Raw genomic sequence first — 57,671 nt, 5'->3', positions numbered from 1 at the left:
TACTTATGAAAAGTATGGTCACTGGAAAGATACTGCTGTAATGCTGCAGGGCGAAGCGGTTCTTAGGTTTACGAGGATGTTTCTGCATATGTGGTCTTTGGATGAAAAGGAAATGGATTTCGATCGATTCTTGAATGTACCAATTACACCGCAAGCTGAAAATGGATTTGTGCTGCCTTACGGCGACTGTCCTCTTGACAGAGATAAGGTGGGGGAACAGGTCTATATCGATATGTTGAACCGGGCACAGAAGTATGTTCATATTATGACGTCTTATTTAATCCTGGACGGAGAGATGGAGAATGCATTAAAATATGCGGCAGAACGAGGTGTCGATGTGAAAATTATGCTTCCTGGAATTCCGGATAAGTATATTCCATTCGCACTTGCATTGACGCACTATCGATCCCTGATGGAATCGGGGGTAGAAATTTACGAATATACGCCAGGTTTTGTCCATGCAAAAGTTTTTGTATGTGATGGCAGGGAGGCTGTTGTAGGCACAATCAATCTGGATTACCGAAGCCTTTATCATCATTTTGAATGTGCTACTTATATGTGGGGAACAGATTGTATTCCTCAGATCGAAGAAGATTTTGAACTTACACAGGAAAAATGCCGGAAGGTTACTGTTGACATGATTCGAACAGAGCCGTTTAAGCGTCGAGTGCTTGGTTTTGTTGCCAAAACCGTTGCACCGCTGTTGTAACCGACATAGGAGACAGGGAGGTTAGACGATGCTGAAAGTGATTCTATTGATTCTGTATATTGCTACTATTTTGACGGTTATTTTTGTAGAACGAAAGAACCCGACAGAAGCAATGCTCTGGGTGCTTGTCATGGTGTGTCTTCCGTATGCAGGAATGCTGCTTTATCTGGTTTTTGGCAGTACGACTGCGATTAAGCTTACTTCTGTCTTGCGCCGCAAGAGGCTTTCCAAACGATTAGCTGTTGCAGAAGCGCCAAAGAATTTATTAGCCGTCCAGACGCTTTCCGAGGAAGATCTTCAGGTTATGCAGTTTAATGCGAATTATAATAACAGTCCGGTGACCTGCTACGATGATTATCAATTGTTCATTACGGGAGAAGCGCATTACCGTGCGCTGTTTCAGGACATTAAGGAAGCCAAAGAAAGTATTTATGTACTGTTTTATACGATTCACCATGATGTGATGGGAGAAGCACTGGTTAAAGCATTGACAAAGAAGGCAAAAGAAGGCGTTACAGTTCTGGTGATGTGTGACTTTATTGCCAATTTGTCTACACCGGGCAAAATGTTCAAGCCACTGATAAGCGCCGGGGGAAAAGTGATCCGGGTTAAGCCTTATCTGACCCATTACAGAAGCCACCGAAAGATCGTTGCTATCGATCACAAAATCGGGTATATCGGAGGCATGAATATGGGGAAACAGTATGCAAATCTTGCAGAAAAGAAAAATCCTTGGCGCGATACGCAAATTCGGTTGACAGGTGCCTGTGTCGCGACGTTGGATGCATATTTTATGACGGATTTCTTATGTGCGGTTCGACAGAGAGATTGGGAGTATATGGTCGAATATATGAAATCACTCAAACTTCCTCCTCAGCAAACGTCACAGAACCTGTGTCAGTTTGTTGTCAGCGGGGTGGATAATGACAAAGAAGCTGCCAAGATGAATTATCTAAGCATGATTCGCAGTGCCAAAAAGAAGATCCGAATCCAGTCGCCTTATTTTATACCAGATGCTTCAGTTCTTGATGCTCTTAAAACAGCGGCTGCATCCGGTGTGGAAATTGAGCTGATGATCCCGGGGATTAAAGCAAGCTTTTTCCTTGATCCTGTGACAACTTATTATGCAGGACAAATCATGGAATTTGGTGCAAAGATTTATAAATATCATGGATACATTCATGCTAAAACAATGACCATTGACGATGAGATATGCTGTATAGGATCGGTTAATATGGATATGCGGTCTCTGATGGTTGATGACGAAATCTGTGGTATCTTTTATGCCAATGATCTGGCGCAGGAATATATCAGAATTTTTGAGAAGGATATTTCAAACTGCGATCCTTATCTTTATGAGCAGTTCCTGAATCGAGGACAGAAAGAAAAGTTTGCAGAGTGTGTTTTCCTTCCGTTTGCCTCTTTGATGTGATGACTAAGGAGGGCAGAGAACAAAAAAGTGTGCTTGGCACACTTTTTTGTTGTTTTGGATTCTGGATAAAAAGGCAGGAACTATGTGCTGAAATAAAGGGGGAAAAGAGTTATAATATAAAGAATGAGAGATTTGGAGGGATTGTATGTATACATATGACGAGTTAAAGGAGTTTGCGGATCATTGTACAAGATGTGAACTATGCAAGACCAGAAATCATCCGGTTATGGGGAAGGGAAATTTAAGTTCTCCTGTCCTTTTTATTGCAGAAGCTCCGGGAAAGAACGAAGATCGAGATGGCATGGATAATGGAACAATAGGAGACAACATGAAAGCAATTAGAGTAGTAGCAGCGATTATTATTGACGGTGGCAAAGTGTTTGCAACTCAGCGTGGATATGGTGAATTCAAAGATGGTTGGGAATTTCCAGGTGGAAAAATTGATGCTGGAGAGACACCGGAAGAGGCACTTGTTAGAGAAATAAAAGAGGAACTGGATACAGAAGTTGAAGTGAAAGAATTGCTGGATACCGTAGAATATGATTATCCGAAGTTTCATTTATCAATGGATTGCTTTATTTGCAAGATTAAAGCAGGTGAGTTAGTGTTAAAAGAGCATGAAGCATCGAAGTGGTTGACGAAAGAGACATTAGATAGTGTAGAATGGTTGCCGGCGGATCAAGGATTGATTGAAAAAATTGAAAATTATTTAAGGGAAGGTTAAAATGTTTAGAATTACAGAAGGTGACTTTAAAAATCAAAAATATGGGGATGAAAGTTATCTATCCAATTGGCCAATGTTGTACATTTTGGAAAATGGAAAGCAAGCTTATATTGGTGAGTCGAATCATGTGAAAAATCGTATGTCTCAACATCATAGTTCGGTGGACAAACGAATTTTTGATAAAGTACATTTCATTTATTCTTCTAAATTTAATCAGTCAGTTACTTTTGATTATGAATCAAAATTGATTCAGTATATTGTGGCTGATGAATTATATGAAGTCCGTAATAAAAATGCGGGTATGGCTGATAAGGAATATTACGGAAAGAAAGAATATGATGAAAAATTTCAGGTTCTATGGCGTAGTTTACAGCGTGAAAAGATAGTGAAGCATTCTTTGGAAGAACTTGAAAATTCCGATTTATTCAAGTATTCGCCATTTAAAGAATTAAATAATGACCAAAGAGTGGCAGTAGAAGAAATTGTTGAGTCTTTAAAACAAGAAGAAAATCAAACGGTTGTTGTGAATGGGATGCCAGGTAGTGGTAAAACAATTGTAGCAATTTTTTTGTTAAAATATTTAAGAGATAGTGAAGAGTTTAAAAATAAAAAAATAGGTTTTGTAGTTCCACAAACGTCCCTGAGAAAAACATTAAAAGGAATTTTTAAAAGTATTTATGGATTAAAAGCATCAGATGTATTAGCTCCTTCTGACGTGACAAAACAGTATTATGATATTTTACTTGTGGATGAAGCGCATAGATTACATCAGTACAAAAATATTTCATATATGGGTGCATTTAAGGCTAGTTGTGAGCGAATTGGTTTGACAACTGATAGCGATGAGTTAGACTGGATACTTCATCAATGTAAGTGTCCTGTGCTTTTTTATGATGAGATGCAGGTTGTTGGTCCGTCCGGAATTGATGTCAAAAGATTTCGGAGTAAAATGAAAATAGAACAAACTAGACGATTGATGACTTATTATAATTTATTAACGCAGATGCGAGTAAAAGGTGGGAACGATTATATTTCCTATGTAAAAGAACTTCTGTCTGGAGAAGTTAAAGAAAAGAAAGAATTCAAGAATTATGATTTAATACTAATGACCGACTTCGCGAAGTTCAATGATTTAATGTATCAGAAAGAACAAGAAATTGGTTTGGTGAGAATGGCAGCAGGATACGCATGGGATTGGATTAGTAAAAAAGATAAAACTCTTTATGACATTGACATTCAGGGGATAAAGAAACAATGGAATCATTGTACAGAAGGATGGGTTCATTCAGAAAATGCAATTAATGAGGTTGGATGCATTCACTCTACACAGGGATATGATTTGAATTACGCTTTCATTATTATGGGGAATGAAATAGGATATGATCTGGATAAGAAGAAAATTGTGGTTTGTGCAGAAAATTACTATGATCAAAATGGGAAAAAGACGACAGGATATGAAGAACTTTTAGAGTATATACAGCATATTTATTATGTTCTTATGACGAGAGGTATTCGAGGAACATATTTATATGTATGTGATCAGAATTTAAGAGAGTATATTTCACAATATGTTGATACTGAATAATGAGAAAAGAGGTATATCTAAATGACACAAGAAACGATAAATGAAGTATTAAAGTTTCGAGACGATAGAAACTGGAAGCAGTTTCATAATCCAAAAGATTTGGCAATTTCTATCAGTTTAGAAGCTTCGGAGTTATTGGAAGTGTTCCAATGGAGTGCTGCAGATGTTGTTTGCGAAAATAAACTGGAGAAGATAAAAGAAGAACTGGCAGATGTTATAAATTATTGTATTTTGATGGCTGATACTTGTGGATTGGATTTGGATGAAATTGTTTCTGAAAAAGTAAAAAGAAACAATGAGAAATATCCGGTTGAGAAAGCCTTTGGAAGTAAAGAAAAGTATACAGAACTAAAGTGATAATATAAAAAACCTTGATTGTAAGACTGTGACGTCAGGAACCAAAGATAGAACAGCTGGCAAGTGATAATGTAAGAATAATGATAAAATCATTTTCATTAAACATGGTGGAATGTGCTCGGAAGTTATTTAAAACAGAATATTTATTAGTTAAGCAGAAATGTCTTGATTAGATGATGGAAACGTTGACTAATCAGGACATTTTTATTTTGTGTATTTTTAACAAGAAAATAAAAAATTAGTGGAAATCATACCGGTGATATATAATAAATTTCATAAGCAAGTATTATGAGGTGTTTTATATCTTATTTCACACGGGACTTCGAATTTCGGGATTTTGCGAACTTACTATTAAGGATATTGATTTAAAGAACTGTATCATTAACATCGACCATCAGCTTCAGCGAATCAGCAGCATGGAGTATCACATTGAATTTACGAAGACAAATGCCGGAACGATAAAGATTCCGATGACAGAGGATGTGTTTCGAATGTTTTAGGCGATTTTTGAAGACTGACCAACCGACCTTCTAGAGGTTATGGGGGATGGTTATGTTGGCTTCCCTTTTAGGGATAAGAGTGGGATGCCGGAAGTTGCAATGCATTGGGAACATCGATTTAAGCATACGGTGAATCGATACAATAGTATCTTTAAAGTGTAGATGCCAAAGGTTATGCCTCACGTCAGTAGACATACATATTGTGGAGATCAAGCGAAGGCAGATATGAATCCAAAGCCCCTGCAATATCTCACGGGTCATTCGGATATATCGCTAACCTTTCATGTGTACACTCACCTCAATTTTGATAATGCTGAAGAAGAACTGAAACGTATGGAAGAGTTCAGAAAGGCGCAGGCAGAGGCGGAAAAGAAAAATGATGCAAAAGCGGTATTACAGAAAATGTTTAAAGTTGTGTAGTATTGCTACGCAGCAGAGACGCTTTGGGTTTCCTGGGGCGTTTTTTATGGAAAAACAACGGATGTGACGATATAATGTATTGGAGTGAATTTAAAATGGAGATGAGATTATGACGGGCTCTGAATTACAGTGTAATAATATTTTGATTGATTATTTCTTTAAAGAATTTGTTTATCGAGATTTATATTTTTATAAGGGAAAGCAAAAACAGGAACTATGTGATGGTTTGGTGGAATTTCAAGATGCATATGTAGTTTTTCAAATCAAAGAAAAGAGGAAAAGTACAGCACAGGATTGGCTACAAAAGAAGGTATATAAAAAGGCGGTACACCAAATAAAAGAAACAATTGCAATGTTACAAGATGGAAATGTAATAGTTGTGAAGGAGGACACTATGAGCAGAGATGAACTATGCTCTATTGGAGTAACGTTTGTAGAAGATGAAAAATATACACTAAGTAGGTATGACGTGTCAGAGCAAGAACTGTTTTTTAAGGCATGGAATGAAACTTTTGAGGATACGCCACTTATAAATGATGAACAATTCAAGAAAAAATCGTGGACGGATATGTTATCAGATGCAAGCAAATTGCAACTTAAGATAATAGACAAATTGACGCAAGAATATGTAGGCGAAGTAGTTCTTATGAAATTTGATACAGAAATGCCAGAGATAGGAATACAATTACTTAAGAAATATCACAGTCAGGGAATTGGCACTCGAGTAGTGAATCTATTTGTTAATCGGTTGAAGTCTATTATGCAAGTGAAATTTTTCACAGTTAGAATTCGCTCAGATAATTATATCAGCCAAAGAATGTTTGAAAAGATGGGAGCAATTAAAGTCGGTGAAGAAGGTAAAGAATATGCAGAATTGATGCTTGAATTGATGCGGAATATGGGTAAAGAAAAGTTTGAAAAAGCAATTGAGAAAGAGTTTGAAAGTACACAAACATATACACTATGTTATAAACTACCAGTGGTATAAAATTCTATTAGCCTTGAAGCGAAAACGTGACGTAACTAATGGTTGCATAAATGCAAGAGTTAGTTGATAGAAATTAAATAGTCAATTTGATATGATTTACTAAAAACGAAAGAGGTGCATATATGATGTTGGCTGAGAATTTACAATTATTAAGAAAAGAGAATGGGTGGTCGCAAGAGGAACTTGCAGAAAAATGTCAAGTATCTCGCCAGGCTATTGCAAAATGGGAAAGTGGAGAAAGTGTACCGGTACTTGAAAAATTGATTTTTTAGCTGGGTTATATGAAGTATCTTTGGATGAATTGGTTGGAAGAATTGTAGTAGATAAGTATGCAAAAGTGAAACAGTACATAAAAGAATTTGCCGCAAAAGATATTCCGGTTGATGAGGATGATGACATATCTGCTATTGTTGTAAGGTATTTACTATTTGCTGAAAGAGAGGGATTGACAGCGGAACAACGAATGGTCGGGTTGGAAGAAATATTTTTATGTGATGCAGAGAAAGACAGAAGGGAAACACCTTAGTAGTAACCGTTCCCTTTTTACTATTATTTCTACTACTAACAGGTAGCCACAACTTGCAATAATATGCTATAATTTGCCTAGTTACCACTGATTAGGCAACAAAACACAAATCCCCGGAAACCTCGCAAAATACGGTATTTCCGGGCAAAAAGGAGCAAAAAATTACTATGATAAAAGTATTATTTATTTGCCACGGCACTCTTTGAAGAACTCCTTAAAAAGTCAGTAAAATCACTACTTGGAAGGTATTTGTGTGGAAGAAATAACCCGAAAATAACCCATAGATTTTTGTGTGAGTGTTACAAGATAAATAATTATAATTTAGGGATGTGACATGATGAGAATGAAAGCTGTAAGAATTCTAATAGTGGAATCTTATAGCTTTTTTTATAAATAAATTTGAAAGTAAAATCTTTATAATTTGGTATAGCGTGTTTTAAATGTAAAAAAGCAGATAGTTCTTTACATATGGATGTAACAAAAGAGGCGTTTTTGTGAAGGTGTTTATGAGGTGAGGTAAGAGTCTTTAGTGGGGGTAAAATCTTTACATGTAATATCCTGTGTTCAAAAGGTAGGATTTAAGCGAAAAAAGCATCGTGACCATGAGGAAATATAAAAGTAAAAAGTATTCTATGATAAAGTATAAAGGCTTAGAGGAGAATGTCTCTTCTAAGTTTTTTTAATAAGAAAGCAGTTTGGGCGTTTGCTTTTGAAGTTATAATAAGTGTAGTAAAACTTACACCAGATGGAACAGGATACCGTACTAAGATGATATTTGTTAAAGAGAAACTATTGATGGATAGAATGTCGGATATTCAGTTACGATTTTTCAATATAGGGTGAGAAAGTTTTTTTGATGAAGTGTAATAATATGTGGTTATATGCTTTGTAGAAAAATCCGTAGGAATTAAAATTTTTTGTTTTGTGGAAAGATTATAATTATGATATACTGAAAGAAAATGATAAATAGGAAGTTGTAGAGGTGGTTAAGAATATGAAAAGATATATCGCCTTATTGCGAGGTATCAATATAAGCGGAAAAAACAAAGTGCCAATGGACGAATTAAAGCAAGGTTTTGAAAAACTTAATTATACAGAGATCAAGACCTATTTAAATAGCGGTAATGTGATTTTTTCAAGTGATGAATCTGACACAATCAAGCTTACAAGCCAGATTGAAGAAATGATTAAAAATCATTTTAGTTTAAATATTCCGGTCTTTGTCATATCAAAAGAAGAACTTGAGGACATTTTACATCATGCGCCCGACTGGTGGGGAGATGAAAGTAAGGAGATTTATGACAATCTAATCTTTATCATGCCACCCGCTACATTCAAAGATGTATATAACGAAATCGGAGAGCCTAAAGAGGGATTAGAAAAGATAGAGGAATATAAAGAAACGGTATTTTGGTCTTTCAGCCGTAAAGATTACCAAAAAACAAACTGGTGGTCTAAAACAGCAAGTGCAAATATTAGCTCAAACCTAACGATAAGAACAGCGAATACGGTTAGAAAAATAATTAGTATGTAATAGCTTTTTAAATTCCAGTTTGTTTGTGCATTGATGATTATCTTGAACTTAGGAGGTGTTTAATGAAAACGGTTCTTTTACATGGGTTGGGACAAACTGCACAGGACTGGAAAGAAGTAGTCCAACAACTATCAATTTCCGATGTCGATTGCCCAGAACTTTTTTCTTCAGCAGAAGATGAAATATCATATTCGCAGATTTTAGGCGATTTAGAACAGCGGTATTCAGAAGTAAAAGAGCCGCTTCGTATCTGCGGTCTTTCGTTAGGTGCGCTTCTTGCGATTGATTTTGCTATTCGGCATGAAGAAAAAGTGGCTTCGCTGGTTTTGATTGGCGCACAATATAAAGTTCCAAGTTTACTGATAGATTTTCAAAATCTTATCTTCCGTTGTATGCCAAACAAGGCTTTTGAAAGTATGGGACTATCAAAAAGCAGCACCATAAAATTGGCTCACTCTATGCGGTCATTGGATTTTACTGTGCAATTAAACAATATTCGTTGTCCAGTGACAATTTTGTGTGGCAAAAAGGATACTGCCAATCTGAAGGCTTCTAAGCAGCTAAAAGAATTACTACCACAAGCTACTTTGCACATCGTTCCAAATGTAGGACATGAACTCAATAAATATGCACCAAACACGATTGTAGAGATATTAAACAACTAAACACTCAAAACCTTACTCCTAAACTGGGGTTGTATCCAGATGTTGACCAGTAATTTATCGTGCAAAAATATAGTGAGAGAAATTGTCTGACGGATAAGCGATTTCTCTCACTTTCATCACAATATCCCACTATACTTAGAGAGATGGATGAAGTATAATGTAAGCAACAAATTTGAATTTTAAAAAGGAGTGTGATGACCATGATTTTTGATTTTGAGCCTTGGCAATTAGATATTGATATTGACTTAACTAAACAATTATATAGAAGTTGTAAAGGAGACTTTGTATGGGTAGAAAAGAAATAACAACAAAAGAAGATTTAATGAAAGTAATAGAATTATTCGAAAATACTGGAATTACATACTGGTTGGATGGCGGATGGGGTGTAGATATTTTAGCTGGTAAACAAACAAGAATTCATAGAGATATAGATATAAATTTTGATGCTCAACATACGGAAAAATTGTTAAATGTGCTTTTGAATCTGGGCTATAAAATTGATACAGACTGGAAACCGGTTAGAATAGAGTTATATAGTGATGAACTTGGTTACTTAGACATTCACCCGTTCGTTTTAAATGAGGACGGAACTTCAAAACAAGCTGATTTAGAGGGTGGATGGTATGAGTTTGAAAAAGATTACTTTGGTAGTGTTTTTTTTGAAGGCAAAACAATTCCTTGTATATCTTTAAAAGGCCAAAAAGTTTTCCATTCAGGTTATGAATTAAGAGATAAAGATAAGCATGATATTTCAATTCTTGAAAGTTTATCAAAATAACATTGCTGTAATTTCTAAGATAAATTTCAGCTTGTCGAACTGAAAAACACTGTAATAACATGTGTAAAACAAAATGTAAAACACCCCATTGAGTAGGTAGGACTAAATACTCCTATGATTTCGATTTTGAAGTCATAGGGGTATTTTTTTGTGCAGAAAAATAAAAAATTTCCTTTTCCACCCTGTATTTTCCCCTCTGAGCCTTTCGTTATATGAGGACAAAAAAATAAAATTCCTTTTTTATTTGTAAAAAGCCCTATCTACGTTCTGATATATGAGGAACAAATTATAGTTGCCTTAAAAGAATCGGGCCTGATTCAAGAACAAAGAAAAAAACGAAAAGAGAAAGGAGAAATTACATGAACAAAACAATCTTAATGGGAAGACTGACAAAAGATCCGGAGGTGAAATATCTCCAGGATGAAAATAGTACTGCTATGGCACGATACACGCTGGCAGTAGACAGACGATATCGAAAGGATGGAAAGGCAGAAACAGATTTTATTTCCTGTGTTACCTTTGGGAAGAATGCTGAGTTTGCAGAACAATATCTGAAAAAAGGTTTGAAGATTTTAGTAAGCGGACGGATCCAGACAGGAAGCTATGTGAATCAGGAGGGGAATAAAGTTTATGCCACCAACGTGATTGTAGAAGAACATTATTTCGCAGAAGGGAAGAAACTGTCAGGATCAGAAAAGAAAGAAGATACCGATCCAGATGGATTTATGCATCTTCCAGACGGAGAAGAACTTCCGTTTGAGTAAGAAAAACTCGGATGCTGAAAGCAGAAGAGCGCACTTATATACCTTAAAAGGTATGTGCGTCCTACGGAAGTAGCATCTTTCTGAAGGGGAATTCCGAAAGTGTTGGCGGATGATCCATCCGAAGAAGGGTTCCCCTTCCGGCAGAAATGCCTATCCCGTAACAGAGAAAATGGAAGAGTTGAAAAAGGAGGAAAAGAACGATATGGCGAAGAAGAAAACATTTCAGGAATATACCCAGGAAGCACTTTATGAGATTGAAAAAACAGAAGCTGCATTGAAACAGGCAAAGCTTGAGAAGGAACAGGCAGAACACAGGATCCAGAGATCCTTGAATTATCTGGATACACAGAAAAAGAAAAAGCGAAAGGCACGAACCCATCTGTTGATCCAGAAGGGAGCAGCCATAGAAGCAATCTGTAAAGATACCAAATATCTGACAGAGGCAGAATTTTATCAGCTGATGGATGAACTTCTTCATAATCCCGCTTGTAAGTTTTGTGATGTCGTTCATGAAATGGTTCGTGGACGGGCGGAAGCGGCAGAAGCAAAGGAACGAGAATTCGCAGAAGAGGAAGCACTATTAAAGGCGATGCAGCGAGGTGAACTGCCACAGGGAGATGCGTAAGATGGGATGTTATCACTTTCATCTAAATCAATTATCCAGAGGAAAAGGGCAGTCTGCCATTGCTAGTGCTGCTTACCGAGCCGGTACAAAACTGGAATGTACGTATTATGGAGAAGTGAGTGATTATACGAGAAAAGGCGGTGTGGTATTAGCGGAGATCCATCTTCCCCAACAGGCTCCGGAGAGATTCAAAGACAGAGAGACCCTTTGGAATGAGGTGGAATGGATCGAAGGGAATAAGAAAGCACAGCTGGCACACAGCTTTGATATTGCCTTGATGAATGAGTTTTCTATGGAAGAAAATATTGAGCTTGCAAGAAGATTTGTAGAAGAACAGTTAGTCGCAAGAGGGATGATCGCAGATCTAGCGATCCATGATCCGAAGAAGGCAAAGGATAAAATACCCAATCCCCATATGCACATCATGGTTCCCATCCGCCCTTTACAGGAAGATGGTACCTGGGGACAAAAACAAAAAAAGATTCCAGTATTAACACCGGATGGACAGCCGGTTCTGAATCAGAAAGGACAACCGGTATTTCGGGCGGTACATACAACGGATTGGAGCAGGAAAGAAACCTTGGAAGAATGGAGAAGTGCCTGGGCGAGGATGTGCAACGAACTGTATGAAGAAAAAGGACTTACAGAAAGAGTCGATGCCAGATCTTATGAGGAACGGGGGATTGATAAGATCCCGATGGTGCATGAAGGACCGAACGTACAGGCGATGGAAGCAAGAGGAATTTCAACCGCACTGGGAAGTTTAAACCGACTTATCCGTGCCTTGAATGATATGAAAGAACGGGCAAAGAATCTTCTTCAATGGTCTTTGCTTCGACAAAGCCAGTTGATGGAACGGATGGCATCCTTACATCAGCCAACTTTAGCGGATTATCTAAGAAACTATTATGACAAGAGAAATGCAGTCGCAGAATCTTACGCTTATGGAACGAAAAAGGCAAAGAATACAAATCTGAAACAATTTGCAGAGACGATCCGCTTTCTGGAAGAGCAGGATGTGAGAAACCCAGAACAGCTGACAGAGAAAATCCAGGAATTAGATATACAGCTGAATGAGATGAGTCAGCGGTTGAATCAACAACTGTCTGCTTTGCGAAGTGTCAACAGCAATCTTTATGCAATGAAAGAGTATTTTGAAACAAGACCTGTTTATCTGGAATTAAAGAACAAATATTTTGGCAGGGAAAAATTCAAAGAGGAACATAAGAAGGAACTTAGCAGATATTATCGTTCGGAAAGAATCTTAAAAGAAAATCTAGACCCAAGTGGGAAGATTCCGGAAGGACAATGGAAACGAGAAGCCGCTCGTTTATCAGAAGAGATAGCTGCTTTACGAAAAGAAGATAAACGGATCCATGCCATGTTACGAAAGTATGAGGGAATCAAAAATCATGTGGAAGCTTTGATGGCAGAGGAAGGAGAAGGTGTCTCTCTTCCAGAAACAAACAAGCGGGAGCAATCCACAGAAACAAAAGAAGCAGTGAGAACCATGAAACGAAAGAAGAAACATCATGGAATGGAATTATAGGAGGGATTTTAGAAGATGGAAGAATATACAAGAGAACAGATCCAAAGAGCAGATGATACCGATTTATATGTTTTTCTTTCTGGGAGAGGAGAATCGTTCAAACGATGTGGGAAGGAATACCGATGGTTGCGACATGACAGTGTGATGATCAACAAGAACGAATGGTATCGTTTTAGTCAGAATAAAGGCGGCCATGCCATCGATTTTATGAAAGAATTCTACGGTCTTTCTTTTGCAGAGGCAGTCAAAGAATTATTAGGAGAAGAGGGAGCTGGAGAAACCAACAGAAGAACGGCGAAGGAAGATGCAGGCAGACAGAAGGTCTGCCCCATCCCCTTGCCTGGATTGGAACTGCCAGAAAGAAATGAAAGCTGTGAGATTGCAAGGAAGTATCTCATTGAACAGAGAAAACTATCGGAACATTTGGTGGATCAGATGATCGAAAAGGGAGATATTTATGAAAGCAAAGCATATCACAATGTGGTGTTCGTTGGAAGAGACAAAGAACAGAATCCCAGATATGCAGCTATGCGTGGAACTGATGAGAACCGATATCGTGGGGAAGCAAGAGGTTCAGAAAAAGCCTATGGATTTGGCCATATAGGAACGGATGAAAAACTGTTTGTGTTTGAATCCCCCATTGATCTTTTGTCTTATATCACTGCAGTTTCAGAAGAATGGGAAAAGCATAGTTATATTTCCCTGGGAGGATTGAGTGAAAAAGCAATGAAACGGATGTATACAGAATATCCTTATATCCATTCCATCTACTTGTGTCTGGATAATGATGAGCCTGGAAATGAGAGATGCAGGCAGTTTGTTTCTCTTATTCCGGAGGAACTGAGTGTGTACCGATTAGAACCGGTGAAGAAAGACTGGAATGAATGTCTGGTAGCAGAAGTTCCGGTAGAAAATATGGCAAAGCAGATGTGTTGGAGAGATGCCAGGGAAAAACCAGTTCCAGTCATGAAGATGTCGGAGGTTGAGGAAACGGTGGTCCAGTGGTTATGGTATCCGTTCATTCCCTTTGGAAAGGTTACTTTGATCCAGGGGAATCCGGGAAAAGGAAAAACGTGGCTTGCAATGGCAATCGCCGCATACTGTACAAATGGAAAAGAACTTCCCAATGCACTTCCCATAGAACCCTTTAATGTGTTGTATCAAACAGCAGAGGATGGGATAGCAGATACCATTAAGCCTAGATTAGCAAAATGTGGTGCAGATATGACAAGAGTACGCTTCATCAATGAAGATGAAAAACAGCTTTCTATGACGGACGATCGGATTGAAAAAGCCATCCGACAGAATAATGTACGCCTCATGATCATGGATCCCATACAGGCTTATCTGGGAGCCAATGTGGATATGAACCGGGCGAATGAGATCCGTCCCTTATTTCGACATCTCAGTACGATTGCAGAGAGAACTGGATGTGCCATTGTTCTCATTGGACATTTGAATAAGTCATCGGGAAGTCAGAGCGATTACCGTTCCTTGGGATCCATTGATATCGCAGCGGCAGTACGAAGCATCTTATTTGTAGAAAAGGTGGAAAAAGAGAAGGAACAGGATATCCGAGTGGTATATCAGCAAAAGGATTCTCTTGCTAAGAAGGAAAATCCGGTAGCGTTTTCTTTAGGAGAAGAAGGCTTAAAATGGTTAGGGGAATATGATATATCCATTGAAGATCTGCTGATGGGGAAAGCAGGAACGAAAAAGGAAACGAAACTGGAAAAGGCACAGAAGTTGATCCTGGAGTTATTAACCAAACGAAAAGTAATGTGTTTAGAAGAATTAGAGGCAGAACTACTAGCCTATGGGATTTCTTCCAGAACAGGAAGAGATGCAAGAAAGCAGCTGGAAAACAGAATGAGCTACGACTGGTGTCAGGGAAGAAAAACAGTTGCGTTGACAACAGAATAAAGGATGACATTGGCAAAAAACTACTTTGGCATTGGCAGTCTTTATAGATACCTTTGCCAGCCGCCAATGTCAAAAACAAAGATAATAGAAGGAGGCATACAAATGACAAGTTATGATATACCTTATTGGAAGAAGTATACATTATCCATTGAAGAGGCAGCATCCTATTTTCGTATTGGAGAAGGAAAGCTTCGTAAGTTAGTCAATGACAATCCAAATGCAGAGTATTTGCTTTGGAATGGGAATCGTGTACAGATAAAACGAACAAGATTTGAAAAATTTATTGATACACTCAGTGCGATATAAAATGAAATTTAAAAGAAGGAGGTGTTCGAATTAGGGGTTACATGATATACTAACAATATCATGTTGCGTCCCCTTGGAGGTAGGATATGATTTCAAAGAGACGTGATGATAAAGGCAGAGTTCTCCAGCAAGGAGAATGGCAGGAACCAAGTGGACGTTACCGCTATAAATATACAGATTCACTTGGTAAGCGTAAAATATTATATAGTTGGAGATTGACAGAAGCAGATAAGATGCCGGAAGGTAAACGGGCAGATCTTTCTCTCAGGGAAAAAGAAAGAAAAGTTCAGTCCTTACAGATGCAAGGGATTACAGGAAGTAACATTACAGTGCTTGAACTTGTGGAACGATATCTTTCCCTGAAAACAGGAGTAAAGCATAATACTTTAGCGAATTACAAATTTGTGGTGAATGTATTGAAAAAGGAAGAATTCGCTTATAAGAAAGTGGATGATGTGAAACTTTCTGACGCAAAGATTTTTCTGATAAAACTACAAAGAGATGGTAGAGGATATAGTTCCATTCATTCCATCAGAGGTGTTTTAAGACCTGCTTTTCAAATGGCTGTGGATGATGACTTGATTCTAAAAAATCCATTTGGATTTGAATTAGGTACAGTACTTGTTAATGACAGTCAGAAAAGACAAGCTGTTTCTCCGGAAGATGAAGCAAAATTTCTCGAGTTTGTAAAGAATGATCCACATTATAATCAGTATTATGATGCATTTTATATCTTATTCAAGACAGGTCTTAGAATATCTGAATTTTGTGGGCTTACTGTAAAAGATTTGGACTTTAAAGAAGATATTATCAATGTGAATCATCAGTTGCAAAGAACTCGAGAAATGAAGTATATCATCGTATCTACAAAGACAACAAGTGGTACGCGGTTACTTCCAATGGAAGCGGATGTAAAAGAGGCATTTCTTCGAATCTTGAAGAATAGAAGGAAACCAAAACGTGAGCCGATGGTGGATGGATATGGAGGATTTCTGTTTCTGGATAAGAATGGAAGACCAATGGTTGCACTTCACTGGGAAAAGTACATGCAGCATGCAAGAGAAAAATATAATCGTGAACATTTGTTGCAGTTGCCGCCAGTTACTCCACATATATGCAGGCATACTTATTGTACAAATATGGCCAATTCAGGGATGAACCCAAAGACACTGCAATATCTGATGGGGCATTCAGATGTATCTGTAACACTTAATATTTATACGCATACCGGCTATGATGATGCAAAGAAAGAACTTGCCAGATTAAAAGAAGCAAGGGATGAACTGGAAAAGAAAAAGTTTATAACCCAAAAACATGCACAAACAACTCATGTAAGCCTTATCTCATAAGGAATTTGGGACTTTAAAAATAACCCATTTGTACCACAAATGCCCGAAAAAACATGAGAAAATACAAGAATTTATAAGAAAAAGAACCTTTCAAGTAAAAAATGCACAAAGGCTGAAAAGCCAGTATTTATAAGGCTTTGAGAGGATATGAGGAGATAAAATGGAGAAAATAAAGGTACTATTTATTTGCCACGGCAATATCTGCCGTTCCACCATGGCTCAATTCGTTTTTCAGCACATGGTGAATACACGCGGCCTTGCCGCACAATTTCACATCGACTCTGCTGCTACCAGCCGTGAGGAAATCGGCAATGATCCGCATTATGGAACTGTCAACAAGATGCGTGAGGTTGGGATTCCGGTCTTGCCGCACCGTGCGCGTCAAATGACAAAAAAGGATTATCAGGAATATGATTATCTCATCGGTATGGATGAGTGGAATATCCGCAATATGAATCGGATCACCGGTGGAGATCCGGATGGAAAGATTCATATGCTTTTGGAGTTTTCCAAGCATCCAAGGGCTATTGCGGATCCCTGGTATACAGGCAACTTTGACGCCACCTATGCGGATGTTACAGAAGGGTGTGAAGCGCTTCTAGAATTACTTACATCGGGAACCGTTCTTTCTAAGTCTTGAAGCTTCTGACAGTGTCTTGTTATCGAGCACTTTTCATTCATAAAAATTCGCCCTTCTCTTCACAAACAGGATGTGCAGGGAGGGCGAATTTTTAAATAGTGTAGGCGATTATTTCTTTGCCTTTTCGGCAAATTTCGTTGTTACCAGTTCCTCATAAGGTGCTCGCTTAGTCAGTTCACCAGAAGTTTCCAAGATATCCTGTAAGAGATCAAAACTGTCTTTTTCAAATACAAGGTTCTCCTTCCAAGTATCCTGATCATAGTAGCGGGTGACAATGGTGGTAATGGTATCGAGATCGGTCTCCTTAAATTGTGGAGCAATTATTTTTGCAATTTCTGCTGGTGTATGGGATTGTACATAGTCTATACCTTTTTGAAGTGCATTAGTAAAACCTTGAATGACTTCAGGATTATCATCGATGTAACTTTGTTTCGCAGAAAATGCAGTGTAAGGAACATAACCGCTGTCTGTACCAAGAGAAGCAACGACATAGCCTTTGCCCTCTTTTTCTAAATTTGTGGCGCCTGGTTCGAATTCAACCGTAAAGTCACCCTGACCTTCTGAGAACGCAGCAGCGGTAGAACCGAAATCAATATTCTGATTGATCGTTACATCGGAGGCAGGATTGATATCGTTTTCTTTTAAGATGTATTCAAACACCATTTCCGGCATGCCACCTTTTCTTCCACCAAGTACAGTCTTTCCTTTTAATGCATTCCAGGTAAAGCCGGGCATTTCTTCGCGGGCAACCAGGAAGTTTCCGGCACGCTGAGTAAGCTGTGCAAAGTTGACGACATAATCATTTGCACCTTCATTATAAGTGTAAATGGATGCTTCTGATCCCATAAAGCCGATATCGGCGCTTCCGGAGAGTACGGCGGTCATAGTTTTATCAGCCCCAAACCCAGTCACCAGAGTAAGGTCAATTCCTTCCTCTTCAAAATACCCTTCCTCAATAGCAACATACATAGGAGCGTAGAAGATAGAGTGTGCCACTTCGTTTAAGGTGACCTTTACTGGTTTGGAAGCTGTTTCTTCTTTTTTTGTATCTGTTGTGGAAGTTGTTTCCTTTGATTCTTCTTTGGAAGTGCAGGCAAGCAGAGAGGCTGCTGCCATGGCGAGAATGAGAGTGATAGAAATGATACGCTTTTTCATAGAATCCTCCTTCAATTTTACTGCTATCAGTATATGTAGAAGGAGGATTCTGGTGCGTGATTAAAAAGTCAGGAGAGATTTATGGACGGCACCGATCGCAGGGATCCATGTCCTGATTTATCAATTCGTCTCTGGAGCCGGTAAATTCTTTTTTGTTTTTGGGCTTCATGTCTTTTACACTGGAACAATCCGGCTTGTGGAATTTATGAGTGTTTTTATTAATGATATAGGTGTCTTTCGTGGTTTCTTTTGGCGTCTCAGATTTATTGGTTTCCTTTGATTCGGCAGCAGTGTCTGTCTTATGGCTTTCTCCTGTTGCATAGTCAATTTCAATTCCGGGCTGTGCATTGTAGCAATACACGTTGAAAGTAACGCCTTTTCCATTATCTTCCAGGGATTTGGCTTCCATTTGCACACCACTGGCAACCAGGTTTTCACTTTCGTAAATAGGTGTGACGCGGTATAAGACATGGTTGTCAGTTTCGGAGACGTAATCGGCAATTTCATTTTCAAATGGAAGCATACCTTCCACATTCAGATACCTTGTACCGGTAATTAGATTCTCCTCGTTTGCATTTTCACCGGTCAGCTGATAACCGATTAGATGGCAGCGGTTGTAGAGATAGTTCCCATCCACCAGTCCGTTGTACTTAACGGTATGCCAGCCGGAGGGCTTAACCTGACCGATGGAACCACGCTCCTCGGTAGGCATTAAATCGGTTCCGACGCAGGCAGTGGCGGTACCGCAGCGTCCAAGTGTATCCAGTTCGCTGTAAGATTCATAGGAGTTAGTGTCTAACTCTTCTTCAGTAAATTCCGGTTCATTGTCGTTGATTTCTATGTAAGGTTCTCCGGAATATTCTGGAACTTCTTCTACAGAGGCTGCGGAAATGTCGGAAGCAGGGGTATCGGAATCTGTGGAAACGCCAGAAGTAGCGGTCGTGTCAGATTTATCTGTGGTATTGCCGCATGCCGTGGTGAAAGTAGCAGCAACAAGAAGAAGCAGGATATAGAAGTGTTGTTTTATTCGTTTCATAAATACCTCCAATGTGTTTTTGTTATTTTGATATCGCTTTATTGTTTCTAGTGTCATAATCATTTATATTATAGCGAATTCCATCAAATTGTCTATTAAAAAAAATGGAGATAAAGGCAGAAAAATGCCGGAGTTCCAGCAAGGAAAACTCCGGCAGTATGTGTGATTAACACATCACAATAATCTTTCGTGGTGTTGTCTGGGGCGGGATACTTCTGGTTGTGGCAGTGTAGTAAACCAGGAGATTGTGCCCGCCTGGATTGCAGGTGAAACGCTGACCGTTGGCAGTAACGATTTCTGTGCCCATTCCGATATTCAGCTGAAGAGAACCGTCGGATGCTTCCAGATCATTCCCAAAGAAGCCGGCATAGATAGTTTCATTTTGATTCCTCCGGCTGATAATCTCCGCTTGATATCTAGGAGGATAGATCAGGGGGATTGGGAGAGAGGCGTCATAGAATGCCGTGATTGGCATACCGTTTTGCAGACGGATTTGACCGGGGATATAGGTGCCGGCACCTATAATAAAGTTGTGAATACCATCGGAGTTACGGATGGTAACCTGTTGTTCGCAGCAATCTTCGCTGAATCCCTGGATATTTTGGATGATACCGCTTATAGGAACCAGATTTTGAGTAGGCATAGGAACACACTCCGTTTTTGATTAGTATATGCGGAATTATTTGGTGTGTTCTTCCGGTTTGATGTTAGCAGCTTTTGCGCAGGGCGGAAGAAAATGATAGAGCTCTTCGTAAGATTCTAATTCTGCTGTAGATATAGGCTCTGATGGAATCAGGCCGGTACAGTCCTGAGAGGAAGCAGCGTTAGAGAGATAGTCATATGCGTCTATGATTTTCTGATTTTCTTTGTCTTTCATGGATGAGTACCTCCGTAATTGTCAAAAATATATTTGAAAGTATGATTTGGTTATTGATTATGAAAATAGAATGTGTAGAAAAAGAAGCGGGTATACTGTATAATATTTCCAGAAAGGAATGTGTTTTGAAAATACCAAATCTACAAAAGGAAAAGAGAAAGAAGGAATTTGTTATGAAGATAGAGATTGACACTCATTCCCATACGCTGGCCAGCGGTCACGCTTACAATACCATTCGGGAGATGGCGCAGGCAGCATCTGAAAAAGGGTTGAAAGCGCTGGCGATTACCGAGCATGCACCGAAGATGCCGGGAAGCAGCCATCTGTATTATTTTCAAAATTTAAAGGTAGTTCCTAGACGGATGTATGGGATTGATCTGCTGCTGGGTTCAGAGCTGAATATCTTAAATGAGAAAGGAGAAGTAGATCTGCCTCAGGACGTACTGTCAACGCTTGATCTTACGATTGCCAGCATGCACATGCCTTGTTATGAAGGTTCAAGAGATAAGGAGAGAGTGACAGAGGCCTATCTGACAGTGATGGAGAATCCATATGTGGATATTATCGGACATCCGGATGACGGGCGGTTTCCAGTGGATTTTGAGGCATTGGCAAAACAGGCGAAGCGGACGGGAACACTCTTGGAAGTAAATAATGCGTCTTTGAATCCAACAGGATTTCGGAAGAATACGAAACAAAACTGTCTGGAAATGTTAAGAATCTGCAAAAAGTGCGGTGTCATGGTAGTGTTGGGCTCAGACTCTCATGTGGATGCAGACATTGCAAGGTATCCTTATGTGGAGGAAGTACTCAGAGAAACAGATTTTCCGGAAGAACTGATTGCCAATACTTCTTTTGATAAATTTCAAAGGATTTTGAAGCGAAACTTGAACGGAGCGTCAAAAGGAGAGAAAAAACTATAGACTTTATGAATTTAGTGTGTTAAAATACTAATAGTGATTTTGTTACGGAGGAGATAATAATATGAGTAAAAAAATAAGAACGGAATCCGTAGACTATCTTTTTAGTGCTATATTAAGTCTGAAAGATAAAGAAGAATGCTATACATTTTTCGAGGATATTTGTACGATCAATGAGTTGTTGTCACTTTCGCAGAGATTTGAGGTTGCCAAGATGCTGAGAGAGCACAGAACCTATTTGGAGATTGCGGAGAAAACGGGGGCGTCTACCGCGACAATCAGCAGGGTGAATCGGTCGCTGAATTATGGAAATGACGGTTATGATATGGTATTTGAGAGAATTAATGATAACATAGAGTAATCATAGAACAAAATGTTGAGAGGACAGGCTGTCTGGAATATATTCCAGACGGTCTTTTTCTTTATCCTATTTTAACAGGATTAGCATTGTTATTATCCCTATATTTATCTGTTTGAGTTTATGCTTGAGATAGGGAGGAAGAGAAGATGATGCATATGATGGGCAGGATTCATAAGATAGAAAGAAAATTTAATGCAAAAGCAGAGAGGCTGGCATATCGCCATCCAGTTTGGTCCTTTTTAATGGTGTTTGTAGGAATGCCGATATTTGTGCTGGCGGCTGTTTGCATCGGAACGGTGTTGATTGTATTTCCAACGGCATTTCTATTCGGATAGAATGATGATTAATATATCCACATTAACAGAATCTTTATGCAGTCTTAATATTGTCATAGACTTACTTATACGTTCTTTATTTTCTTTATAGCATAATTAAGAAGCTATAAAGAGATGTTAAGGAAGGATGTATTATGAATTTTCGGAATGGGAAAAAGCTGACATCATTTCAGGTAATTGTATACGGCTTTGCGCTGGTAATATTAACGGGAAGTCTGTTTCTGATGCTTCCGATGGCGACAAGAGACGGGCAGGGGGCCTCGTTTTTGGATGCAATCTTTACATCAACATCGGCGGTGTGTGTAACCGGGTTGGTAGTACATGATACAGCGACATACTGGAGCGCATTTGGACAGACGGTTATTATTCTGCTGATTCAGATTGGCGGAATGGGTGTGGTGACAGTGGCAGCTGCAGTGACAATGGTATCAGGGCGGAAGATCGGACTGATGCAGAGAAGCACTATGCAGGAGGCGATTGCAGCGCCAAAGATGGGAGGAATTGTCCGGCTGACGGGGTTTGTGCTAAAGGCGACGCTGGTGATTGAGTTAATAGGAGCAGCAGCCATGTCTCAGGTGTTCGTTAAGGAATACGGGCTGGTGAAAGGAATCGGATATTCCTTGTTCCATTCGATTTCGGCATTCTGTAATGCAGGATTTGATTTGATGGGAGAGAAAGAAGCCTTCTCTTCACTGATTTCTTATCAAAACAATCCAGTTATTAATATTACGATTATGCTTCTGATTATTATTGGTGGAATTGGTTTCCTGACATGGGATGATATTCGTACGAATCGATTCCATTTTCATAAATACCGGATGCAGAGTAAGGTAATTCTTACAATGACGAGTATATTGCTCCTGCTTCCGGCACTGTACTTTTTCTTTTTTGAATTTGCAGATATTCCGGCGGGCGAGAGAGTATGGGTGTCATTATTTCAGTCGGTGACACCAAGAACAGCAGGTTTTAATACGGCTGATCTGACACTGTTAAGTGAGGTCGGTCAGATGATTATGATTCTTTTGATGCTGACCGGTGGCGCGCCGGGATCTACGGCCGGCGGTATGAAGGTAACTACGGCAGCGGTACTGTTGAAGTCGGCACAGGCGGTGTTCTGCAGAAGTCAGGATACTCATTTTTTTCGGCGAAGAATTCCATCTGAAGTGGTTCGACATGCGGCAACGGTATTTTTAATGTATCAGATGCTGTTTTTGGCAGGAGGGCTGGTGATCAGTAAACTGGAAGGCCTTCCAGTGATTACATGTCTGTTTGAGACGGCGTCGGCAATCGGTACGGTAGGTTTATCCCTTGGTGTGACGCCGGGACTTGGTATGATCTCAAGATTTATTTTAATAACGCTGATGTTCTTCGGAAGAGTAGGCGGTCTGACATTGGTATTTGCAACCTTATCTGGTACGCATCCACAGATATCAAAACTTCCGGAGGAAAAAATTACGGTGGGATAGAGGAGAAAGAAATTATGAAGTCAATACTGTTAATAGGAGTAGGAAGATTTGGAAAACATATTGCATTAAAATTAGGGGAACTGAATCATCAGGTCATGGTAGTGGACAAACAAGAGGAGCGGATTAACGCTATTCTTCCATTTGTGACAAACGCGCAGATTGGGGATAGTACCAATGAGGAGTTTCTGCAGTCTCTTGGAATACGTAATTATGATGTCTGTATTGTGGCAATAGGAAATGATTTCCAAAGTTCCCTGGAAACCACCTCTTTGTTAAAAGAAATGGGAGCGAAAATGGTGGTTTCCAGGGCAGCAAGGGATGTACAGGCAAAGTTTCTATTAAGGAACGGGGCCGATGACATTGTGTATCCAGAAAAACAAGTGGCGAACTGGACGGCAATCCGTTACAGCGCCGATCATATTCTAGACTACATTGAACTAAGCAGCAATTATGCCATTTTTGAAGTTACCATTCCGAAGAATTGGATCGGGAAGACAGTAGGGGAAATTGATATTCGTAATAAGTACAGTATTACGATTATGGCGGTAAAGAAAGAAGGAAAAATGGATCTTACCGTTTCTTCTTCAACAGAGTTTGAGACGGACGAAACAATGCTGGTACTGGGACGATATCAGGATGTTAAAAAATGTTTCCACATATAGAAAAAGAGGTGTTAGGCATGCAGGAACTCTTATTAATTCTGTCATTAATCGGTTTCGCGGTATATGGCTATCGTTTGATGGGAAAGGTTGACTGTTTTGTGGAGGAGAATCAAGAAAGAACACAGGATGACAATCGGAAGGAAGATGTGTTATAATTTTCCAAAATAAAAGCGGCATCTGTAGGGGGAAGAACCATGGAAAGAACGGGAGCTCTAAAAATATATTTTGGCTATGCAGAGGGCGTTGGAAAGACCCAGGCTATGCTGCAGGAAGCGCGGGATGCAAAGACACGCGGTAAAGATGTAGCGGCAGGCTGTATTGAGATTAGGAGACATGAGGGAACCCAGGAATTACTCCAGGGACTGGAAGTGATTGGTTCTATGAAAATGGCGGGACAAGAACCGGATGGCGGAGATCTCGATTTGGATCAGATTCTGGAGCGAAGACCACAGATTTTTCTGGTGGATGATCTTGCTCATGTCAATGCAGAAGGGAGCAGGCATGCCAGGCGCTATCAGGACGTGAAGGAACTTTTGGCCGCAGGAATAGAAGTTTGGACAACGCTTAATGTTCAAGAATTGGAAAGCCTGAACGATGTGGTAGTATCTATTGCGGGGCGTGAAACGCCGGAGCGGATTCCAGATGAGATCTTTGAACTGGCACAGGAGGTTGTGCTGGTAGATTGTGAGCCAAGCCGGTTGATGAAGCGTGTCAGCGATAATGATATCTGTGGAGTAGGACAAAGGAGATATGGAGGAGCAGATTTTTATACGATTGAGAAATTGACTTCCTTTCGGGAAATTGCCATGCTTCGGTGCGCGGACCGTTTGGATAAGAGGCGTAGACAGGAAGAACTGGATAGAGGGAAAAACACGATAGGGAAAGATCATATTTTGGTGTGTCTATCTTCATCACCTTCCAATGCAAGAATTATCCGTATAGCTTCGAGGATGGCAGAGGCCTATCATGCATCGTTAACTGCGCTGTTTGTGGAGACGACAGATTATCCTGCATGGCCGGAAAAGGATAAGGAACGGCTGAGGTTTAATATCCATCTTGCAGAACAACTGGGAGCAACGGTTGAGACGGTTCATGGAGAGGATGTCCCTTATCAGATTATTGAATTTGCACGGATGTCAGGAGTGTCTAAGGTAGTAGTCGGAAGAAGCAGAAAGGGGAAAAGGACGCTGTTTCGTCAACCTCTTTTGACGGAGGAATTGATTCAGAAGGCGCCAAATCTGGGCGTTTATATTATTCCGGATTATGTTCAGGAATCTTACCATGAGAAACGGAGCCTGCAGCGAACGAACCTGATCGTTTCTTTGAGAGACATAGGAATCAGTGTGCTGGTATTGCTCTTGACAACGCTTTTGGGATTTGGATTTGCTGGATGGGGGTTCAGTGAGGCAAATATTATTACCATTTATATCCTAGGAGTACTGGTGATTTCGGTAATCACGTCAGGAAGAGCGTACAGTATTGTGGCATCGGCAGTAAGCGTACTGGTATTTAATTTCTTTTTTACCGATCCAAAGCTTACCTTCCGGGCATACGATAAGAGTTATCCAGTGACATTTTTAGTAATGTTTTTGGCGTCTTTTATTACAGGATCGCTGGCTACGAAGATGAAGAATCATGCAAAGCAGGCGGCACAGGCAGCATTTCGTACGCAGACGTTATTTGACACGAATCAGCTTCTACAGCAGGCAGAAGGGAAAGAAGAGATCATAGAAGCTGCCGCAGGACAGATTAAGAAACTACTTGGGATGGATGTGATCGTATATCCGGCAGAGAATGGAGAATTGCAAAATCCTCAAATCTTTCCGGTGGCAGAGCGGTTAAAGGATCCGGCTTGTGTTTCAAAAGAAGAAGCAGAGGTGGCTGAATGGGTGTATCGGAATAACAGGCATGCAGGAGCCACAACGGACACCTGGTCTCATGCGAAATGTCTCTATCTCGCGATCCGTGTCAATGCGCATGTATATGGCGTAGTAGGAATTACAGTCGGCGAGGAAGAGCTGGATTCGTTTGAACACAGTGTTCTGCTTTCTAATTTGGGGGAGTGTGCACTTGCTCTTGAAAATGATCAGAATGCCAGGGAGAAGGAAGAAGCTGCAGTCATGGCAAAAAATGAGCAGCTTAGAGCCAACATTCTGCGGGCGATTTCGCACGATCTGCGAACGCCGCTTACATCGATTTCTGGAAATGCAAGTAATTTAGTGTCTAACAGTGAAAGTTTCACCGAAGAAATGAAGCAGGCGATTTATAAGGATATTTATGAAGATTCCATGTGGCTGATTGATTTGGTGGAAAATCTGCTTGCTATCAGTAAAATTGATGAAGGGCGCTTAAATATCCAAAAGTCTTCAGAATTGATGGATGAGGTTATTTCCGAGGCGCTTCGGTATTTGGAACGCAGGAAACGGGGACATATTATAGAAGTACATAGTACAGAAGAATTTTTGCTTGCAAAGATTGATGCAAGATTGATTGTGCAGGTGATTATTAATTTGGTAGATAATGCCATTAAATATACTCCGGAAGGGTCTGTGATCCGAATTTTGACAAAGAAGCAGGGAAAAGAAGTGATTGTCCGGATAGAAGACGACGGACCGGGTATTTCTGATGAGGCCAAGAACCATATTTTTGAAATGTTTTATACAGGCGGCAATCAGGCAGTAGACGGCAGGAGAAGTTTGGGATTGGGGCTTGCGCTGTGCCAGTCTATTATCAATGCCCATGGAGGAGAGATCAGTGTGTCGGATGTCAAACCGCATGGAACCGCATTTACATTTACATTACCGGCAGGGGAGGTAGAATTACATGAATAAAGCATCAATACTGGTTGTAGAGGATGACGCGCCAGTTAGAAATTTGATTACGACAACATTGAAAACCCATGAATATCGTTATCTTACGGCAACTACAGGAGAAACGGCAATTATGGAAGCATCCTGCCATAATCCGGATATCATTCTTTTGGATTTGGGGCTTCCGGATATGGACGGCGTTGAGGTGATTCAAAGGATCAGAACTTGGTCTAACTTGCCGATTATTGTGATCAGCGCCAGAAGTGAGGACTCGGATAAGATTGCAGCGTTGGATGCCGGAGCAGATGATTATCTAACAAAACCATTTTCAGTGGAAGAACTGCTGGCAAGGCTTCGGGCTACACAGAGGAGGCTGTCGGTGGTTCAGAATGAATATTTGACGGTAGATTCTGTTTTTACCAATGGAGAATTGCGGGTGGACTATGCGGCAGGCTGTGCATATCTGGGAGAAGAAGAACTGCATCTGACTCCAATCGAGTATAAATTATTATGTCTGCTTTCCAAAAATGTAGGAAAGGTATTGACTCATACCTTTATTACACAGAAAATTTGGGGCAGCAGTTGGGACAATGATATTGCATCTCTCCGGGTATTTATGGCGACGCTTCGTAAAAAGTTGGAGAATAGGCCAGATTCTCCGCAGTATATTCAAACCCATATTGGCGTAGGATATCGAATGGTTAAGATTGGGTAAGAGATTTTAAATTTTGATAATGAAAACACTATGTATGAAACATCAGGTTTGTCGCGTACAAGAAATATGCGCGGCAGACCGGGTGTTTTTTTATTCTGATAGTATCGTAGGTTAAGTCGCTTTATTAGCTTCGTTTATGCAATTTTAATGTACCCTTTGTTTTTCATAACACTACTTTTATTTCAAAGATGATAAAGTGTGGTATGCAATGAAGAAAGGAGATGGATAACAATGATGGATATCCTTATGATTTTGATACTGGTTCTTTGTTTTGGCAGTATCAAGATACTAACTGACTGGTGCAACAGGCAGATTCGAACGCCGGGCAGACCGGAAAGAGAGAATGAGAACAAGGTGGAGGGAAGATAAATGGCACAGATCATAGTAACACTTGCTCTGTATCTGGTATTAGTAATTCCAATGGGAACCTATTTATATCATATAGCGGCAGGAGAAAAAACCTTTGCAGACCCAGTATTTAACCGTGTGGATAATGCCATCTATAAGGTTTGTCGAATTACGCGGGAGGGAATGAACTGGAAACAATATACATTACATCTTTTGATGACCAATGCGGTAATGGTGGGAGTAGGATATCTGGTACTTCGACTCCAAAGTGTATTGCTGGCGAATCCGAATCAGATTGAGGGAATGGAACCAACCCTTTCTTTTAATACGATCATCAGCTTTATGACCAATACCAATCTGCAGCATTACTCCGGTGAGTCAGGACTTTCTTATCTAAGCCAGATGCTGGTTATCATTTTTATGATGTTTACATCAGCAGCAACCGGATATGCAGCCTGCATGGCATTCTGTAGAGGATTGGCAGGAAAGAGAAAGGATGTCGGGAACTTTTACGAAGATGTGGTACGAATTGTAACCAGAGTACTGGTTCCAATTTCAATTATCGGAGGACTGCTTTTGATCTGGCAGGGAGTTCCAGAGACCTTTCAGGCAAATCAGACAATTGAAACGATAGAAGGGAAATTGCAGGATTTGGCTATGGGACCGGTAGCGGCGCTTGAGATTATCAAACATTTGGGAACTAACGGAGGCGGATTCTTCGGAGCTAACTCGACAACCCCGTTTGAAAATCCAACGATTATTACGAATTTGATTGAACTGTATTCCATGATGATTCTTCCGGGCGCATGCGTAATTGTATTTGGAAAAATGACGAGAAAGCGGAAGAAAGAAGAAGGTCGGCAGAAACGCCGCATCTTTGGAAATCAGGGACGAACTATTTTTGCAGCCATGTCCATTTTATTCCTGGTGGGCTTAACTTTATGTTTCTTCTCAGAAAGTGCAGGCAATCCTGTGATGGAAGCTGCAGGCGTCAGCCAGAGTATGGGAAGCATGGAAGGAAAGGAAGTCCGGTTTGGCGTTGCCCAGTCGGCGCTCTTTACTACGACTACTACATCCTTTACAACAGGAACCGTTAATAATATGCACGATACGTTGACGCCTCTTGGAGGAATGGTTCCTCTTCTGCACATGATGCTTAACTGTGTATTCGGCGGAAAGGGCGTAGGATTAATGAATATGATTATGTATGTGATTCTTGCAGTCTTCCTTTGCGGGCTTATGATCGGCCGGACACCGGAGTATCTAGGGAAGAAAATTGAAGGAAAAGAAATGAAGCTGGTAGCGTTGGTACTGATCATTCATCCGCTTCTAATCCTTGGTTTCTCCGCATTGGCAGTAGCGACAAGCGGTGGCTTGGCTGGGATTACCAACGAGGGATTCCATGGACTGACACAGGTATTGTATGAATTTGCATCATCCGCAGCGAATAATGGTTCTGGCTTTGAGGGACTGGCAGATAATACATATTTCTGGAATATTACGACGGGGCTTGCCATGTTCTTTGGCCGTTATGTGGCGATCGTTGCACAATTGGCAATTGCAGGAAGTCTGCTTGCGAAGAAGCGGGTCAATGAGACGGTAGGTACACTTCGAACGGATAATACAATATTCGTAATTATACTGGTTGCAGTGGTATATATTTTCGCAGCGCTGACGTTCTTCCCAGCGCTTGCATTAGGACCAATTGCAGAACACTTGACGCTATGGATGTCATAGAGAAAGGTCCAATTAAATGGGAAGATTGTTTCGTGAAGAAAGGATATAGATAGAGATGGCAAGACAAGAAAAAAGGACAAAATTTATTACACAGGACATTCTGAAAAGCTCACTGATCGGAGCTTTTCAGAAGCTGGATCCGCGATATATGGTGAAAAATCCAGTAATGTTCGTGGTGGAGGTTGGATTCGCAGTTGCGTTGCTGTTAACTATCGCACCGACTCTGTTTGGAGATGAAAGCTCACTTCGTATTTATAATGGAATTGTGGCGTTTATTCTATTTGTGACAGTGTTGTTTGCGAATTTTGCAGAGTCGGTGGCCGAAGGAAGAGGAAAGGCACAGGCAGAGACGTTAAAGAAGACAAAAAAGGATACTATGGCGACATTGCTTGCAAAGGATGGAACAGAAAAAGTAATTCACGCATCTGAATTAAAAAAGGGAGATGTCGTAATCGTACGAACCGGAGAAATGATTCCAAATGACGGCGAGGTCATCGAGGGAATTGCATCTGTAGACGAATCGGCCATTACCGGGGAGTCAGCGCCGGTGACGAGAGAGGCAGGAGGCGACTTTTCTTCCGTAACAGGTGGAACAACGGTGGTTAGCGACTGGCTGAAAGTTCGAATTACTTCTGAGCCGGGACAATCCTTCCTGGACCGAATGATTTCTCTGGTTGAAGGGGCGTCTAGACAGAAGACGCCAAATGAGATTGCGCTTGGAATTCTTCTAATCAGTCTGACTATAATCTTTATGATTGTGGTGGTAACCCTTTATTTTTTTGCCGGATATTCAGGGGCCAAGATTCCGATTGCAACGATGATTGCGCTTTTGGTCTGCCTGATTCCTACTACGATTGGAGGATTGCTGTCTGCGATTGGAATTGCAGGAATGGATCGAGTGACAAGATTTAATGTTATCGCCATGTCAGGGAAAGCAGTAGAGGCCTGCGGCGATGTAGATACCATGATTTTAGATAAGACGGGAACTATTACTTACGGAAACCGGCTGGCGGCAGATTTCCGTCCAGTAGAAGGAAAATCAAAAGAAGATCTGATAGATTACAGTGTAATGACTTCTCTGTGTGATACAACGCCAGAGGGAAAATCGGTGGTAGAACTTGGCAGAACTTTGGGAACCCGAATCGGAGATGAAGCGAAGGATCAGATGGAATTCGTAGAATTTACAGCGCAGACCAAGATGAGCGGAGTGAATCTTGCAGATGGAACACAGGTGAGAAAAGGAGCCAGTGAGGCAATTCAAGAGTATGTGAGGGCAAAAGGCGGTCAGATCCCGAAAGATTTAAACGGAATCGTATCAGAGATTTCTACGTTAGGGGGAACTCCTTTGGTCGTATGCGTCGAGGGGAAAATTTACGGTGTAATCTACCTGAAGGATACGGTGAAACCAGGACTAAGAGAACGATTTGAAAGGCTGCGGGAAATCGGAATTAAGACGATTATGTGTACAGGAGATAATCCGCTGACGGCAGCAACCATTGCAAAAGAAGCCGGTGTGGATGGGTTCATTGCAGAATGTAAGCCAGAAGATAAGATTACTGAGATTCAGAAAGAGCAGGCAGAAGGTAAGATTGTTGCCATGACGGGCGATGGAACCAACGATGCGCCAGCGCTGGCACAGGCAGATGTAGGTTTGGCAATGAATAGTGGGACGACGGCAGCCAAAGAGGCGGCAAATATGGTCGATCTGGATTCTGATCCGACAAAGATTCTTGAAGTGGTAGAGATAGGAAAGCAGCTGTTGATTACCAGAGGCTCATTGACAACCTTTAGTATTGCCAATGATGTGGCTAAATATTTTGCTATTATTCCGGCTATGTTTACAATGGTGATTCCGCAGATGGAGATTTTGAACATTATGCATCTGTCTACGCCGTTCAGCGCTATTTTATCGGCTTTGATCTTTAACGCAGTGATTATTCCGTGCCTGATACCGATTGCGATGCGCGGTGTGAAGTATAAACCGATGCGTTCGGAGAAGATGCTGATAAAAAATATCGGAATCTATGGACTTGGCGGTATCATCGTTCCGTTTATTGGAATTAAACTGATTGATCTGATTGTGACGCCGTTTTTGGCAATGATTGGATTATAAGATAGGAGAAGAGAATCATGAAGAATATGAAGGTTTATTTAAAACGTGCGCTGGTGATTACCCTGGCATTGCTGTTGATTTGTGGAATTGTATATCCGCTGGCTTTAACGGCTCTTGGAAAGATCTTTTTTCCGGGTCAGGCAGAAGGAAGCCTTGTCAAAGTGGGGGACAAGGTGGTTGGATCTGAACTGATCGGACAGCAGTTTGAAGGGGAACAGTATTTTCAGGGACGCCTTTCTGCGGTTAATTACAATACCTATACAGAGAAAGAAAAGGAAGAGGGCGACTATGGAGGTGTAGCTTCCGGTTCTTACAATCAGGCGCCAACAAGTGAAGAATTAAAGGAGAGAACCAGTCAGGCTGCCGCCGATTTTAAAAAGCGTTACAAGGATGCGACCGGAGAAGAATTCACAGGAGAGATTCCGGCTGATCTTGTGACAGCATCAGGTTCTGGATTGGATCCGGATATCAGTCCAGAATCAGCAAAGATACAGATCCCGATTGTAGCGGCAAATTCCGGACTGTCCGAGGAAGAAGTAGCACAGATTGTAGAAGATCACACTAGTCGGAAAGTGCTTGGAATCTTTGGAGAAGAACGGGTGAATGTACTGAAATGTAATTTGGACATTGCGGAACTTACCGAAGAAGCGCTGCCGTAAGTAATTCTGAAGGAGGACAAGGATGAGTCGGAAGGACAAAGGAAAGCTGTCAATCTTTTTGGGATATGCAGCAGGCGTCGGGAAGACTTATGAAATGCTGGAAACCGCCCATTCTCTGAAAAAAGAGGGGGTGGATGTTGTGGCCGGTTATATTGAGCCCCATGATCGTCCACAGACCAGCGCCAAGATGGAAGGGCTGGAGATTCTTCCTTATCAAAAGGTGGAGTACAAGGGAATTAAACTCAGGGAAATGGACTTGGACGCTGTGTTAATCCGCCATCCACAGGTAGTGCTGGTAGACGAATTGGCGCATACCAATACGCCGGGAATGCGTCATCAGAAGAGATATGAAGATATTGAAGAAATACTGAATGCAGGGATAGATGTATATACTACTGTTAATATTCAGCATTTGGAGAGTTTAAACGATGTAGTAGGGAAAGTTTCTGGAATTCATGTCAGGGAAACAATTCCTGATGAAATCTTTGATCTGGCAGATCAGGTGAAGCTGATTGATATTGAGCCGGATGAACTGATTGGACGGATGAAAGAGGGCAAAATTTATAAAGCTGCACAGGCAGAACGGGCTCTTCAGAATTTTTTCGCCAGAAATAAGCTGATTCTTTTGAGGGAGATTGCTCTTCGGAGAATGGTAGACCGGGTAAACCGATTGGCAGTACGGGAGCAGGAGAAGGATCGAAGTCGGATAAGAAAAGAACAGTATCAGGGAGAACACATTCTGACTTGTATTTCTCCTTCTCCGAGCTGTAGTAGAGTCATTCGAAGTGCGTCTAGGCTGGCATACGCCTTTCAGGCAAACTTGACAGCTATTTATGTTGAAACGCCTCAGCTGCAAAGTGGGGATGAGTCAGTGAGACGTTGGAGAGATGAGAATATTCGGCTTGCAAAGGCATTGGGAGCAAAGATCATTACGGTCTTCGGCGAAGATGTGGCATATCAGATTGCAGAATATGCAAGGGTCAGCGGCGTATCGAAGATTGTGCTTGGCCGAACCAATCACAGAATTTGGCTTGGACAGAAGAAGGGCACGCTGACAGATCAGATCAGCGAGCATATTCCCGATATGGATATCTATATTATTCCTGATGGCGGACGGCAAAAAGAATCCCACGGCAAATGTAAGGATCGGTTTGGAAGAGGAGTCGGAAGTTCTTTAGTACGGACGTCAGGTGCGCCAACAGAAAGTCTAGGGTGGGAACTCATTAAAGAAGTAGGAGTTTTGGCAGGAGCAACACTTATTGGGATGGGGATGAGGCAATATGGATTTTTGGATGCAGACATTATTATGATCTATCTGCTGGGAATTCTTATACTATCGCTGTGGACGTCCAGACGGTTTGTCTCAGTGTCAGCTGCGCTGGCAAGCGTATTGTTGTTTGATCTTCTGTTTGTTGATCCGTTGTATAGTTTTGCAATTCATTTAAAAGGCTATACGGCTACATTTTTAATTATGCTGTTGTTTTCGTTGATCATTTCGACGATTATTTCTACGGGAAGAAAGCAGGCAAGAGAAAGCACTAAACAGATGTACCGCACACAGCTTCTGCTGGATAACAGCCGTCGGATGCGAAGAGTAGACACAGTGAAAGGATTGCTTTTGGAATTAAGTGGGCAAATATTGAAACTTATGGATCTTCCGGTTGTCTTTTTTACCATTCAGGAAGAAAAAATGGCAGGACCGTGGCTGTTCCCGCGAACTGGAATGACTAAGGAAGAACTGCGTAAGATGGTGGATGACCAGGAACGGGCTGTGGCAGAATGGGTGGCGGCAAACGGGAAGAGAGCCGGCTGCTGTACACATACGCTTCCAGGTGCAAAGGCCATGTATTTGCCAATTAAGACCAGTGACAAAACTTACGCTGTTATGGGAATTGTATTAGAAGAAAGAAGAGAGATTCCAGCGTTTGAATATGGGCTTTTAACAGCGATGGTTAATGAAGCGGCGCTGGTATTTGCAAGAATTTTGAAAGAGAAAGAAAAATAGGGTGTCGCAAAACCATCAAATTGGAGGGTTGAGAGGCACCCTCACTCTTTTTTCTTGACATCAAAATACCCCCAAGCAAGTTTTATATTTTAATGTCCTGCTTGGGGGAGGCATATCATTTTGCAACAGTCCCTTTTTTCTTCTTATTCTCATGCTCCGGTTCGGGAAGCTCGTCGATTAATTTTTCGATGATCTGCTTTTTGACGTAGACATCAAAGCTTAAGTTGCAGATAAAGGCAAAGAGCTGAAGGTATTCTCGATCCTCTTCCGGGATATCAGCGAAGGCTTCCATGGCAGACTGATAGGAGCCGGAAATATCTTTCTGAAGTGATTCGATCCGGGAGTTTTCCAACTGGCAGATCTCTTCATAAATCTGGGGTAACTGAAGGTCTTCATCTGTATCAAAATATTTTTCAGTTATGGGCGCCAGCACCGTCTCAATGTCCTTGATAGATAAAAAGTTTTTAAAATAATAGATAAAGATCATGATCAGTACATGTTCTTTGGAATATTTTTTCTTAACCGGCGGTGGGAGAAGATGGTTCTTGGCGTAATTGTTGATCATGGTTTTGGTCAGAATCTTATCTTCTTCGTGGCGTCTGGTGGAACGGAACTGTTCTTCCATAAATGTAGTAACTTGATCCATATAAAGCCCGATATTCGGGATGTTTTTTGGTCTCACATAGTCAATTCGTGATAAACTAGCTAAAATGCTGTTTAGCATGTCATTTGTGTCAATTTTCATAATAGTTCACCTCAATATAACCATTATATAGTTTTTAAAACTATATGACAAGGATTTTTTCCTGGAATTTGTTTGGGGAAGGGTTCTCTTCCTTGGCGGATGGAAATTATGCGGTTGCACATCTGTTCGAAAGCCATTATAATAAAAACAGATTTTTGAAGGGGAGTAGGAGAAAAGATGAAAGCTTCTGTATTATGTTACAATCTGAAAAGTACCAAAAAAGGAAAGCAGATCGCGATGATCTTTGGGTTTCTTGGATATAAGATTCGGCACGTAGAGAAGGAGGAATATGGACTTCCATTGAAGGTTCTTGCCGGAATGGGGGAAGTTCAAGAACAAGCAAGTGGTTCTGTTGACGGATTTTCGGAAGAGATGCTGGTGATGAATCCGGCTGGGGAGACTATGCTTGATAAGGCATTATTTCTGATGCGAAAAGAAAAAGTTCAGATAGGATTAAAAGCTGTGCTTACGGAGACGAATCAGGAGTGGAATTCCCTGGAACTTTACGAAGAGATTAAGAAGGAACATGAGTATATGCAGAAAAATGCAGCAGAAAGGAAAGAATAAATTTGAGTATATATGATACGTTAAATGAACAACAAAGCGAGGCGGTGCTTCATACAGAAGGGCCGCTTTTGATTCTAGCGGGAGCAGGATCAGGAAAGACTAGGGTGTTGACCCATAGGATTGCCTATTTGATCGAGGAAAAGGGCGTAAATCCTTGGAATATTCTGGCTATTACTTTTACCAATAAGGCAGCTGGAGAGATGAGGGAACGAGTAGATCAGTTGGTAGGATTTGGATCAGAAAGTATCTGGGTCAGTACCTTCCATTCTACTTGTGTCCGAATTTTAAGAAGACATATTGATCTTCTAGGGTATGATACGAATTTTACAATCTATGACGCAGATGATCAGAAGACGCTGATGAAGGATGTATGTAAGCTTTTGAATATTGATACGAAGGTATACAAAGAACGTTCTTTGTTAAATGCCATTTCCCATGCGAAGGATGAGCTGGTAACACCGGAAGAGTTCCTTTTGCAGGTGGGAGGAGATTTTAGCCAGAAGAAGATTGCGGAAGTTTATGTAGAATATGAAAAGCAGTTAAGAGCCAACAATGCGCTTGACTTTGACGATCTGCTGGTGAAAACGGTACAGCTGTTCCAGACGCAAAAAGATGTGTTGGAATATTATCAGGAACGGTTTCGCTATATTATGGTGGATGAGTACCAGGATACCAATACGGTTCAATTTGAACTGATCCGTCTGCTTGCGTCCAAATATCGGAATCTCTGTGTAGTAGGTGATGACGATCAGTCCATCTATAAGTTCCGCGGAGCGAATATTAAGAATATCCTGAATTTTGAACAGGTTTTCGAGGATGCCAAAGTGATTAAGCTGGAACAGAATTATCGTTCTACCGGCAATATTTTAAATGCGGCGAATACGGTGATCCGCAACAACATGGGAAGAAAGGACAAGACACTTTGGACGGATAAAGGGGAAGGAGAGAAGATTTCCCTTCGTCAGTTTGATTCTGCCTATGATGAGGCAGAGTACATAGTAGATGAGATTCGGAAAAATGTGGCAAAAGGCGATGTGACCTACCACGATCATGCCATCCTTTATCGGACGAACGCACAGTCCCGTATGTTTGAAGAAAAATTTGTGACGGCGAATATCCCTTATAAGATTGTTGGCGGTGTCAACTTCTATGCAAGGCGAGAAATCAAAGATTTACTGGCTTATTTAAAAACCGTGGATAATGGAAAAGATGATCTGGCCGTACGGAGAATTATCAATGTTCCAAAGCGTGGAATTGGTCTTACCAGCACGAACCGGGTACAGGAATACGCATCCAGGCATGAGATTGGATTCTATGATGCGCTGTGCGGCGTGGACTTGATTCCGGATATCGGAAGGGGAGCTTCAAAGCTAGAATCTTTTGTAGCATTGATTGAACATTTTAAAACAGATGCGAAGGACTTAAGCTTGTCTGATCTGATGCAGGAAATTATCGAGGAGACTGGTTATGTAGAGAGCCTTCGTGCAGATGAGGGGGAAGAGGCTGATGCCAGAATTGAAAATATCGATGAGTTATTAAGTAAGATCGCAGCTTATGAGGAAACCTGTGAGGAACAGAATGAACCGGCGACATTAAGCGGATTTTTGGAAGAGGTAGCATTGGTAGCGGATATTGACAGTTTGGATGAGGACAGTGATTATGTGATACTGATGACGCTTCACAGTGCGAAGGGACTGGAGTTCCCTCATGTCTATTTGGCTGGTATGGAAGATGGTATTTTTCCAAGTTATATGACGGTGACGGCAGACGATCCGGAGGAAATGGAAGAGGAGCGACGCCTCTGCTATGTCGGAATTACCAGAGCAGAAGAAGAGTTAACATTAACCTGTGCAAGGAGAAGAATGATCCGGGGAGAGACCCAGTATAATAAAATGTCCCGGTTTATCAAAGAGATTCCAAGAGAACTGTTATCCACAGGAGCCGTCTTTGAGAAGGAAAAGGAAGAGCCGGTAAAACAGGCAGCATATCTGCAGGCGAGACAGGCTTTCCGGAAGCAGGCGTTTACCGCGCCGAAGCCGGTGCGCCAATTTGGAAATCCAGGCGGCGACGGACCGGGATACGGAGTCGGAGACCGGGTGCGCCATATGAAATTCGGAGAAGGAACGGTTACGGCGCTTACAGAAGGTGGAAGAGATTACGAGGTTACGGTGGACTTTGATACCGCAGGGACGAAGAAGATGTTCGCTGCTTTTGCAAAATTAAAGAAGCTTTAAAAAGTGTTTTGGAAAATATTTTTACATAAAAATATAGTAATATGAAAAAGATAGTGTTATAATAACAGCAGAATTGAACTTGCTATCAAGCATAAGAAAGGACGTGGGAGCATGAGTAAGGTAGAAGATTTTATCGCAGCAACAAAATTAAGTGAGCTGGTGAATAAAAAGGAAGAAGATAAGCACTGTAAGACGGTTCTTTGGATTTTGGCGATCGTAGGAGCAGTTGCAGCAATCGCAGCTATTGCTTATGCAGTGTATTGTTTCTTTACCCCAGATTATCTGGAAGATTTTGAAGAAGATTTCGAGGATGATTTTGACGACGATTTCTTCAATGACGATGATCAGGTATAGAGGTTGAGATTAGCAGCGTAAGTTTGGCTGCATAAATCTGGAACCGTAGGTAAGTGCAGCAAAGGCAGTAAAAGAAATGATAAAAAGCAGGTTGAGAGCCTATCTGAGGTGAGAAAGGCATCTTGCCTGCTTTTTTGGTGTAAAGTAAAATCCTTTTGGAGGAGTAAACAGGATCCTTCTATGCTATAGTAAGTGGAAGAAGAAATGATCCGGTGATGGAGGGAAAGAGATGGATGAGCGGTGTTATGCCCTGTTAATTGATGCGGACAATGTGTCTGCAAAATATATTAAGCCGATTTTGACGGAGTTGTCAAAATATGGGATTATTACTTATAAGAGAATCTACGGAGATTGGACCAGTACGCAGCATGCCAGCTGGAAGGATGAGCTGCTTCGTAATTCGATTACGCCGATCCAGCAGTTCAGCTATACGCAGGGGAAGAATGCCACAGATTCAGCTATGATTATCGATGCTATGGATATTTTGTATACCAATGATGTGGATGGATTCTGTATCGTCTCAAGTGATAGTGATTTTACAAGGTTGGTCAGTCGGTTGAGAGAAAGCGGGAAAATGGTAATCGGTATGGGAGAAAATAAGACGCCGGAACCATTTCGAAAAGCCTGTGATAAATTTACGATTCTTGAAAACCTGTTAAGTGACCAGGAACCGGCGGCGGAAAAGGAAGTCCATGATCAGATCAGCAAAGAAAAGATCGAGGATGCCATTATCAAGATGGTGATTGAAAATCAGAACAGCAATAAGGAATCGGGGCTTGGAGAGATTGGAAGCCGTTTAGTTAGCTTGTACCCAGATTTTGACGTACGAAGCTATGGATATAATATGCTGTCTAAATTCCTGGAAGAGTTTTCCGGAATTCAGTTGGTGAAACATGGAAATTATGTGTCGGTGGCATTGAAAGAAGACAGAGGCATGAAAGAGGATATCGACGCCTATGTAGTAAATCTAGTGCAGAAAGCCGGAAAAGACGGGATGGAGCTTAGTACGCTGGGAAACCGGGTTTATGAAAAGTATAAGGACTTTAAAATCCGCGATTATGGGTATGCTCAGTTCAATAAATATGTAAAAAGTGTTGACCATATCGAAGTGAAGCAGGATGGTACTATTTTGAAAGCACGCTATGTAAAATAGTGAGGAAAATCAAGATATAAAAGATGAATAAAAGCAAAGAAAATGACAGATAAATTGGCAGGAGAGAGGAACGGATAGGATGAAAAAAGGGCAGGTATATGAAGGGATTATAGAGAAAGTAGAATTTCCGAACAAGGGAATTGTTCCGGTGCCGGAAGAGGGTAGAAACGTAATTGTGAAAAATGGAATTCCGAGACAGAAAATTCGATTTTGTGTAAATAAATTCCGGAAAGGTCAGGCAGAGGGGCGACTTCTGGAGGTACTGGAAAAGTCTCCGTTGGAAACCAGGGAGCCGGTATGTGGTCTTTTTCCGGCCTGCGGCGGATGCATGTATCAGACGATGGCCTATGAGGAGCAGATCCTTATGAAAACCCGGCAGGTGAAGGAGATCATGGATGCGGCAGTAGAAGGAGACTATGTGTTTGAAGGGGTCAGGAAAAGTCCGAAAGAGTTCGCTTACCGCAACAAAATGGAATTTTCTTTTGGAGATGAGTATAAAGATGGACCGCTTTCCCTGGGACTTCATAAGAAGGGAAGTACGTATGATGTGCTGACAGCATCCGATTGCAAATTGGTACATGAGGATCTGACAAAGATTCTGATGTGCGTTCTTAATCATTTTAAAGATCTGGGAGCCGGCTATTACAAAAAAATGCAGCACGTAGGTTATTTGCGCCATCTGCTTTTGAGACGCGGAGATGTTACGGGAGAAATCCTGGTCAATCTGGTAACAACCACGCAGGAAGAGCATGAAATGCAGCCGCTGGTAGAAAAGCTTTTGTCCCTTTCCTTAGAAGGAATGATCGTGGGAATCCTGCACATTCTGAATGATTCTTGGTCGGATGTGGTACAAAGTGATGAGACAAGAGTTTTGTATGGACAGGACTATTATTATGAAAAGCTTCTGGGAATGGATTTTAAGATTACGCCGTTTTCTTTCTTTCAGCCGAATACGAAAGGTGCAGAAGTGCTGTATCAGATTGTAAGAGATTATATTGGTGATATTCGGGATCTTACGGTATTCGATTTGTTCAGCGGAACCGGAACCATTGGTCAGGTTCTTGCGCCGGTAGCGAAAAAAGTAATTGGTGTGGAGATCGTGGAAGAAGCGGTAGATGCGGCGAAAGAAAATGCCGTACACAATGGTCTTTCCAACTGTGAATTCATAGCAGGCGATGTATTTAAGGTGTTGGATGAGATCGAGGAAAAGCCGGATGTAATCGTGCTGGATCCGCCGCGTGATGGCATTCACCCGAAGGCGCTTCCAAAGATTCTGGATTATGGAGTGGATCGGATCGTCTATATCTCCTGTAAGGTGACGAGTCTGGCAAGGGATTTGGAGATGATGCAGGCGAGAGGGTATAAGGTGGAAAAATGTGTGGCGGTTGACCAGTTCGCGGGCACGGTGCACGTGGAGACGGTTGTACTGCTTTCCCACAAAAACCTGATAGCGTAATCAACGTAAAAGTGGATTTTGGCGAGGGTGAGGACAAAGTACTGCTGATAATATTGCTAAAAGAGCCGAAGTGTACAAGCCGAAAGAGCGTGTGACCTACAAGATGATTAAGAAGTACCTAGAAGCGAAATATGGCTTCAAGGTACATACTGCTTATATAGCAGAGGTAAAGAGGGAATTAGGATTGCCGATGTATGATGCACCTAATGCGGTGGAGAAATTGAAACAGCCGAAGAAACATCCGACGGTGGAAAAGGTAGAAGCAATTAAAGATGCTTTGAAACATTTTGAGGTGATTTAATGACAAAGCCGCTTGCTTATTGAATGAGTAAGCGGCTGCTTTATTATAATTAGTGTAATATAATAAAGCTTGTTCGAGAGTAAAGGAAGGGGATACGTATGAGAAGAACGTTATTCCGGTACAGGGCATTTAATACGGAAAAACTGAATGATTATAGCTATATTCATCAGAGGATAATTAACATTGAAAAATGGAAGTTTGAAGCTTTTGAAGGATTAGTATATCCATCATCACCACTTTATTTCAATGACCCATATGATTGTGAATTTTGCTTTCAAGCCGATGCGTTAGAAGGCATTCTTGATAGAGAAACATATCTACATCTTTTAGAAAACAGATTTTCGTTGAAAAAGGAAGAAAAAAATAGAATTCTTTATTCTGATAATATTGAAAAGGCAATGCAGACAGTCTTACAAGCACATGGTGGGAAACTTTCGAATTCTTGGATGAATATTTTGGAAAGTGGATTAAGTGGTTGTTTGGATAAAATTAAAGATGCAGTAAGGGTTGTTTGCTTGTCAGAGGTGTATGATTCTATGCTAATGTGGAGTCATTATGCCAAAGATCATACAGGATATTGTATAGAATATGAATTTGATGAAAAGGATATGTTTTATAATCATTTGCATCAGGTTGTATATACAAAGGATAGGTATGCTGTTTCTAAAACTGATGTATTAGAAGGAAATAAAGACTTTCTATACAAAACGACTTGTAGAAAATCAGATGTATGGTCATATGAAAAAGAATGGAGAATTATAACGGCCAATTTCAACAAAGTGATGCCACAAAAATTGAAATATCCTAATGGAAAATATGTTCTAGATTTAAAAGATAATATAAAGGCATTTTATTTAGGAGCAAAGATTTCAGATGATTTTAAATATGAGATGATTCAATTTGGAGAGAGGAATGGTATTAGCGTTTATCAGATGATGTTATCTTCCAAAACGTATGAATTACAAGCTAAGAAAATAGTATAGAATTTTTTGAGTTGAAAATATTATCTATATTAAGTTAAATCCATAGAAATAGAAGAAGATTTTATTGAATGGAGAAGTATCTTCGTAATTGGGAGAGGAAAATTAGTGGGTGTTAAAATATTAGATGATTAATAAGGACATAGCCAATTGAGGAATTACAAAACGACATTTTCCGCATTATGTGATAAAATTAAACTGAGATGTAATTTTATAAATAAATATAGGTGAAGGGGGACACTGACAAACAATACAGAAGAAGATTGGACGGACATAGACTTGATTTTTCAGTTGGTAGACTCCGGACAAGAGCCGGTAGAAGTCGCTGGTATGGTGCCTGATCTGCGGGCTGATCTATCAGAACTTTCTGCTGGAGAGACAAAAGAATTTGTTACAGCATGGTTTCCGGCTGTATTGGAATCCGATTTTGATAAAGTGAAGGGATATCATATAGAAAAATTCGAGTATAGTAGCGAGGAAAAATAAAAAAGTTATAAAATGACGATAAAAGAGATATTCAGTTGAGGGGGCGCCTCAACAGGATATCTCTTTTCTGTTACGTGTGTCCAGCGAAGCTGGGCCACACTTGCCGGTGCCAGTCCGGTCGCGGTAATTGCCAGTGAGCCGCGTAGCTAAACCCGGTGCGTTGCAGTAATGCAGGGTGCTAAGCGGGTGGATAAAGTAACCTTGATAAAAGGAGCGAGCAAACATGCAGACCGTAACATAAAGTGAATTCTGCCGTATCGTTAAAAAGGTCTCGAAAGAGGGTAAAGAGAAGTTGAGCCTTGCTTACATAGGCGAAAACCATGGAACGTGTGAAGAAACTGGAAAAGCAGCACGGAAGAATCTCTAGGTATATAGGAAACGGTATGTATGGAAAGTGTGGTTCGGAACTGGAGAGACCCTACCCATCACCGAAAGGTAAAGAGAAAGCGTATAAGCTTGGCGAAATCGCATTTCTGATGGGAGGGAGTCGGAGAGGAACATAGTACCGATAATGATTGTGCAAGAAAACACAGTTTATGGGAAGGTTCCTTACTTCATTCATGTTTGTAGAGAGGGTAAGAGTGAGAGAATGTCATGCAGACTAACAACTCCAAAGAAAAAGTTCGACAACTTCAAAACAAACTATATCTGACAGCCAAGAAATGTAACAGCAGAAGATTCCATCTGCACCTTTACAAGGTGGTACAACAAGAAACACCAAAGGCGAAACAGAATGTCAAAGGTGGGATTCGTTAGAAATAGCATTTACGAAAAAGGGTTAAAGAAAATGGCTGAAGCATGACGTAATGCTGTAGAAAGAAGAATGTCGGAAAGCCGTGTGAGGGAGAACCTCATGCACGGTTTGATGAGGGGAAAGAGGGCAAATGCCCTCTAACCTACTCTACAAACCACTTATAAAATTTTCCTCTTGACAATCCTTTTAAATAGTTTATAATGTGAACTGTTTACAAAGTGAACTAAATGAATTAACAGGGAGAAAATTATGAACAAAAGAATAAAACGGATTTTAAAAATTACGGGAATTACCATTTTGTCGGTGATTTTGATTTTCGCAGGTGTATTCACCGGAATGTTTCACAGGGAGGTTCGTACATTGAATTCCATCGAAAAACTTGATGAACATCCATTGTATACTATGGAATATAAGGGCGACTACGGAATGGATGAATTCTTGGAAGTGGGCGCTTGCAATGATCAGGAACTGGTGAAATTTGTAGTTGACAGATTGCTGAAAGGTCTGCCGTTAGAAATCAATATTCCGAGTCTGGGATGTTCTACATTTCTGGCGAAAAATGAAGAGTCGGATGGTTATCTGTTCGGACGAAACTTTGACTTAAATGCATCACCGGGAATGTTTGTACGAACCCAGCCGGAAGATGGGTATGCATCGATCTCTATGGTGAACCTTGGATTCATTGGCTATGGTGAAGAGAAGCTTCCGGACAATATGAAGGATGCACTTCTGACATTGGCGGCTCCGTATGCACCGTTAGATGGAATGAATGAGAAAGGTCTTTGTGTAGGTGTGCTTTTGATCGACACAGAGCCTACCAATCAGCAGACAGAGAAGGTAGACATTACCACAACAACAGCGATTCGAATGCTCTTAGACCAGGCGGCGACGGTGGAGGAAGCGGTAGAACTTTTGAAGCAGTATGACATGCATTCCAGTGCCAACAGCTGCTATCATTTCCAGATTGCGGATGCATCCGGGAATTCTGTAGTGGTTGAGTATATTGATAACGAGATGAAGGTGGTAAGACCAGAGGAATCCTATCAGGCAGCAACCAACTTTTTGCTGACGCCAGGGGATTATGATTTTGGAAAAGGGCAGGATCGCTACGCCATTTTAATGGATACATTGGAAGAACAGAACGGTATCGTAAATTCCGAGGAGGCAATGGATCTTCTTCAGGCAGCTTCGCAGGATCCGCACAGAACGGACGATGGTGATATCAGTGCAACACAGTGGTCTGTGGTCTATGATATGGAGACATTATCTGCTACAATATGTATGGGACAGGATTATGAGAATACATACATATACTCTGTCGAAGAACCAGAAAAATAAATGTTTTTGAGGGATGATATATGAACGAATTGAATGAGCAGATTTTAGACGCATGGATCCAGTTGACAACCGCAATTAATAATGAACGTATTGTATCAGAGATGCCGTTAAACGAGGCGCTGATCTGCCGGATGCTCTATCATAATAAGGAGAGAAATATTACAGCAACGGATTTGTGTGGATGGACGAAGATGCAGAAATCACAGATGAACCGCACGCTAATCAGTATGGAGCAAAAGGGCTGGATTCACAGACAGCGTTCAGAAAAGGACAAGAGACAGATTTTTATCGCGCTGAATGAGGATAAGATGATTTTATACCGGGAACAGCACGAGCATATTTTGAGTATTGTAAATAAGCTGGTAGATCGAATTGGAGAGGAAAATGCCAATCAGGCGTTAAAGCTTTTCAATTTGATTGCACAGATTGCAGGAGAGGAGATCGTATGATTCGAGTATTGGTAGATTCGGCAGCAGATTTTTCCCAGGAGGAAATTAAGGAGAGAAGATTATATCTGGTGCCATTACAGGTAAACTTTGAGGAAGAGCAGTATTTGGATGGAGTGAATCTAAAACGGGATAAATTTTATCAGAAATTAACGTCCGGGAAAGTATTTCCTAAGACATCCCAGCCATCCCCGCAGGAGTTTTTAAATGTTTTTGAGGAAGTTAAGAAAAATGGGGATGAACTGATCTGTATCCTGTTGTCCTCTGCATTAAGCGGCACATATCAGAGTGCACTTTTGGCACGTAATATGGTGGAATATGAAAAGATTTATTTGGTGGATTCCTTAAGTGCGGTTGTGGCGGTTCAGATGCTGTGTGACACAGCGCTTAAGCGGATCGCACAGGGGAAGACGGCAGAAGAGATTGTAGAGGAGCTGGAAGAAGTAAAGGGAAGAACCAGGATTTTTGCGGCTCTGGATACACTGGAGTATCTGGCTATGGGCGGAAGAATCAGTAAGGCCGCCGCGGCGATCGGAGAGATGGCGAATATTAAGCCTGTCATTACGGTAAACAAAGAAGGAAAGGTTGATGTGATCGGCAAAGGGCTTGGCATAAATCGAACGCTGGGATTTTTGCAGAAAAAGGTGGAAGAAGCACAGATTGATGAGCAGTACCCAATCTATTCTCTGTTTTCTTACGGAGAAGAAAACTGTGGGAAGCTGGAACAGCGGCTGGAGAAGAAAGGATATCAGATTCAGGCACGGCGTCAGATCGGTCCTGCAATCGGAACGCATATTGGTCCGGAAGCATTTGGAATATGCTTCTGTGAAAAATAGAAAGAATGAAAATAGACAAAAGGATCCTTCCGGGAGCATCTCAATTGACTCCCTGGAGGGTTCTTTTCTCTTTTAAATGACTTGAATTGAAAAAACAGCCGCTGTATAATACCCTATATAGTATTTTGAGAAAGAAAGCAGTCTATATAGTGAGGATAAGGTATGTTTTGTAGACAGTGTGGAACGGAAAATAAGGATGATGTAAAATTTTGCAAAAAATGCGGGGCGGAATTTTTGCAGGATCCTGTGAGCAAAGGCGGATTCTGGGAAGCAGAAGGAAACGAAGATAGAAGGAATGAGAAAGCTGTTGGAAAGAAGAATAAGGGCAGCTGGAGCGGCCGTAGATGGGTTGTGATCACGGCGGCTTTTCTTATTATGGGACTTTGTGCGGCGTCTTCTTTTACCTTGATGGCACACAAGGAGAAGAGAGATTATAAGAAATATATTGCGCAGGCTGAGAAGTATCTGGAAGATCTGGATTATGAAAATGCGGAAGCGGCGTATTTAAGGGCTGTGAAAGTGGCGCCGAAAGAACAGGAGCCTTATGAGAAGCTGGCATGGATTTATGAAGAGCAGGAAGAGTATGAGAAGGCGGAGGAAATCCTGGCAGAAGGAGAAAGTCAAAAAGATCCTTCCAAGCAAAGAGAAGAGGTTGGAGAAGAGAGTCAGACCGCAGATCAAAATGCAGAAGAAAACGATAAGAAGCCGGAAAAAGATCCGGATAAAAACGGACAGAAAGATCCGGAGAAGCAAGAAGGCGAGGATGGGAAAACCAATAGTAAAAAAGCTTATACCTGGGCAGTAGAGCCCAAAATAGAGGCGGATGATATTTATTATCTGAAAGATGAAAATATGAAAGATTACTCCTGGAATGCGTTAAACAGGCAGATGAATACGTCCTATGCAGTCCTAAAGAGAAAGGATGCTTATGGAATTATCGGAATGGATGGAAAGCTGGCGGCGGAAGTAAAGTACCAAGGCGTGGGCTGTATTTGGAAATATTATGAATTAGAGACGAAGGAGCCGGTGTATGAGCCAGAGTATGATACTGAGATGTCGGATTATTATTTTGTGGAAGAGGACAAGAAGGTAAAGCCGGCAGTTGCAGTCTTTGGAGATGCCCAGCTTTATCGGGGGGGATTTTATTACTGTGACGGACTTCATAATGTAGCCGAAGCAGCAGAAGCCATCTCAATGGGGATGGAGTATCAGAAGAAGCCGGAAGCGGTGATTCCTGTGAAGCGTTCGGAGGAATTGTATAATGGGGATCAGAATGATCGCCAGTGGTACGAGGAACTGAAAAGTAAATATGCGCTCTGTGATCCGGAAGGGGAGCTGCTGACAGATTTTATTTATGAAGAATGTGGAGTGGCTTCCGAAGGAGTGGCTGCGGCAAAGAAGGATGGAAAATGGGGCTATATTGACGAGAAAGGAAAGACGGTGATTCCGTTTGAATACGATGCTTCCTGTACTTACGAATCTTACGTGTTCAGTTATGACACCGTAAGTAAGCCGGAAGAAGAGGAGTTCTGTTACGCGGCTTCGGATGGATATGTGCCACTTTGCAAAAAGGGAAAATGGGAACTTCGGGACACTTCCGGAAAAGTCGTGATTTCGGCAGGCGTATTCGAAGAGATTCGTCCGGTGCACGACGGAAAATGCTGGGTAAAGAAGGATGGAAAATGGGGAGTGATCCGTCTAAAGGAGAAAGAGGACAATGAGAGAACAGATTCTGACAATCATAGATACAAACGGTAAATTAAGTGAGATCTCACTTGGACAATATCAAAAGCAGAAGCTGGTATTGGGAAGAGATGAATCCATCTGCGACGTTGTGATGACGGACGCGATTGTTTCCAAGATTCAGGGGACAATGCTGTTAGAGAATGGACGGCTGATGTATCAGGATGAAGACAGCAGGAACGGAACCTTTCTAGGATTGGGAAGCGGAAGACGACTTCTAGCGAAACAAGATGGTATGGTGGAAGTATATGATAAGGATATTCTCTGTATCGGTAATTTACAACAGTCGCGGAACCGGGTTTTGCTTCTGTATTCGGTTAGTGAAAAGCGGGAAGTGTGGAAATGGAAGCCTTTGAGCAGAGAAGTTATAACGATTGGAAGGGATTCTTCTAATGATATCTGTCTTCCGGGACCGGGAATTTCCCGTGTGCATTGCAGAATCGGCAGGATACAGGGCACTTGTGTACTGGAAGATTCCGGCAGTGTGAATGGAGTATTAGTAAACGGAGAGCGGGTAACGGGAAGAAGAAAACTTCAGGATAAGGATGTAATTCAGATTCTAGGCTTCCAGCTTCTGTTCTGTCAAAATGGAATCTATTATAAAACAGCGCCCGAAGGAATCTCTCTTCAGGTACGTGATGTCACGAAGGAAGTCGGAAAGGGATCAAAGAAAAAGCGCATCTTAAATCATGTAAGCTGTGAGATTGAGGGAAATGAATTTGTGGCAATCATTGGAGGATCCGGTGCGGGAAAGACGACGCTGATGAATGCGATCAGCGGATTTGAACCGGATTTTGCGGGCAAGGTATATTGTAATGGTACAGATCTGGTGGAACACTTTCAGATGTTAAAGAATATGATCGGATTTGTACCGCAGCAGGATATTATTTATGAAAATCTGACGCTTAAGAAGATGCTATATTACGCAGCCAAAATCCGAATGCCGAAGGATACCAGGGCGTCGGAGATTGAGAAACGGATTTTGGAGGTTCTTCAGATGGTAGATCTGGTGGAGCATCAGAAGACTTATATCCGTAAGCTGTCGGGAGGGCAGAAGAAGCGTGCCAGTATTGCAGTGGAACTTTTAGCCGATCCGAAGTTATTCTTCTTGGATGAACCTACATCCGGTCTGGATCCGGGAACGGAGAAAAACCTGATGATCAGTTTGAAAAAGCTTGCAAGGCAGCAGAATAAGACGATTATCATGGTTACCCATACAACGGCAAATCTTCATTTGTGTGATAAGATCATCTTCATGGGACCAGGAGGAAGGCTTTGTTTTTGCGGAAATGTGGAGGAAGCAAAGGCTTTTTATCAGACGGATGATCTGGTGAATATTTATAATATGATTGCGGAGGATCCGGAAGCCTGCGAGAGAAAGTATCGAAATGCCAGACAGCGGGAAAAGAATTCAGGTACGGCAGGAGAGAGAAAGCCAATTCCGGTGAAACGATCCAAAAACGCGAGATTTCAGCAGTTCCTTGTGCTGGCACAGCGTTACGGGGAGCTGATGTTCCACGATACGCAGCGGTTACTGGTGTTATTACTGCAGCCATGTTTGATTGCAGCCCTTTTGTATGTAGTGGCAGATAAGGATATCTTTAAGATCTATGAAAGTACCAAGTCGATGTTGTTTGCTCTTAGCTGTTCGGGAATCTGGATTGGTCTGTTTAATTCGATTCAGGAGATCTGTAAGGAGCGGACGATTGTAAAAAGGGAGTACATGGCAAACCTGCGGCTTCCGGGGTATGTTATGTCTAAGTTTGTATTTCAGTTCGCACTTGGCGGAATTCAGGCGGCGGCGCTTACGATGATTTTCTTAGGCTTGATTGGTAAGAAACGGGCGGGAATTTTCTTCAACAATTTTACAATGGAGATGTTCCTTACGGTATGGCTGACCGTTTTGGCGGCGATTGCACTTGGTTTTGTACTGTCGGCGATGGTGCGAAGCGGGGATAAGGCAATGGCGGCAGCCCCCTTTGTGCTGATTATTCAGCTTTTGTTCTCTGGAATTCTCTTCCAGTTAAAAGGAGCAGGGAAACTGATTTCTTATTTTACAGTTAGCAGATGGTCTGTGGAAGCGCTTGGAAGTATTGCTAAGCTGAATCGGCTGGATTTGAAACTTCAAAAAGATTATCCGATGCTGGAACATGAGGCGGAAGCTTTCTTTAAGGCGGCGAAGGGTCACGTAGTGCAGTGCTGGGGAATCTTACTTCTGATGACGGTGGTATGTCTGGTGGTGAGTATGATTTCCCTGCGGAGAATTGCAAAGGACAGGCGATAGGAGGAAGAAGATATGCGCGATTATTTGAACGGCTGGACGGCGGAAACGGCGAAGATGATTCCGCCGATAGAAAGAACAAAAGGACAGAAGCCTGCGGTTAAGATTCGGGAATATATTCCACCCATTGCGAAGCAGGAAGAGGCGGCGTATGAAGAGGAAGCAACCGTATTTTTAAGCCGTTCGCCGAAAGTATCGCTTCGGCTTAGACGGGAAAAGACGGGGGAAGAGATAGAAGTAGGAACGGACTCCTTTCTTCTGGGAAAAGGAACGGACTGTAATTATGTGATTCAGGGAAATGTTTCTGTCAGCAGACATCATGCAAAGATCTGGAAGGAAGAAGATTTCTATGTTTTACAAGATCTCAATTCTTTAAATCATACATTCGTAAATGGGAATGAGATTTCGGAAGCGGTAAAGCTGGAGAATGGAACAAGAATTCTGCTTGCAGATGAAGCGTTTGAAGCATTATTGGAAGTAGAATAACAAAGATAAGGGAACAGAAGATGAGAAGTGGAAATGAGTTATCGGATACATATCAAATCATAAGAAAGCTAGGAGAAGGCGGTGGAGGCATCGTCTATCTGGCTTATCATAAAAGGCTTCGCAAGGAAGTGGTCTTAAAGCAGATCAAGGGGAAACGGTTTTCTGTGGCGGATAAGCGTCAGGAAGTGGATATTTTGAAAAACCTGAATCATTCTTACCTTCCCCAGGTTTTAGATTTCCTGACGATTGACCATGAAGTCTATACAGTGATGAGCTACATTCCGGGAAAATCCTTCCGTCAGCTTCTGAAAGAGAAGAGACGATTTTCACAAGGCGAGCTGATCCGATATGGAATGCAGATCTGCAGCGCGCTCAATTATCTGCATAGTCAGAATCCTCCGGTTATTCACGGAGATATTAAACCGGCCAATATTATGTTGACTCCACAGGGGAATATCTGTCTGATTGATTTTAATATTTCTTTCTTTTTAGATGAAAATGCAGTGTTGGGATACACAGATGGTTATACCTCTCCGGAGCAATATATTATTGCGCTGGATAAGGAGTCGGAGCGTTCCATTGGAAAGTATGCAAAGATTGATGAGAAAGCAGATCTTTACAGTGTGGGCGCTACGCTTTATCATTTGGCGACTGGAAAGAAGCTTAGCGGATACAAGGATCGTTTGGATCGGGAATATCTGGCGGAGAGAACCAGCGAGGCATTTGCCCAGGTTATTGCGAAATCAGTGGAGATTGATCCAAAGAAACGATTCCAGAACGCATTTGAGATGTTCCTTGCATTTCAGAATGTAGCGAAGAAGGATTGGAGATATCAGGCGCTCCTTCGCAGACAGAAGGCAGTCCGTTTTGGACTGCTGATAGGAATGGCAGGATGTCTTGCTATTGGCGGTTATGGTATTTATCGAATCCGGGCGGAACGGGTGACAGAATATAACAGACTGGTGGCACAGCAGGAAGAATATCGGGAAAACAAGGAGTATGACAGGCAGGAGGAAGTCTTTGAAGAGGCAGTTCGGATTTTGCCGACTTCCTTGGAAAGCTATTATCAGAATGCCTGTGCGCTGTTTGAGCAGGAAGCCTACGAAGATTGTATTTCCTTTGTGGAGTATGATGTGGAAGAGAACGAAAAACTGAATCTGATGCAGGAGCGAATGGCAGATCTTTATTATCTTGCAGCAGAAAGCCATATGGAGCTTGAAGAATATGAAGAAGCTGTAGAAGCCTTTGAAAAATTGTTCCAGCGGGGCGGATTCCATCAGGTATATTACCGGGATTATGCTGTGGCGCTGGCTTATAATGGAGAAGAAAATGATGCTGAGAAGGCTCTTAATGAGGCGATAGACTTAGGACTTGGGGAAGATTCTGTATATTATACCCGCGGAGAAATTAAGAAGTCTCTTGGAAAACCAGAGGAGGCGGTACAAGATTTTAGAAACTGTATTGAAATTTCCGAAGATGCAAAATTAAAAGCAAGAGCATATGTCCTGATTCAGGATCTTTATGAAGAACAGGGAAGAGACCTGGATCAGCGGGAGATTCTAAACGAAGCAAGGAACGCGCTGCCGATGGAAAATCAAATGTTGATTTTGCAGCGTTTGGTAGAAGTGGATCTTAAGCTTGCGGGAAAAAGTGGAGAAAACAGCTATCTTAAGGAAGCGTCTGATGCCCTTCTAACTGTGATCGATCAGGGATGGGACAGTTACGATACCTATAATAATCTGGTGATTTTGATGCAGAAGCAGGGGAATCTTTCAGATGCAGAAACCTATGCCAAAGAAATGCTGGAAAAATATGGTGAAGATTACAATATCTATAAACGGCTGGCATTTCTGGAAATTGATAAGCAGGAGCAGAAGCAGAACAGGCAGAGGGATTACCGTTCGTTTGAAGAATACTATGAGAAGGCAAAAAAATGGTATCAGGAAGAGCAAAAAGAGAACGATACAGACAGTGAGATGGAGCTGTTGAATCAGGTATATCAGCAGGTAGTATCAGGAGGTTGGTTGTCAGAATGATGATAGGATGGATTCTTACAGGAATTGGATTGACGGGAGCAATTGCCTGTTTGGCGGCATTGATTGCAACGGGCAAAAGCTTTGCAAGACAGAGGGAGCGCCTTCTGGAGAATATAGAAGAGGAGCAGGAGGACAAAAGATGAGGAAGACATGGAGACATATCGCGGCGGCATTGTTTGTGGTGTCGGGGTGTATGATATTTTTACCGTTGATTGAGGTGTCGGGAATTTCTATTTCCTTGCTAGATGTGATGAAGATGGGAATCGGAAGTGGAGCGGATGCATGGGGAGAACTTGGAGAGATTGCAAAAAACTACATGAAACCATTTTTCTTCCTGATTCTTGCTCTGATTGTATTGATTCTTGCAAGTGCGGTGCTTTGTGAGGCGGCAGGCTGGAGAAGGTTTTATATTCCGGCATTTGGGGGAGCGTTGATCATAAATGTGTTGGTTGTAATCTGCAGTGTTTCTGTATATCAGAAAATGAAAGCACTTCGGAGTGGACTGGATTTCTTTGGAATGGGGGATGTACTTCGGATCCGAAGTCTCCCGATTGTATTATGGTGCCTGATCTATGCCGGAATCTTTACACTGTGCGTTTTAGGACTGTTAAAGGCCAGACAGATTCCGCAGACTGGCGCATATGATATTTTGCCGGAGGGATTTCATCAGAAAAAAAATCCCTGGGAAACGCAAGGGAGACAGTCGCATCCGGTGACGGAGCAGGACTATTTGAACCAGATTCAGAGTTTGGAGAAAGAAAAGCAAAAGCAGCAAAAGCAGCAGGCGTGGGAGCAGAATCTACTGAGCGATTATCAGGGAGCGTTGCGCGGAAAGAGTGGAATATTTACCGGAAAGGTTTTCCTTATGGAAGAGAGAGTTCCTGTCTACTTTGTGTGGGATGGGCAGCAGGTGTCAGTCGCAGGACAGCAGAGTGAGGAAGTGCTGGCGGAGGTATTCTATCTTCCTGTATATGGCGAGTATTGCGTTACCCCAAAGGAGAGGTGCTGCTGCTTTTTAGAGAGTGGACAGCCGCTTGGAAAGGAGCGCCATTACTACTTGTCCAGAGGAACGATTCTTTATCTGAAGGATCCAAGAATGAAATTTGAGCTGGCCTAGCAGAAGAAATGCAAAAGAAGCTTTAGGTTAGAAATACATAGAAAGAGAGAGACGGATATGGGAAGCAAAGATGAGACAGTATTTGTAAATTATGAAAAATTGAATCCGAAGAATCAGATGGGAAATGGACAATTGGATGAATTAAGCCAGACGTATCTGGAACTTGGAAAGGCGTACTATGAGGGGGGATTTGAGGATCCCCTTCCGGAGCTGATTGCTTTCTTTGATAAAATTACGCAGTTAAAACAGAAAAAGACAGAACGCTTCTGTCCAAATTGTGGAGAGAAAGTTGCAGAATCCGCGGCGTTTTGCAGGAAATGTGGACATAAGCTGAAATAATTTCAGGAGAGGACGAAAAAGGTATGAAATGGGATAAACGTGAATATTTTTCAATTCCGAATTTGATGGGATATTTTCGGATTTTGCTGATTCCGATCTATCTGATCGTATATATTCGAGCAGACAGCGTTAGGGACTACCAGATTGCGGCTGGAATTATGGTGCTTTCGTTTTTGTCGGATTTCCTGGACGGAAAGATTGCACGAAGGTTTAACATGGTGACGGAGTTTGGGAAAATTCTGGATCCCATTGCGGATAAAATGACCCAGGGGACGCTGGCGCTTAGTTTTACATTCCGGTATCCGGCAATGGGCGTGCTTTTACTTTTGTTTTTATTGAAGGAAACCATTATGGGAATCCTGGGCGCGTATATGATGCATAAGGGATATCGTATGGGCGGCGCAAAGATGCATGGAAAAATCTGCACAGCAGTATTAGATCTGGTGATGTTTCTTGTATTACTGCTTCCTAACCTGCCTTACCTGGCGGTGAATCTGATGGTAGCAGTTAGTGTTTGCGTGATGGCAGTTTCCCTTTGTCTGTACTTAAGAATGTACTGGAATGCTTGGAAACAGCAGAAAGGCAGCCAGGAAGAAATAGGGGCAGAAAAGAGGCGTAGTCGAAAGATGGTCATTGTGATAATCGCAGCAGTGTTAGTGTTGTTTGCTTTGGGGGCAATCCTTCCATTTGCAAGGCAGCCTAAGGTGACGGAAAAGACAAAGAAAGAGCTTGAAGTGGAGCGTTTTTATTCGGATCAGCCATCAGGAGAACGGGCAAAGGTGATTTCTGATAACGGAGAAGCGTTAGAGGAGAGACTTCGCTTGATTTCTCAGGCAGAGGAAGAGATCATTTTGTCTACTTTTGAGTTTGACTCTGACACCAGCGGGACGCAGATGATTGCCGCATTGGCAGATGCTGCCGCTCGTGGAGTGAAGGTTCGGGTTTTGGTGGATGGTTTTCCATATCTTACAACGATGTGGGGGAATCCGAAGTTTCTTGCGCTGGCACAGACAGAGAATGTGGAGATTCGGGTGTATAACCCGGTTCGGCCGTGGAAACCATGGGGCATTATGGGGCGGCTTCACGATAAGTATCTGATTGCAGATCGTACGGCGTATATTCTAGGCGGACGAAACACGTTTGATTTTTTCCTAGGCGACCAGAAAGGATATAAGAATTACGACTGGGATATGCTGGTTTATACAAAAGAGGCATCAGGGGACAGTTCTTTGGAACAGGTGCGTTCTTATTTTGAATCTGTATGGAAAATGCCGGAATGCAAGACATTTGGGAAGAGCCGTTTTTGGAAACAGAATCCATCTGTTAAGAAGGCAGAGGGAGAGATTGCAGACGCAGTAAAAACTTTGAAAGAGGCGTATGGAGATGAGCTTGGAAAGATCGATTACGAATCGATAACCCTTCCGGTCAACCAGATTCAGTTGATTTCCAATCCGACCCATATTCTGGCGAAAGAGCCGGTGGTATTTTATACCATTACGGAATTGATGAAGCAGGCGAAGGAGGAAGTGGTATTCCATACTCCATATGTCATCTGCGACGACTGGATGCTGGAAAGGCTTAAGGAGGTCTGCGAAGGTGATAAGGATGTAAAAATGATGACCAACTCCGTTGCCAACAATGGAAATCCATTTGGTGCGATGGATTATCAAAAGAACAAGGAGAAGATTTGTGATACTGGAGTGGAAATCCTGGAATATGACAAAGGAGTTTCCTACCACGGGAAGTGTTTTACGATTGATGATCGTCTGGCGGCGATTGGTTCTTTTAACTGGGATATGCGAAGTGCTTATCTTGATACGGAGCTGATGCTTGTGGTGGACAGCCGCGAAGTGAATGAACAGCTTCGTGATGAAATGAAAAAATATGAACAACATGCTCTGAAGGTGACGGGGAAAGATACTTATGAAGTACCGGAAGGAGTAGAAAGGCAAGAACTTAGCGCAAAGAAGAAATTTCGGATAGCAGTTCTTAAGACGGTAGCTGGATGGGCGAGATTTTTAATGTAGGATAGAAGCAGTGCTTCAGAAAATATAAGGAGAAAGCGATAGATTATGGAGAAGACAACAGCAGAAAACCTGGTGATAGGAACTCATATGTCGATTGCCGCAGGGCTTGAGAAGACAGCGAAAAATGTGGTGAAGATGGAAGCGAATACCATGCAGATCTTCAGCAGAAATCCGAGAGGATCTACTTATAAAACATACAGTGACGAGGAAGTGCAAAAGTTTCAGGAGATTCGAAGGGGGAACGGGTTTGGTCCCATCCTTGCACATGCTCCGTATACTATGAATCTTGCCAGTGAGAAAGAGTCCGTCTATGAATTTGCATGTACGGTGATCCGGGAGGATATCCGCCGGATGGATGCGTTGGAAATTGAGAATCTGGTATTTCATCCGGGGAGCCATACCGGAATCGGGGTGGAGGCAGGAATCCAAAACATTATCGCCGGGCTTAATCAGGCGATAACCGGTCAGGAGAAGATCTGTGTACTGTTAGAGACCATGAGCGGAAAAGGAACAGAGATTGGAGCAAAGTTTGAGGAGTTGAAAGCAATTCGTGACGGAGTCTTACATCCCGAACGGATTGGAATCTGTCTGGATACCTGCCATGTGTATGCGGCGGGATATGATATTGTAGAGAATCTGGATGGAGTATTGGAAGAGTTCGATCGGATATTGGGGCTCGATCTTCTGCGTGCCATTCATCTAAATGACAGTATGATGCCGTTTGACTCTCATAAGGACCGGCATGCGGTGATCGGAGGCGGAGAGATTGGTATGGATGCGCTTCTTCGTGTGATCCGTCATCCAAGGCTTAGAGGAATTCCATTTTATCTGGAGACGCCTTTGGATGATAGAGGGCATAAAGAAGAAATTGCCAAGATTAAAAGCTTACTAAAGTAGGAGATGAGTTATGAACGAAATGAAGGTAATTGCCCATATTCATACGGATTTTCCGTCAAAATTTGGGATTCCGCGTCAAAGCGGGCTGGCGGATACGAAAGCCGAGATTGTGTTTGTACCGAAATACCGAAATCCGGATGCATTGCGAGGATTGGATGCATATTCTCATCTCTGGTTGATCTGGTGTTTTTCAGAAGCGGTACAAGAGACCTTTCGTCCGATGGTGCGTCCCCCAAGACTTGGCGGGAATACCAGAGTAGGGGTGTTCGCGACCAGATCTCCGTATCGGCCAAATCCGTTGGGGTTATCAAGTGTCAAGCTGGAAGAAATTGTATGGGAGGGACCCCATGGGCCAATCCTTCGAGTGACCGGGGCTGATCTTTTGGATGGAACGCCCATCTATGATATTAAGCCCTATCTTCCTTATGTAGACTGTCATCAAGATGCAGTGGGAGGCTTTACAGACGAGGCGCAAAAATATCATCTTAAGGTAGAGTGGGAGAGAAGCGTTCTTGAAAATCT

The 57,671-nt window shown here is 41.7% G+C and carries 60 protein-coding genes (2 of these 60 only partly in view); 55 read left to right on the top strand and 5 right to left on the bottom strand.

Annotation, left to right across the window (positions count from 1 at the left end; all coding sequences use genetic code 11):
- From WKT00_RS04130 to WKT00_RS04035, 20 genes are all read left to right on the top strand, one after another.
- Positions 1 to 709 carry the 3' portion of a phospholipase D-like domain-containing protein gene (locus WKT00_RS04130; RefSeq protein WP_306346034.1) on the top strand. Its footprint begins 59 nt before the window's first position, so the window shows 709 of its 768 coding nt (coding positions 60–768); the start codon falls outside the window, past its left edge; it ends in the stop codon at positions 707 to 709.
- A gap of 28 nt (positions 710 to 737) precedes the next feature.
- A complete protein-coding gene (cls, locus tag WKT00_RS04125) occupies positions 738 to 2,141 on the top strand; it encodes a cardiolipin synthase (RefSeq protein WP_101695448.1) in 1,404 nt (467 codons plus the stop codon).
- A gap of 328 nt (positions 2,142 to 2,469) precedes the next feature.
- Positions 2,470 to 2,865 carry an 8-oxo-dGTP diphosphatase MutT gene (mutT, locus tag WKT00_RS04120; RefSeq protein ID WP_101695675.1) on the top strand — a complete coding sequence of 132 codons (396 nt, stop codon included), beginning with the start codon at positions 2,470 to 2,472 and terminating at the stop codon, positions 2,863 to 2,865.
- Position 2,866: 1 nt separating this feature from the next.
- A complete protein-coding gene (locus WKT00_RS04115; protein ID WP_101695447.1) occupies positions 2,867 to 4,450 on the top strand; it encodes a DNA/RNA helicase domain-containing protein in 1,584 nt (527 codons plus the stop codon).
- Between the two features lie 21 nt (positions 4,451 to 4,471).
- Entirely contained in the window at positions 4,472 to 4,807 is a 336-nt protein-coding gene (locus tag WKT00_RS04110) for a nucleotide pyrophosphohydrolase (protein ID WP_101695446.1), read from the top strand.
- Positions 4,808 to 5,100: 293 nt separating this feature from the next.
- The gene (locus tag WKT00_RS04105; protein ID WP_330403473.1) at positions 5,101 to 5,307 is read left to right on the top strand and encodes a tyrosine-type recombinase/integrase; all 207 of its coding nucleotides are present in this window, start codon (positions 5,101 to 5,103) and stop codon (positions 5,305 to 5,307) included.
- Positions 5,308 to 5,469: 162 nt separating this feature from the next.
- Positions 5,470 to 5,727, top strand: a complete 258-nt coding sequence (locus WKT00_RS04100) for a tyrosine-type recombinase/integrase (protein WP_330403472.1) — start codon at positions 5,470 to 5,472, stop codon at positions 5,725 to 5,727.
- A 109-nt stretch (positions 5,728 to 5,836) separates the two neighbouring features.
- On the top strand, positions 5,837 to 6,715 hold the full coding sequence (locus WKT00_RS04095; protein WP_101695445.1) for a GNAT family N-acetyltransferase: 879 nt from the start codon (positions 5,837 to 5,839) through the stop codon (positions 6,713 to 6,715).
- 122 nt (positions 6,716 to 6,837) lie between these two features.
- The gene (locus WKT00_RS04090; protein ID WP_101695444.1) at positions 6,838 to 6,987 is read left to right on the top strand and encodes a helix-turn-helix transcriptional regulator; all 150 of its coding nucleotides are present in this window, start codon (positions 6,838 to 6,840) and stop codon (positions 6,985 to 6,987) included.
- A 20-nt stretch (positions 6,988 to 7,007) separates the two neighbouring features.
- Entirely contained in the window at positions 7,008 to 7,241 is a 234-nt protein-coding gene (locus WKT00_RS04085; protein WP_101695443.1) for a hypothetical protein, read from the top strand.
- Between the two features lie 994 nt (positions 7,242 to 8,235).
- Entirely contained in the window at positions 8,236 to 8,775 is a 540-nt protein-coding gene (locus WKT00_RS04080) for a DUF1697 domain-containing protein (RefSeq protein WP_116440978.1), read from the top strand.
- A gap of 62 nt (positions 8,776 to 8,837) precedes the next feature.
- Complete coding sequence (locus tag WKT00_RS04075) at positions 8,838 to 9,440, top strand: alpha/beta fold hydrolase (protein ID WP_270666299.1); 603 nt, start codon at positions 8,838 to 8,840, stop codon at positions 9,438 to 9,440.
- Positions 9,441 to 9,726: 286 nt separating this feature from the next.
- On the top strand, positions 9,727 to 10,218 hold the full coding sequence (locus tag WKT00_RS04070) for a nucleotidyltransferase domain-containing protein (RefSeq protein WP_009263190.1): 492 nt from the start codon (positions 9,727 to 9,729) through the stop codon (positions 10,216 to 10,218).
- 359 nt (positions 10,219 to 10,577) lie between these two features.
- The gene (locus tag WKT00_RS04065; protein ID WP_009262843.1) at positions 10,578 to 10,982 is read left to right on the top strand and encodes a single-stranded DNA-binding protein; all 405 of its coding nucleotides are present in this window, start codon (positions 10,578 to 10,580) and stop codon (positions 10,980 to 10,982) included.
- Between the two features lie 202 nt (positions 10,983 to 11,184).
- Positions 11,185 to 11,607 carry a DUF3847 domain-containing protein gene (locus tag WKT00_RS04060; RefSeq protein WP_118661262.1) on the top strand — a complete coding sequence of 141 codons (423 nt, stop codon included), beginning with the start codon at positions 11,185 to 11,187 and terminating at the stop codon, positions 11,605 to 11,607.
- 1 nt (position 11,608) lies between these two features.
- On the top strand, positions 11,609 to 13,156 hold the full coding sequence (gene mobQ, locus WKT00_RS04055) for a MobQ family relaxase (RefSeq protein WP_118661256.1): 1,548 nt from the start codon (positions 11,609 to 11,611) through the stop codon (positions 13,154 to 13,156).
- Positions 13,157 to 13,171: 15 nt separating this feature from the next.
- Positions 13,172 to 15,079, top strand: coding sequence for an AAA family ATPase (locus tag WKT00_RS04050; RefSeq protein ID WP_117549531.1), 1,908 nt, complete (start codon positions 13,172 to 13,174; stop codon positions 15,077 to 15,079).
- 102 nt (positions 15,080 to 15,181) lie between these two features.
- Entirely contained in the window at positions 15,182 to 15,385 is a 204-nt protein-coding gene (locus tag WKT00_RS04045; protein ID WP_117549533.1) for an excisionase, read from the top strand.
- Between the two features lie 86 nt (positions 15,386 to 15,471).
- Positions 15,472 to 16,734, top strand: a complete 1,263-nt coding sequence (locus WKT00_RS04040) for a tyrosine-type recombinase/integrase (RefSeq protein WP_340261126.1) — start codon at positions 15,472 to 15,474, stop codon at positions 16,732 to 16,734.
- Between the two features lie 160 nt (positions 16,735 to 16,894).
- Entirely contained in the window at positions 16,895 to 17,374 is a 480-nt protein-coding gene (locus WKT00_RS04035; RefSeq protein ID WP_101695362.1) for a low molecular weight protein-tyrosine-phosphatase, read from the top strand.
- A gap of 108 nt (positions 17,375 to 17,482) precedes the next feature.
- On the opposite strand, the gene WKT00_RS04030 is transcribed toward WKT00_RS04035, so the two are convergent.
- From WKT00_RS04030 to WKT00_RS04015, 4 genes are all read right to left on the bottom strand, one after another.
- Positions 17,483 to 18,529: an ABC transporter substrate-binding protein gene (locus tag WKT00_RS04030; RefSeq protein WP_340261121.1), complete on the bottom strand. Its 1,047-nt coding sequence runs from the start codon at positions 18,527 to 18,529 to the stop codon at positions 17,483 to 17,485.
- Positions 18,530 to 18,608: 79 nt separating this feature from the next.
- Positions 18,609 to 19,565, bottom strand: a complete 957-nt coding sequence (locus WKT00_RS04025) for a DNA/RNA non-specific endonuclease (protein ID WP_101694035.1) — start codon at positions 19,563 to 19,565, stop codon at positions 18,609 to 18,611.
- Between the two features lie 166 nt (positions 19,566 to 19,731).
- On the bottom strand, positions 19,732 to 20,208 hold the full coding sequence (locus tag WKT00_RS04020) for a hypothetical protein (protein ID WP_173814390.1): 477 nt from the start codon (positions 20,206 to 20,208) through the stop codon (positions 19,732 to 19,734).
- 36 nt (positions 20,209 to 20,244) lie between these two features.
- Complete coding sequence (locus WKT00_RS04015) at positions 20,245 to 20,442, bottom strand: hypothetical protein (RefSeq protein WP_173814389.1); 198 nt, start codon at positions 20,440 to 20,442, stop codon at positions 20,245 to 20,247.
- A 173-nt stretch (positions 20,443 to 20,615) separates the two neighbouring features.
- Here WKT00_RS04015 and WKT00_RS04010 point away from each other — a divergent pair, with 173 nt between their 5' ends.
- The 13 genes from WKT00_RS04010 (at position 20,616) to WKT00_RS03950 (ending at position 34,573) form a co-directional block, all read left to right on the top strand.
- Positions 20,616 to 21,365, top strand: coding sequence for a phosphatase (locus WKT00_RS04010; protein WP_173814388.1), 750 nt, complete (start codon positions 20,616 to 20,618; stop codon positions 21,363 to 21,365).
- A gap of 61 nt (positions 21,366 to 21,426) precedes the next feature.
- Positions 21,427 to 21,723: a YerC/YecD family TrpR-related protein gene (locus WKT00_RS04005; RefSeq protein ID WP_101694038.1), complete on the top strand. Its 297-nt coding sequence runs from the start codon at positions 21,427 to 21,429 to the stop codon at positions 21,721 to 21,723.
- Positions 21,724 to 21,869: 146 nt separating this feature from the next.
- The gene (locus tag WKT00_RS04000) at positions 21,870 to 22,058 is read left to right on the top strand and encodes a hypothetical protein (RefSeq protein ID WP_173814387.1); all 189 of its coding nucleotides are present in this window, start codon (positions 21,870 to 21,872) and stop codon (positions 22,056 to 22,058) included.
- A 134-nt stretch (positions 22,059 to 22,192) separates the two neighbouring features.
- Positions 22,193 to 23,524 (top strand): TrkH family potassium uptake protein, encoded by a 1,332-nt coding sequence (locus WKT00_RS03995; RefSeq protein ID WP_101694040.1) that lies wholly within the window; start codon positions 22,193 to 22,195, stop codon positions 23,522 to 23,524.
- 14 nt (positions 23,525 to 23,538) lie between these two features.
- The gene (locus WKT00_RS03990; RefSeq protein ID WP_101694041.1) at positions 23,539 to 24,186 is read left to right on the top strand and encodes a potassium channel family protein; all 648 of its coding nucleotides are present in this window, start codon (positions 23,539 to 23,541) and stop codon (positions 24,184 to 24,186) included.
- Complete coding sequence (locus WKT00_RS03985; RefSeq protein WP_159459837.1) at positions 24,171 to 24,341, top strand: hypothetical protein; 171 nt, start codon at positions 24,171 to 24,173, stop codon at positions 24,339 to 24,341. Before WKT00_RS03990 ends, WKT00_RS03985 begins: the two co-directional genes overlap by 16 nt.
- Positions 24,342 to 24,380: 39 nt before the next feature.
- Positions 24,381 to 27,017: a sensor histidine kinase gene (locus tag WKT00_RS03980; RefSeq protein WP_101694042.1), complete on the top strand. Its 2,637-nt coding sequence runs from the start codon at positions 24,381 to 24,383 to the stop codon at positions 27,015 to 27,017.
- Positions 27,010 to 27,711 carry a response regulator gene (locus WKT00_RS03975; protein ID WP_101694043.1) on the top strand — a complete coding sequence of 234 codons (702 nt, stop codon included), beginning with the start codon at positions 27,010 to 27,012 and terminating at the stop codon, positions 27,709 to 27,711. The genes WKT00_RS03980 and WKT00_RS03975 overlap by 8 nt, the downstream gene beginning before the upstream one ends.
- A 231-nt stretch (positions 27,712 to 27,942) precedes the next feature.
- Positions 27,943 to 28,080 (top strand): hypothetical protein, encoded by a 138-nt coding sequence (locus tag WKT00_RS03970; RefSeq protein ID WP_173814321.1) that lies wholly within the window; start codon positions 27,943 to 27,945, stop codon positions 28,078 to 28,080.
- Positions 28,081 to 29,796, top strand: a complete 1,716-nt coding sequence (kdpA, locus tag WKT00_RS03965; RefSeq protein WP_173814385.1) for a potassium-transporting ATPase subunit KdpA — start codon at positions 28,081 to 28,083, stop codon at positions 29,794 to 29,796.
- A gap of 55 nt (positions 29,797 to 29,851) precedes the next feature.
- A complete protein-coding gene (gene kdpB / locus WKT00_RS03960; protein ID WP_173814384.1) occupies positions 29,852 to 31,909 on the top strand; it encodes a potassium-transporting ATPase subunit KdpB in 2,058 nt (685 codons plus the stop codon).
- Positions 31,910 to 31,926: 17 nt separating this feature from the next.
- Complete coding sequence (kdpC, locus tag WKT00_RS03955; protein ID WP_101694046.1) at positions 31,927 to 32,568, top strand: potassium-transporting ATPase subunit KdpC; 642 nt, start codon at positions 31,927 to 31,929, stop codon at positions 32,566 to 32,568.
- Positions 32,569 to 32,590: 22 nt separating this feature from the next.
- Entirely contained in the window at positions 32,591 to 34,573 is a 1,983-nt protein-coding gene (locus WKT00_RS03950) for a DUF4118 domain-containing protein (RefSeq protein ID WP_340261109.1), read from the top strand.
- Positions 34,574 to 34,688: 115 nt separating this feature from the next.
- On the opposite strand, the gene WKT00_RS03945 is transcribed toward WKT00_RS03950, so the two are convergent.
- On the bottom strand, positions 34,689 to 35,318 hold the full coding sequence (locus tag WKT00_RS03945) for a DUF1836 domain-containing protein (protein ID WP_340261107.1): 630 nt from the start codon (positions 35,316 to 35,318) through the stop codon (positions 34,689 to 34,691).
- Positions 35,319 to 35,495: 177 nt separating this feature from the next.
- Between WKT00_RS03945 and WKT00_RS03940 the strand changes: the two genes are divergently transcribed.
- From WKT00_RS03940 to tsaA, 22 genes are all read left to right on the top strand, one after another.
- Positions 35,496 to 35,885 (top strand): DUF3783 domain-containing protein, encoded by a 390-nt coding sequence (locus WKT00_RS03940; RefSeq protein WP_340261106.1) that lies wholly within the window; start codon positions 35,496 to 35,498, stop codon positions 35,883 to 35,885.
- Positions 35,886 to 35,887: 2 nt separating this feature from the next.
- Positions 35,888 to 38,119, top strand: a complete 2,232-nt coding sequence (gene pcrA, locus WKT00_RS03935) for a DNA helicase PcrA (RefSeq protein WP_340261105.1) — start codon at positions 35,888 to 35,890, stop codon at positions 38,117 to 38,119.
- Positions 38,120 to 38,230: 111 nt separating this feature from the next.
- Positions 38,231 to 38,473 (top strand): DUF4366 domain-containing protein, encoded by a 243-nt coding sequence (locus tag WKT00_RS03930; RefSeq protein ID WP_101694051.1) that lies wholly within the window; start codon positions 38,231 to 38,233, stop codon positions 38,471 to 38,473.
- Positions 38,474 to 38,702: 229 nt separating this feature from the next.
- Positions 38,703 to 39,626: an NYN domain-containing protein gene (locus tag WKT00_RS03925; protein WP_340261103.1), complete on the top strand. Its 924-nt coding sequence runs from the start codon at positions 38,703 to 38,705 to the stop codon at positions 39,624 to 39,626.
- A gap of 79 nt (positions 39,627 to 39,705) precedes the next feature.
- Positions 39,706 to 41,082 carry a 23S rRNA (uracil(1939)-C(5))-methyltransferase RlmD gene (rlmD, locus tag WKT00_RS03920; RefSeq protein ID WP_340261101.1) on the top strand — a complete coding sequence of 459 codons (1,377 nt, stop codon included), beginning with the start codon at positions 39,706 to 39,708 and terminating at the stop codon, positions 41,080 to 41,082.
- A gap of 70 nt (positions 41,083 to 41,152) precedes the next feature.
- On the top strand, positions 41,153 to 41,383 hold the full coding sequence (locus tag WKT00_RS03915) for a hypothetical protein (protein WP_340261099.1): 231 nt from the start codon (positions 41,153 to 41,155) through the stop codon (positions 41,381 to 41,383).
- A 98-nt stretch (positions 41,384 to 41,481) separates the two neighbouring features.
- Complete coding sequence (locus WKT00_RS03910; RefSeq protein ID WP_340261097.1) at positions 41,482 to 42,366, top strand: DUF2971 domain-containing protein; 885 nt, start codon at positions 41,482 to 41,484, stop codon at positions 42,364 to 42,366.
- 276 nt (positions 42,367 to 42,642) lie between these two features.
- Positions 42,643 to 42,849 (top strand): hypothetical protein, encoded by a 207-nt coding sequence (locus WKT00_RS03905; protein WP_101694060.1) that lies wholly within the window; start codon positions 42,643 to 42,645, stop codon positions 42,847 to 42,849.
- A gap of 320 nt (positions 42,850 to 43,169) precedes the next feature.
- Entirely contained in the window at positions 43,170 to 43,352 is a 183-nt protein-coding gene (locus WKT00_RS03900; protein WP_242962612.1) for a hypothetical protein, read from the top strand.
- 500 nt (positions 43,353 to 43,852) lie between these two features.
- Positions 43,853 to 44,941, top strand: a complete 1,089-nt coding sequence (locus WKT00_RS03895) for a C45 family autoproteolytic acyltransferase/hydolase (protein WP_340261094.1) — start codon at positions 43,853 to 43,855, stop codon at positions 44,939 to 44,941.
- Between the two features lie 20 nt (positions 44,942 to 44,961).
- Positions 44,962 to 45,390, top strand: a complete 429-nt coding sequence (locus WKT00_RS03890; RefSeq protein WP_101694062.1) for a MarR family winged helix-turn-helix transcriptional regulator — start codon at positions 44,962 to 44,964, stop codon at positions 45,388 to 45,390.
- Entirely contained in the window at positions 45,387 to 46,223 is an 837-nt protein-coding gene (locus tag WKT00_RS03885; protein ID WP_340261090.1) for a DegV family protein, read from the top strand. Before WKT00_RS03890 ends, WKT00_RS03885 begins: the two co-directional genes overlap by 4 nt.
- A 162-nt stretch (positions 46,224 to 46,385) precedes the next feature.
- The gene (locus tag WKT00_RS03880) at positions 46,386 to 47,981 is read left to right on the top strand and encodes a WG repeat-containing protein (protein ID WP_101694064.1); all 1,596 of its coding nucleotides are present in this window, start codon (positions 46,386 to 46,388) and stop codon (positions 47,979 to 47,981) included.
- A complete protein-coding gene (locus WKT00_RS03875) occupies positions 47,941 to 50,250 on the top strand; it encodes an ATP-binding cassette domain-containing protein (RefSeq protein ID WP_101694065.1) in 2,310 nt (769 codons plus the stop codon). Before WKT00_RS03880 ends, WKT00_RS03875 begins: the two co-directional genes overlap by 41 nt.
- A gap of 12 nt (positions 50,251 to 50,262) precedes the next feature.
- The gene (locus WKT00_RS03870; protein ID WP_101694066.1) at positions 50,263 to 50,733 is read left to right on the top strand and encodes an FHA domain-containing protein; all 471 of its coding nucleotides are present in this window, start codon (positions 50,263 to 50,265) and stop codon (positions 50,731 to 50,733) included.
- A 20-nt stretch (positions 50,734 to 50,753) separates the two neighbouring features.
- Positions 50,754 to 52,769 (top strand): protein kinase domain-containing protein, encoded by a 2,016-nt coding sequence (locus WKT00_RS03865; protein WP_340261085.1) that lies wholly within the window; start codon positions 50,754 to 50,756, stop codon positions 52,767 to 52,769.
- The gene (locus WKT00_RS03860; RefSeq protein ID WP_159459840.1) at positions 52,766 to 52,912 is read left to right on the top strand and encodes a hypothetical protein; all 147 of its coding nucleotides are present in this window, start codon (positions 52,766 to 52,768) and stop codon (positions 52,910 to 52,912) included. The genes WKT00_RS03865 and WKT00_RS03860 overlap by 4 nt, the downstream gene beginning before the upstream one ends.
- Entirely contained in the window at positions 52,909 to 53,886 is a 978-nt protein-coding gene (locus WKT00_RS03855) for a hypothetical protein (protein WP_340261081.1), read from the top strand. The genes WKT00_RS03860 and WKT00_RS03855 overlap by 4 nt, the downstream gene beginning before the upstream one ends.
- 57 nt (positions 53,887 to 53,943) lie before the next feature.
- Positions 53,944 to 54,225 (top strand): zinc ribbon domain-containing protein, encoded by a 282-nt coding sequence (locus tag WKT00_RS03850; protein ID WP_101694069.1) that lies wholly within the window; start codon positions 53,944 to 53,946, stop codon positions 54,223 to 54,225.
- A gap of 23 nt (positions 54,226 to 54,248) precedes the next feature.
- The gene (locus WKT00_RS03845) at positions 54,249 to 56,252 is read left to right on the top strand and encodes a phospholipase D-like domain-containing protein (RefSeq protein ID WP_340261078.1); all 2,004 of its coding nucleotides are present in this window, start codon (positions 54,249 to 54,251) and stop codon (positions 56,250 to 56,252) included.
- Positions 56,253 to 56,297: 45 nt separating this feature from the next.
- The gene (locus WKT00_RS03840) at positions 56,298 to 57,149 is read left to right on the top strand and encodes a deoxyribonuclease IV (RefSeq protein WP_340261076.1); all 852 of its coding nucleotides are present in this window, start codon (positions 56,298 to 56,300) and stop codon (positions 57,147 to 57,149) included.
- A 10-nt stretch (positions 57,150 to 57,159) separates the two neighbouring features.
- Positions 57,160 to 57,671 carry the 5' portion of a tRNA (N6-threonylcarbamoyladenosine(37)-N6)-methyltransferase TrmO gene (gene tsaA / locus WKT00_RS03835; RefSeq protein ID WP_340261074.1) on the top strand. It continues 175 nt past the right edge of the window, so 512 of the gene's 687 nt are visible here — the first part of the coding sequence; it begins with the start codon at positions 57,160 to 57,162; its stop codon lies beyond the right edge, outside the window.

This window comes from Dorea sp. ICN-14282 (assembly GCF_037890115.1).
GTDB classification, from domain to species: Bacteria; Bacillota; Clostridia; order Lachnospirales; family Lachnospiraceae; genus Dorea_B; species Dorea_B phocaeensis.
The sequence above is the reverse complement of the archived record's forward strand: the minus strand, read 5'-3'. Positions and strand labels throughout refer to the sequence as shown.

Bases quoted from the DNA above. Each gene is read 5' to 3' on its own strand.
- WKT00_RS03865 (WP_340261085.1), top strand. From the start codon at position 50,754: ATGAGAAGTGGAAATGAGTTATCGGATACATATCAAATCATAAGAAAG.
- WKT00_RS03845 (WP_340261078.1), top strand. From the start codon at position 54,249: ATGAAATGGGATAAACGTGAATATTTTTCAATTCCGAATTTGATGGGA.
- WKT00_RS04065 (WP_009262843.1), top strand. From the start codon at position 10,578: ATGAACAAAACAATCTTAATGGGAAGACTGACAAAAGATCCGGAGGTG.
- WKT00_RS03840 (WP_340261076.1), top strand. From the start codon at position 56,298: ATGGAGAAGACAACAGCAGAAAACCTGGTGATAGGAACTCATATGTCG.
- WKT00_RS04025 (WP_101694035.1), bottom strand. From the start codon at position 19,565: ATGAAACGAATAAAACAACACTTCTATATCCTGCTTCTTCTTGTTGCT.
- WKT00_RS03925 (WP_340261103.1), top strand. From the start codon at position 38,703: ATGGATGAGCGGTGTTATGCCCTGTTAATTGATGCGGACAATGTGTCT.
- WKT00_RS03910 (WP_340261097.1), top strand. From the start codon at position 41,482: ATGAGAAGAACGTTATTCCGGTACAGGGCATTTAATACGGAAAAACTG.
- WKT00_RS03990 (WP_101694041.1), top strand. From the start codon at position 23,539: ATGAAGTCAATACTGTTAATAGGAGTAGGAAGATTTGGAAAACATATT.
- WKT00_RS03850 (WP_101694069.1), top strand. From the start codon at position 53,944: ATGGGAAGCAAAGATGAGACAGTATTTGTAAATTATGAAAAATTGAAT.
- WKT00_RS03860 (WP_159459840.1), top strand. From the start codon at position 52,766: ATGATGATAGGATGGATTCTTACAGGAATTGGATTGACGGGAGCAATT.
- WKT00_RS03950 (WP_340261109.1), top strand. From the start codon at position 32,591: ATGAGTCGGAAGGACAAAGGAAAGCTGTCAATCTTTTTGGGATATGCA.
- WKT00_RS04010 (WP_173814388.1), top strand. From the start codon at position 20,616: ATGAAGATAGAGATTGACACTCATTCCCATACGCTGGCCAGCGGTCAC.
- WKT00_RS04000 (WP_173814387.1), top strand. From the start codon at position 21,870: ATGATGCATATGATGGGCAGGATTCATAAGATAGAAAGAAAATTTAAT.
- WKT00_RS04100 (WP_330403472.1), top strand. From the start codon at position 5,470: ATGCCAAAGGTTATGCCTCACGTCAGTAGACATACATATTGTGGAGAT.
- WKT00_RS03980 (WP_101694042.1), top strand. From the start codon at position 24,381: ATGGAAAGAACGGGAGCTCTAAAAATATATTTTGGCTATGCAGAGGGC.
- mobQ (WP_118661256.1), top strand. From the start codon at position 11,609: ATGGGATGTTATCACTTTCATCTAAATCAATTATCCAGAGGAAAAGGG.
- WKT00_RS04090 (WP_101695444.1), top strand. From the start codon at position 6,838: ATGATGTTGGCTGAGAATTTACAATTATTAAGAAAAGAGAATGGGTGG.
- WKT00_RS04005 (WP_101694038.1), top strand. From the start codon at position 21,427: ATGAGTAAAAAAATAAGAACGGAATCCGTAGACTATCTTTTTAGTGCT.
- WKT00_RS03940 (WP_340261106.1), top strand. From the start codon at position 35,496: ATGAAAGCTTCTGTATTATGTTACAATCTGAAAAGTACCAAAAAAGGA.
- WKT00_RS03930 (WP_101694051.1), top strand. From the start codon at position 38,231: ATGAGTAAGGTAGAAGATTTTATCGCAGCAACAAAATTAAGTGAGCTG.
- WKT00_RS03870 (WP_101694066.1), top strand. From the start codon at position 50,263: ATGCGCGATTATTTGAACGGCTGGACGGCGGAAACGGCGAAGATGATT.
- WKT00_RS04045 (WP_117549533.1), top strand. From the start codon at position 15,182: ATGACAAGTTATGATATACCTTATTGGAAGAAGTATACATTATCCATT.
- rlmD (WP_340261101.1), top strand. From the start codon at position 39,706: ATGAAAAAAGGGCAGGTATATGAAGGGATTATAGAGAAAGTAGAATTT.
- WKT00_RS04030 (WP_340261121.1), bottom strand. From the start codon at position 18,529: ATGAAAAAGCGTATCATTTCTATCACTCTCATTCTCGCCATGGCAGCA.
- WKT00_RS03975 (WP_101694043.1), top strand. From the start codon at position 27,010: ATGAATAAAGCATCAATACTGGTTGTAGAGGATGACGCGCCAGTTAGA.
- WKT00_RS04050 (WP_117549531.1), top strand. From the start codon at position 13,172: ATGGAAGAATATACAAGAGAACAGATCCAAAGAGCAGATGATACCGAT.
- WKT00_RS04015 (WP_173814389.1), bottom strand. From the start codon at position 20,442: ATGAAAGACAAAGAAAATCAGAAAATCATAGACGCATATGACTATCTC.
- WKT00_RS03995 (WP_101694040.1), top strand. From the start codon at position 22,193: ATGAATTTTCGGAATGGGAAAAAGCTGACATCATTTCAGGTAATTGTA.
- mutT (WP_101695675.1), top strand. From the start codon at position 2,470: ATGAAAGCAATTAGAGTAGTAGCAGCGATTATTATTGACGGTGGCAAA.
- WKT00_RS03885 (WP_340261090.1), top strand. From the start codon at position 45,387: ATGATTCGAGTATTGGTAGATTCGGCAGCAGATTTTTCCCAGGAGGAA.
- kdpA (WP_173814385.1), top strand. From the start codon at position 28,081: ATGGCACAGATCATAGTAACACTTGCTCTGTATCTGGTATTAGTAATT.
- WKT00_RS03970 (WP_173814321.1), top strand. From the start codon at position 27,943: ATGATGGATATCCTTATGATTTTGATACTGGTTCTTTGTTTTGGCAGT.
- WKT00_RS04080 (WP_116440978.1), top strand. From the start codon at position 8,236: ATGAAAAGATATATCGCCTTATTGCGAGGTATCAATATAAGCGGAAAA.
- WKT00_RS04040 (WP_340261126.1), top strand. From the start codon at position 15,472: ATGATTTCAAAGAGACGTGATGATAAAGGCAGAGTTCTCCAGCAAGGA.
- WKT00_RS04115 (WP_101695447.1), top strand. From the start codon at position 2,867: ATGTTTAGAATTACAGAAGGTGACTTTAAAAATCAAAAATATGGGGAT.
- WKT00_RS04095 (WP_101695445.1), top strand. From the start codon at position 5,837: ATGACGGGCTCTGAATTACAGTGTAATAATATTTTGATTGATTATTTC.
- kdpB (WP_173814384.1), top strand. From the start codon at position 29,852: ATGGCAAGACAAGAAAAAAGGACAAAATTTATTACACAGGACATTCTG.
- cls (WP_101695448.1), top strand. From the start codon at position 738: ATGCTGAAAGTGATTCTATTGATTCTGTATATTGCTACTATTTTGACG.
- WKT00_RS03890 (WP_101694062.1), top strand. From the start codon at position 44,962: ATGAACGAATTGAATGAGCAGATTTTAGACGCATGGATCCAGTTGACA.
- WKT00_RS03855 (WP_340261081.1), top strand. From the start codon at position 52,909: ATGAGGAAGACATGGAGACATATCGCGGCGGCATTGTTTGTGGTGTCG.
- WKT00_RS03875 (WP_101694065.1), top strand. From the start codon at position 47,941: ATGAGAGAACAGATTCTGACAATCATAGATACAAACGGTAAATTAAGT.
- WKT00_RS04070 (WP_009263190.1), top strand. From the start codon at position 9,727: ATGGGTAGAAAAGAAATAACAACAAAAGAAGATTTAATGAAAGTAATA.
- kdpC (WP_101694046.1), top strand. From the start codon at position 31,927: ATGAAGAATATGAAGGTTTATTTAAAACGTGCGCTGGTGATTACCCTG.
- WKT00_RS04020 (WP_173814390.1), bottom strand. From the start codon at position 20,208: ATGCCTACTCAAAATCTGGTTCCTATAAGCGGTATCATCCAAAATATC.
- WKT00_RS03900 (WP_242962612.1), top strand. From the start codon at position 43,170: ATGGAACGTGTGAAGAAACTGGAAAAGCAGCACGGAAGAATCTCTAGG.
- WKT00_RS03895 (WP_340261094.1), top strand. From the start codon at position 43,853: ATGAACAAAAGAATAAAACGGATTTTAAAAATTACGGGAATTACCATT.
- WKT00_RS04035 (WP_101695362.1), top strand. From the start codon at position 16,895: ATGGAGAAAATAAAGGTACTATTTATTTGCCACGGCAATATCTGCCGT.
- WKT00_RS04060 (WP_118661262.1), top strand. From the start codon at position 11,185: ATGGCGAAGAAGAAAACATTTCAGGAATATACCCAGGAAGCACTTTAT.
- WKT00_RS03985 (WP_159459837.1), top strand. From the start codon at position 24,171: ATGTTTCCACATATAGAAAAAGAGGTGTTAGGCATGCAGGAACTCTTA.
- WKT00_RS04110 (WP_101695446.1), top strand. From the start codon at position 4,472: ATGACACAAGAAACGATAAATGAAGTATTAAAGTTTCGAGACGATAGA.
- WKT00_RS03880 (WP_101694064.1), top strand. From the start codon at position 46,386: ATGTTTTGTAGACAGTGTGGAACGGAAAATAAGGATGATGTAAAATTT.
- WKT00_RS03945 (WP_340261107.1), bottom strand. From the start codon at position 35,318: ATGAAAATTGACACAAATGACATGCTAAACAGCATTTTAGCTAGTTTA.
- WKT00_RS04075 (WP_270666299.1), top strand. From the start codon at position 8,838: ATGAAAACGGTTCTTTTACATGGGTTGGGACAAACTGCACAGGACTGG.